The following is a 49,355-nucleotide window of genomic DNA, read 5'->3' on the forward strand; positions in this document are numbered from 1 at the left end:
GCACTTGAGTTTATTACCGGTAAATAATTGACTAACCCTAGCTATTTTATCTATGCCATACCTGGGGCGCATTTAATTAAAGAGAACTAAAAGCGCGATCAAAATTAGCGAATAAATAGAGTATTTGACTAATAAAAGCGACTTTTATTTTATTTTTTTGTTCGCATTGTATGTCCTCGTTTTGGCTAATTTTTTCCAGACTATTTTGCATCAATTGTAGAGCATGATTAATTGATTGCTGAAAATCGGCTAATTCCTGATTTTTATCAAATTGTGTTAGAAGAGTGTCAAATTTATGATTGGCATAATGAAAAATAGTTTGAGATTCATCATTAGAAAAGCGGTTTTCGCCATAAACATGATTAATAAATGTATTGATCTCTTGATAACTATTCATAACAATTAAACTCCATTTAATTAAAAGGTTTCCTTATTAAAGAATTAATAAACTATATAAATATTCGCGAATAAAACAATCTGACAGTGCAGTTGATTAATGGTTATGTTTAATTAGTCGCTTATTAGCCATGATTGCAATATTTTTCGGAAAGTTCAGATTTATTGCCAATATTTTGCTATGTTTGATTGAGGAACATTGCAACATTTTCAGATTTTCTGTAAAAGATAACAGTGAAGAATCATTGAGGTTTTATCTCACATTAAATGATCAAATTGTCACGAAATAGCAGTAAATAGCATATACTGATGAGCGACTCTATTGATTAATGGGTAAAGAAAGTGCTATGGTGAAGAAGTATTCCGCAGAAACCGTATTTATTGGTCAGAAAGATCGTCAAATAGAGGGGCTAAAAATGCCACCTCACTCCTTAGAAGCTGAGCAATCGGTACTGGGTGGTTTGATGTTGGATAACGAACGTTGGGATCATGTCTCAGAACGAGTGACCAACGCAGATTTTTTTAGCCGACTACATCGCACCATTTTTGCTGAAATGCAACGTCTGCTTGAACAGAGTAGACCAATTGATTTAATTACTTTATCTGAATCGTTAGAACAGCAAGGCGAATTGGATAGCGTCGGTGGTTTTGCCTATTTAGCCGAATTAGCTAAAAATACCCCAAGTGCTGCCAACATTAACGCTTATGCAGATATTGTGCGCGAACGCGCTGTTGTTCGTGACATGATTGCGGTGGCAAATGAGATCGCCGATGCGGGTTATGATCCTCAAGGTCGCAGCAGCGAAGAGTTACTGGATTTAGCTGAATCACGTGTTTTCCAAATTGCAGAAACTCGTGCTAATAAAGATGACGGTCCGAAAGGAATTGAAGAGATCCTGTCTGAGACGGTGGAAAAAATTGAACAGTTATATCAGAAGCCTCATGATGGCGTAACCGGTGTCTCTACCGGTTACCAGGATCTGGATCGAAAAACGGCAGGATTACAAAACTCTGATCTGATTATCGTAGCAGCTCGTCCTTCCATGGGTAAAACCACTTTTGCGATGAATTTATGTGAATATGCGGCCATGATAGAAGAAAAACCGGTTTTGATTTTTAGTTTGGAAATGCCGGCTAATCAAATCATGATGCGTATGTTAGCTTCTTTATCACGTGTTGATCAAACTCGTATTCGAACTGGCCAACTTGATGATGAAGATTGGGCGCGTATTTCCAGTACCATGGGGTTGTTGATGGAAAAACGCAATATGTATATTGATGATTCTGCTGGATTAACGCCGACAGAAGTTCGTTCACGCGCTCGCCGGGTTTACCGTGAACATGGTGGTTTAAGTCTAATTATGATCGATTATCTTCAGCTTATGCGAGTTCCTTCCCTGTCTGATAATCGTACACTTGAGATTGCCGAAATTTCCCGTTCGCTTAAATCACTGGCAAAAGAGTTACAAGTGCCTGTGATCGCATTATCACAACTTAACCGTAGCCTGGAACAACGAGCGGATAAAAAACCGGTCAATTCAGATTTACGGGAATCCGGCTCCATTGAACAGGATGCGGATTTAATTATGTTTATTTATCGAGATGAGGTTTATAACGATAATTCAGATCTTAAAGGGGTAGCAGAAATTATTATCGGTAAGCAGCGTAATGGCCCGATTGGAACAGTACGACTGACTTTCAATGGACAATGGTCACGCTTTGATAACTATGCTGGGCCAATCTACCACTACGAATAATCTATCTATTTAGTTTTAATATGTTAATACGGAGAGTATAATGAAAGCGGCAGCCGCTGTCATTCACCGCCGTGCTCTGCGTCACAATTTACAACGAGTTCGGGAAATTGCGCCTCATAGCCGCATAATTGCTGTCGTTAAAGCTAATGCTTATGGGCATGGTTTACTAGAAACAGCGCACACAGTTAAAGATTTGGCTGATAGCTTTGGTGTTGCTCGTATTAGTGAAGCAATCGCATTACGTGAAAATTGCATCAATAATCCCATCTTATTATTAGAAGGTTTTTTTGAGCTGGCTGAATTACCTATTATCACCAGGCATGAGATTGACGTTGTTGTACAGAGTATTGAACAACTTGAAACTTTAGAACAGATTAAATTAGAAAAGCCGATAAAAGTTTGGATGAAACTTGATACCGGTATGCACCGTTTGGGGTTCAGACCTGAAGAGGCGGAAATATCTTATACGCGTTTGATGGCATGTCAAAATATTCAAAAGCCTATCAATATTATGAGTCATTTTAGTCGCGCTGATGAGCCTGGTTTACCCGCAGCGACAGAGCAACAATTGGCTTGTTTTAATGCTTTTATAAAAGATAAACCAAGTGAAAAATCGATCGCGGCATCTGCCGGTATTCTACTATGGCAAACATCACATTTTGATTGGGTGCGTCCTGGCATCATGATGTATGGCGCTTCACCACAAGGAGGTAAACAAGGCAAAGATTTTGGTCTCCTGCCAGCGATGACCCTCAAATCTAATTTAATTGCTATTCGGCAACATAAAGCCGGAGAGCCGGTCGGTTATGGTGGCGTTTGGGTTAGTGAGCAGAATACCAATCTTGGTGTAGTGGCAATTGGTTATGGCGATGGTTATCCCCGTAATGCCCCGTCAGTCACACCAGTATTAATAAATGGGCGCAAAGTGCCGATTGTAGGTAGAGTCTCTATGGATATGATTTCAGTCGATTTAGGAATTGAAACCAACGATAAGGTCGGCGATGAAGCAATTATATGGGGAGATCTATTACCTGTTGAAGAAGTGGCGGCATATACTGGTCTCAGTGATTATGAATTACTGACCAAGCTAACCTCGCGGGTTGCAATGGAATATCTGGACAAATAAATTTGTTGTCGGTTATTTATAAAAAAATAGATATAATGATAGTGGGGAGAATTTTAAGTGTTTCAGAATGTTGATACTTTTGCCGGTGATCCTATCCTTGATGGATGAATTTAATAAAGATCCACGTGAAAATAAAATTAACCTTAGCATTGGCCTTTATTATGACGGCAAGGATAATACTCCCCAACTTGGAACTGTTGGTAAAGCGAAAACCAAGTTTAATCAATTTCCGACTGTAGCCTCCCTCTATTTACCGACGGAAGGACTACATAACTACCGGTTAGCGATTCAAAAACTGCTTTTTGGTGTTGATAACCGACTAATTAAAGAACAACGAATTGCAATAGTATAGACTATTTGCGGCTCAGGGGCGTTAAATCTGGGAGCCGATTTTTACATCGTTATTTCCCTGAGTCAGAGGTTTGGTGTAGTGATCCTACCTGGGAAAATCATGCTGCTATCTTCATGGGTTCAGGAATTAACGTCCATTATTACCCCTATTTTGATGCCGAGATCAAAGGGATAAAATTTGCTGAAATGCTGGCAACATTCAAACAGCTGCTAGAAAAAAGCATTATCTTAATGCATCCATGTTGTCATAATCTAATTGGTTCGGATTTAACACCGCAACAGTGGGATAAAATAACCAAAGTGGCTAAAGAACGGCGCCTTATTCCCTTTCTTGATATGGCTTATCAAGGATTTGCTAAAAAAATATGGATGAGGATGTTTATGCTATTCCCACTATGGCTCAGGCCGGATTACCGGTATTTGTCAGTAATTCATTTTCCAAGATTTTTGGTCTGTATGGTGATCGGGTTGGCGGCCTATCGATTATCTGTCAAAATCAACCGGAGTGTGAGCGGGTATTTGGCCAACTAAAGGCGGGTGTACGTCGTCTCTATTCGAGCCCACCATCAAATGGTGCAAAAATTGTTGAACATGTTTTGACAAATGACGCATTACGCACTGAATGGTTAAGTGAGGTAGAATTGATGCGTCGGCGTGTCTTTGCCATGCGGACAATGATCGTTAGCAATTTGAAAAAAGCGTTACCTGAAAAAAACTTTGATCACCTATTAAAGCAGCATCGTATGTTTAGTTATACCGGTTTTAGCACAGAACAGGTTGAGCGTTTACATGAGGAATTTGCCATATATCTGGGGTTGGTACTGGGCGTATTGGTATGGCGGGTGTTAATGAACACAATGTTCAACGTATTGCTCAGGCTTTTGCAGCAGTAAGTCGTTAACTGAGTTTAATTACTATCGATAATTCTATTAAAGCCAGTGATTGTTTAATCGCTGGCTTTAATTTATTAAATATAAAATTGTTGAAATAAGATTTAATTTTAGGAATAAAAATAAAATAGGATTAATTAAAATTAACATATTGAATTATAATTAAAAATAATGATTATCATTGGATTAACTAATTAAATTATTGATTATTATATATTGCCTATTAAATTTTTCTTTTCTATTTTGAAGCGGTAACTTTCATCGTCATATTAATACAAAAATAGAATATAGGTAATGCTATGAAAAATAAAAAGATTTATTATAGTAGAAATATAATTTATTTCATCGCCAGTTATCCTCTGTTACCGGTTTTCAGTTCCACTGTTCAACCAGCGGATGAAAAAACTTAACTAATGGTTAAAAATCAAATTGCTGTCATCAATATAGCGGCACCTAATCAGGTGGGTATTTCTCATAATCACTATTAGCAATTCAATGTACCGCGACAAGGTGGGGTGCTGAATAATGCTATCCAACTCCAGCGAAAAGTGAACTAGCCAGCCAGCTGGCTAAAAATGGACAGCTTAGTGAACAGACGGTCACTTTGATTATTAATGAAGTAACCGGTTCATCTTCTTCCCAACTAAATGGCAAATTGGAAATTGCAGGCAAGAAAGCGGATGTGATCATCGCTTAATCCTAATGGCATCAGTTGTGATGGTTGTCGTTTCAGTAATATTGGTGGCTTAACCTTAACTACCGGCCAGCCGACACTGAATCAACGAGGCGAATTTGCTTATTTAAGGGTGAAAAAAGGTGATATTACCATCCGAAATAAAGGGCTCTATAGCGGTAATCAACAGTATACTAAAATGATCAGCCGTACTGTTACTATCAATGCCAGTATTCTCAGCAAAAGTATTAGCATGCTGCTAAGCATGAATGCGATTGACTACCAGACTGGAACGGTTTCTCAAATAACTAACCCGGACCTAAAACCCCAATTTGCGGTTAACATTACAGAGCCTGTTGGGATTTATGCTAATCGCATTAAAATCATCGCTACCGAACCAGACAGTGAAGTTAAACTGGATAATATTAAAACCGGTAAAGATGATTTATTTGTTTCTGCTAAAGGGAAACTGACGCTAGGTCATATTACCACTAAAAGGCATTTAATCGCCAAAGCGCCAGCCACTATAATTCCGGCAACCAGCGAAATTTTATCTCAGCAAAAGCTTTTACTTAAAAGCAATAACCTAATTAATCAAGGTAAAGTAACTACTAAACAATATATTCATCTATTTAGTAATGTTATCAGCAATCAAGGTGAAAGCGCTAAAATTGCAGCTTATAATAATCTCTGACTACAAAAAAATGCTCAGGGTGAGAACTTTAAGTAAAAGTTTTGAAAATAACGCGGCGACTATCTCAACGCAAACCGGTGACCTGTTCCTGAAAGCTAAGAAAGTGATTAACTAAAGCAATAATTATGGAACAACGAATAACGCGGGATTGTAACAAGGTTAAATCGTATGTTGTCAGGGCAAGTGGCTGTGGCCTGAGTAAAAGTGCCAACAAAAATCTAAAACCTAATTATCAGATTAATGGAAAACAGCGCTGGTTTGGTGAAATCGATGCTGTGTTTACGCAATTTGTTCAATTGGAGAAAACGGCCTATACATTAGTTTCCCCTCTGATGGTTGGTCATATTTCAGCCAGTAACCATCACTATATTAAAAGTAATCTATTAGTCAAGGATAGTTATTTGCACAGGAAGCATATTACCGCGATTAGTCAAAAATTGGGTGCAAAATCCGTCTGGGTTGGTTTATAAAATGCGCTAGATGAACCGGTTAGTATACTTTACTGCAAGGATCTTTACCTCAGCTATAGGAGTGGATACCTACACATCATGCTTATCAAGATAATGATTATGATGGAGTTCGCATCCGTTATTTTATCTATCAAGACCAATATCTTTCTTTTATACCGGCAGACAAAGCACCTGTTCCATCATTTACTCTTGACATTAAGACACCCTGATATCCATTAATCAGCCGGGTTATGCGTGGCCTAACTGGGGCCTTTATCCGGGAACCGCGGAAGATGCGCTTAGTGGTGCAGATGCAGAGTTGATCGCAGTGTAGAATAATTACTCCTACGATTAAAGAATTTCGGCAATTAGAGAAAGATTTAGCGGCTGGTAAAGCAACCGCAGGGGATTGTCGTTCAATTATTAAGAGTTCATTAATTTAGTATAAGAATAGCTAAAAACTAGTAGAAGATCGTACCGGTGGCGGTGTATTTTGCCTGATAGGGAAAAGCTTATTACAGGGTATATTAATGAAGCCAGTGATACCCATCCATTACACATAAAGCTAGATGAAAAGCTAAAAGATCCAAATGCGGCAGCAATAGTTAATTACCTTAATGAAATAGATTTAAAATTTTTGCAAAAAAGTATCACTGAAGGTGATAGAACCCTGCTAGTGATAATACCTGACCTTTTGGCTGGTAACCGTGATGGCAAAAAAGTGATAGTCACAAATAGTGTAACAAAAGGAAAAGAGTAATTAATTGCAGTAGGTGTATCTAGCGACTAATGCAGTGCAGGCAGCTTAATTTTCCCTTAAGGTGACAGACTGCTAGATCTGTACAGACATTATTTTGGTATTTAAACAGATCCGTCCTCGTCTGTCTAAGAGCCTCGGTTTACATCCAAATTTTGTAGTTCAATTATTGTCGATGATTGACTATTTTCGTTAGTGTTGTTTAATTGTTTTTCTATTAATATAGAAATGTGTTCTTCTATTGCGGCAAAAGGCACTTTGATCTCCTTTAATTCTGAAATACTGACATTGATCACTTTTATCGATTGAGAAATTGAATGATTGATATTGGCTGCTTTCGCTAGTTTGTATCGAGATTGATAGCCGTCATGAATAGCCTTTTGTAATTTATCTCGTTTAATTTATCTCGTTTAATTTTTCCAACGACAGAGCCGATAGCAAGTACAACCCCGATAGTAGCTCCGCCAGATGATGCTATAGAAGCAATTTCGAAGGAAGCAGGTAATCCAACTAACTCAACCAGTGCTGCTGCGCCTATTTCTCCTGTAGAAACTAAATAACTTGTTGCACCAACAGTTATCGACTCTGAAACAATATTTGCAGTAATGATAGGGGCGAGCATGGCTGGCATCTCAAAATTTAATGCGTCAAAGGAGAATTTCTCAAATTTAATTTTTTCATCGTTTATTTCTTTTTGGTACAATTCGTTAAGATGATTATTTAATTCAACAACATTGTTTTGGATCTCTTTAATCAATAGTGCATTTTTACTGGCATAGGTTTGGCAATCTACTGCTATTTCATGCGCTCTGGCTTCTCTAACCGGGTTATCTGGGAAATAGGTATTCCAGTAAATAAGCCAGGAAGATATGTTGTGTAGACACTGGTAAAGCCATCAGCAAAATCACTCCAAAAACTCATTTTCACCTCATTCAATTGGTCGTTTTTAATTTAAAAGCGTTAATTTTTGCCATTATGTTAGCAATAGCAGCTTAAGTTTTATCAAAATTACATCTCGAGCACCTTTAGTTTTCTTTAACGCAATAAGCGGCACAAGCAACTGAACAGCAGTTTTAGTCAATAAAATGGTGCGATTAGGTCTGTTATTCAATTACATCTATTTAATACAGATTAGGCCAATTAGCCGTCATCGGTCCAAGAGCCTCTGGATTTATCGAGATTAGCCAGGGTAGTTTTGGTCAAACAATCGATTTTATCGAGTTCAACTTGGTTTCTTTTTATGGAGTTACTAATGATTTTGTCGATCTGCTCTTTAGATACATCGGATCCTAAGGAGTCTAAGACAACTGAAACTGATGTAGTAACAACATTCAATTTATAGATAACAATGTCATTCGTCAGTTCAGCTTTTTTTAATTAGAATCTGGGATCAATCGACTCTTTTAATTTTGTCTTGCAAATTTTTCTGTTGCACCGCCCCAGTGACTGAATCCAGGATCCCTTGAACCAGGACAACCGCCGCTGCGATCCTCCTAATACAGTGCCTACCTTAAACCATTTTGGTAGACCAGCCAGCTTAATAAAGGCGGCTTCCCCTATACGATCTTGTTGTAGAAGATATGATTTTGCTGCGAGCGATAATGCTTTGTTAGCGAAGCCATATGTAAGCATCGGCGTAATAACATCAGCGACACTGATTAAAATTTTGTGCATTTTTGACTCGGCAACAAAATCTATATCATGAAATTTTATTGGTGTTCCAACAATCTTATAAGCCTTGCGTATCGCTTCATTGGCGTTATTTATTGCTATTTCGTATTTAGCATGTTGCTGTGAAATGTTACCGACTGCAGTGGAGTTATCAGCGACAAGTTCTGTCAGTCTCACCGCTCTTTTTTCATTATCGGGGTAAAAAAGGTTATCAAACATAATTGATAACTCTCATAAATTTTATTTTGGTTAGAGTATTTATTGGGTTAATTGACCCAGTCCCTTAATTTTTTTGTATGATTTTTAGAAATTAAATTATAACCAATACCATTATTTTATTTTCTTAACAGGTTCTGAGCCGCTGAAAAAACAGTTGTAATTTAAATTACTAGTGAAAGTATTGTATACTTACCCTCTACAGATAGAGCGAGCAGAGTATGTTAAGCATGGAAGTTACTCCTTAATGATTATTTGCAACCACATTCACCATTTTCGCATCCAGTGTACTAAGGAAAGCGGTATAAAAAGTAAAAGCTGACTTTTTCCTTAAAAATTAGTGAACTGATAGTATAGAACTGATTGATAAAAAATAACAAAAATTTAACAATTCTATCGCGCTGGCGCTATCAGCAAAAAAGGCAGCACGTTATTTATATATTACTGTTTTAATTTGGGTCATTAATTGATTAGTAATTTTTGTTTATTAAATTCGTCATCGCCATTCGTTAATAAGATATTTATCATATTGATGAACTTTAAATATCAATATTATATTTTGTCATATCAGTCGGTAAATGGCGTTTCGAAGAGTTTAGTAGCGCTATTTTGTTAGTTCATTAGTGGCATCGGAAATTACTCTGTCATTATTTAAGCCAGAATCATCTACAGTAGTAATCGTGGCAAATTCATCCATATTTCGATAGGATAGGTTGCGCCCGCTGCACGATAAGCTTCCATTTCATTTATATGGTTATTTTAAAAACATACTGTTTTTTGTGGATCATCGATTACCCAGCGTGGAAAGAATGAGGTACAGTGCAACAATAGGATCCGAAGATTTAAAATGACACTAATACTCGTGCCAGTCGGTTCTGTCCAGGATGCTTTATAAATATTTTGTCCGATCTGTACGATATAGGCAGATTGATATTTTACGCATCGGTTACTGGCCGAGCCGCTACAGACACGATAATCAAGGCTGCTGTCATTTTTTATGTAAATTTCATGCTGCCAACCGTTTTCATAAGTATATATGAGATGTTTGCCAACCAAATCAGTTAAATCATGCTTTGCAAAATTGTTCATTTTTCACTCTCTTTTGGTAGGTTTTAACTTTTTAACTAAAGTATTTATTAATTTTTTGACCAGAAAACGCAATTACTTCACAAGGTAATTTTTGTTTTAACAGAATCTAATAGCGACTTAATTAGTGATAGCGCAACACGGTAATAATAGCGCTTGCTAAAATTGTGCAGTAAGCCGCTGTTTATACTTAATACTTGAAACTGAGGATAAAAAAGTAAGGTGAAGGTGAAGAAGAAAGAATCAGCCTAAGATTATTCTTGATGAAAATTCGTTCTTATCGTTAACTTTTTGTTAATAATAGAATAGATGGAGAATTTTTGCATTTATGCCATCAAAAATAGCAGCCAAACCGATTATGAATATGGAACTAGCATAAAAAAGCATTTCTTATTATCAAATATCGTACTTTGATTATTGCTCAATAGTATTGTTGAGCAATATTGTTTCCGGCAGCTGCGCCGGGCTATTTTTCAATTTGGATAGCGGAAATTACTGCTGATTAGTAACCGCGTTTTAGGATCGGTTTTAAAAACTGAGCGGTATGAGATTGCTTACATTTGACTATCTGCTCAGGTGTACCGGCAAATAAAATCTCACCACCACCACTACCGCCTTCAGGCCCAAGATCAACGATCCAGTCGGCGGTCTTAATCACATCTAAATTGTGTTCAATAATCACAATAGTATTGCCCTGATCACGGAGTTGATGTAATACATGCAACAGTTGTTGAATATCAGCAAAATGTAAACCGGTAGTTGGTTCATCCAAAATATAGAGTGTTTGGCCGGTACCGCGTTTGGAAAGTTCGCGAGATAACTTAACCCGTTGTGCTTCACCACCCGATAAGGTTGTTGCGGATTGACCTAAACGAATATAGGAAAGTCCAACGTCGATCAATGTTTGCAATTTACGCGCTAGCGCGGGAACAGCAGCAAAATATTCACGTGCTTCCTCAATGGCCATTTCTAATACTTCGTGAATATTTTTACCTTTATATTTGATCTCTAACGTTTCACGATTATAGCGTTTGCCCTTACAGTGATCACAGGGAACATAGACATCGGGCAGAAAATGCATCTCAACTTTGATCACTCCATCACCCTGGCAGGCTTCGCAGCGACCACTTTTGACATTAAAACTAAACCTTCCTGGCGTATAACCCCGCGCACGAGACTCGGGTACGCCGGCAAATAATTCGCGTACTGGCGTAAATACGCCAGTGTAGGTGGCTGGATTGGAGCGTGGTGTTCTGCCAATAGGGCTTTGGTCAATATCAATCACTTTATCGAAATACTGTAAGCCTTCGATATCGGTGTAAGGTGCTGGAGTGGCATTAGTAGCTTTATTTAATTGCTGCTGAGCAATAGGAAATAACGTATCATTAATTAGAGTTGATTTACCTGAGCCGGAAACGCCGGTAATACAGGTAAACAAGCCAACAGGCAACTCTAGCGTGACATTTTTTAGATTATTACCTTGCGCACCAATTAATTTCAGGGTTTTTTCTGCGCCGATAGCTACTCGTTTGGGTGGGATGGCGATTTTACGTTCACCACTAAGGTATTTACCGGTTAATGAATCTGGATTGCTAATAATATCGTCCAGGTTGCCTTGAGCAACAATGCGTCCTCCATGTATGCCGGCGCCTGGGCCGATATCGATAATGTGATCGGCAGCACGGATCGCATCTTCATCATGTTCGACTACTATAACCGTATTGCCTAAATTACGTAAATGTAGCAGGGTCTGTAACAGCCGGTCATTATCTCGTTGATGCAAACCAATTGATGGCTCATCCAATACATACATGACACCAACTAAACCGGCACCGATTTGGCTTGCCAGCCGAATGCGCTGTGCTTCGCCACCGGATAATGTTTCAGCTGAGCGGGATAGGGTTAGGTAATTTAATCCCACATTGACCAGAAATTTTAATCGATCGTTAATTTCTTTCAGAATTTTTTCCGCAATTTGTGCCCGTTGCCCACTGAGCTGCAATGTTTGGAAAAATGTCATCGCATGGCCAATACTAAAATTGGAAATTTCAGGCAGGGTGGTATTTTCAATAAATACATAACGTGCTTCTTGCCGTAAGCGGGTGCCATGGCAAGCAATACATGGCCGATTATTGATATATTTTGCCAGCTCTTCGCGCACCGCCATCGACTCGGTTTCTTTATAGCGACGCTCCATATTATGGATCACCCCTTCAAAGGGATGGCATCTGACAGTAACATCGCCGCGATCGTTTTGATATTTAAATTCAATCGCTTCTTTGCCAGAGCCATATAAGATCATTTGCTTGATCGATGATTCTAACGAACTAAATGTGGCTTCAACATCAAATTTATAGTGTTTAGCTAACGACTGTAGCATCTGGAAGTAATAAAAATTACGGCGATCCCAAGCCCGGATTGCCCCGCCAGCTAAAGAAATTTCCTCATTTTGGATCACGCGTTCTGGGTCGAAAAATTGTTGTACTCCGAGCCCATCACAGGAACTACAGGCACCCGCTGGATTGTTAAAAGAAAACAGGCGCGGTTCTAACTCGCTCATGCTATAACCGCAGACAGGGCAGGCAAAATTAGCGGAGAAAACTAATTCGGTTGCTTGGTTGTCATCCATATCAGCGATAACTGCAGTACCACCTGATAACTCAAGCGTGGTTTCAAACGATTCAGCTAGCCGTTGTGCCAGGTCAGCACGAACTTTAAAACGATCAACCACCACTTGAATGGTATGTTTTTTATGTAGTTCTAATTTAGGTGGATCGGATAGATCGCACACTTCACCATCGATGCGGGCGCGAATATAACCTTGAGCTACCAGATTATCCAGCAGCTTGATATGTTCACCTTTGCGTTCTTTAACTACCGGTGCTAGCAACATTAGTCGCTTACCTTCCGGCAGCGCCAGGACATTATCAACCATCTGACTAACGGTCTGGGCGGCTAACGGAATATCGTGATCTGGGCAGCGGGGTTCGCCGACACGGGCAAACAACAAACGTAAATAATCATGGATTTCGGTAATGGTACCTACCGTTGAACGAGGGTTATGTGAAGTGGATTTTTGTTCAATCGAAATGGCTGGTGACAGCCCTTCAATATGATCAACATCCGGTTTTTCCATTAAGGATAAAAACTGCCGAGCATAGGCAGACAGTGATTCAACATAACGGCGCTGACCTTCTGCATACAGGGTATCAAATGCCAGAGAAGATTTCCCTGAACCTGATAACCCAGTAATAACAATTAATTTATCGCGAGGAATAATTAAATTGATATTTTTTAAATTATGGGTGCGCGCACCTCTAACTTCAATGTTATCCATATACCACATCCCGGATGAGAACATATTCAAACAATAAATAAAACGTTTTATTATTACACAATTTTAGCTGAATGAATATACAGTAAAGGGGGTCATATTCTGCAATTTTAATAGCCAAACTTGAAAAAATTTAGCAATATTGCAGTATAATTTTCTAAGGCGTTTCGCAAAGCGTAATGGCAACGGTTTGGTTTGCATATTCAATAACGTGTTAGCATGTTAAACTAGCAATATTAAAAATTAATTCATCAGGAGTAGAGAATGGCCAGCAGAGGCATTAACAAAGTCATACTTATCGGCAACTTGGGACAAGATCCTGAAATTCGTTATATGCCAAATGGTGGTGCGGTTGCGAATCTTACTCTGGCAACCTCTGAAAGTTGGCGTGATAAGCAAAGTGGTGAAATGCGGGAAAAAACAGAATGGCACCGCGTTGTGATCTTTGGCAAGCTGGCGGAAGTGGCAGGTGAATATTTGCGTAAAGGTTCACAAGTTTATATAGAAGGCTCACTACAAACTCGTAAATGGCAAGATAAAAATGGCCAGGATCGCTACTCTACCGAAGTGGTGGTGAATATTGGTGGTACCATGCAAATGTTAGGTGCACGTGGTGGCTCACAAGAAGGCATGCCACAAAATAATCCAGCGGGTGGTTGGGGGCAACCACAACAGCCACAACCAACCCAACAGTTTAGTGGTAACAACGCGCCAGCGCCTACTGCCCGTTCCGGTAAAACTGCTCAAGCTACACCAACTGAGCCACCCATCGATTTCGATGATGATATTCCGTTTTAAAACATACATAGAGTTATTTGTTAAATTTCAATCTGTAAGCCCCGTGATTCGGGGTTTTCCTTTATTTAGAAATGTAATACCGACTTGAGAACTTTTTGGTTATCAGCCACGTTTGTGAAACGTAAAGAATGGTGGCTAATATGGTAAGATTAATGGTTACACATATTGTTAGTAGGACAGAATAACGGCTAAAACTTCTATCTAAGGTTCTTCAAGTGTCCGTTATTTTACTCATCCTGGTGACGATGATAACTTATGGAAGAAGAGTACCAGTACACTAAATTGCATAGATTGTAACCAATTAAAAAATAAAGGTTTTTACTGATTGTGACGTTTGTTATTGAATCTATTAAATATTCATTTCACTTTTTAACAAAAAGTGGTTGTACAATATTGGTTGACTAATGTTTTAGTCGAATTATAATGAAATCAAAGGTGAGTCACTACCGTCAAGTGTGAAGTTAAAAAAATTATTAGCCTCGCTTTTGCGAGGCTTTTTGCTATCAAGGAGTTGATTAGTGAAATTTTACGTTATTGATGATGTTTAGATAAAATATTTAAAAAATTGTGATGGAAAAGTTCGAGAGAATAAAGGAGGACCGTATATTGGTGTTGTGCTTGAGGTCAATGGAGTAGAATTTTTAGCCCCGCTGACTTCATACAAATCAAAACAGGACAGCATCCCAGATGCCTCCCCTCTAATTTTTAAAATGCACGAACTAGGTAATGAAGAGAACAAACTTGTAATGGTACAGCTAAACAATATGGTTCCTGTATTAAGTTCTGAGAAAACCTTATTGGATCTATCAGCACAAGCGCCAAAGTATCAAAATCTTCTTAATTTACAACAGCAGTATTTGCGTAAGAATAAGGAAAAGCTCCAGAAGAGAGCGAATAAGCTATATAAAATTGTCTCAAAAGGTTATGCAATAGGCTTAATTAGCAAGTGTTGTAACTTTGGCACTCTTGAGGCAGCGATGAAAAATTATTCATCACAGGTAAATCAATCTGTTTCGCAAGATAAGCTAGTTACTTTGACGAAAATGTTTGCTAAAAATTAAGAGCGTAAGCGTTTCTCATATCCATCAATCCAGATAGAATCTTAGGCATTTATTTTAAACGAAGTGAGTTTTCTACTTGGCTAATGTATTGAATTCTTAATAAAAGTAATAGCACCTATTTTTCATATCTCAAATTTGTAATCAAGCCCAAATAGGATCCTATCAAGGTTTATAATAGAACTCGTTAATGTATCGAAAGCCTGTGAGGTAATAGATGCATTTTTGAGAAATACCATAGACTGTAGTGTAAAGTATTTTCTTGAAAGCCCCAGTGGTCTGGGCATGTGAATAACTCTTATAAGGATATTCATTACAAATACATAATGCTGTATCATAGTTTTACTTCATTACTCGGGTATTCGGATAAATGAAGTACTTAATTTGAGAGTTGATGATATAGATTTTGTCATCAATCAAATTAGAATTGTCAGGAATGCTGATAGCTCTGTTAATTACCAGAGGTAATCCGATCAACTTCTGGCTATAAAGGATATGACATCAAGAAGAGCGGAGTTAGGCGCTAATGGGATTTGCGATGATAATAGCGAAGCACACCATGTCAGAAGTAGCCCTTGAATTAATTTCAGTTTGAAGCTGCGTTATGTGGAAATTTTCCGACAACACTCTGTAATATCATTTGTCAATGATGTAACTGTGAAATTGCTTCATTCAGACTTCTATCATCATGAGCTGGTGCGCCATTAGAAATGGCTTAAAATTGTTGAAATGCATGTCGTTGAAGCTGTCAAACCATCATTAGAAGGATTTTTGGTATTGCTTAGATGGTGGAAGGTAGCTGTGTTTACGGCATCGCTATAATTTTTTTTGAGCCTGTTAAGTAGTGGGCTAACTACATCAAGAATTGCTTGTCCATAGTCAATAGCCTGATCTTTACTAGGTATTTTTCCCTTATGAATAACTTCATTACGAAGTTTGATTTTATTGTTGCTGAGTAAGATAGGTTTACTACCAGTTTCCTGAAGATGAAGAAATATGAAAGCACCTAGCTGTCTTTCAGATTGATTAGAAACCTCCTTCCACGCTTCAAGAGTTTTCATCCAATCAATATTCTTTGAATACATACTACTTTTATGAAAAACTCGTAGAATCGTTCTAAAGCAGAAGTAAATGACGAAACTGCCTCTCGATAATATCCATCAATGATTGCGCAAGCACCAATGTCAAAAAGTATTTCAAACTTTTGTTGTTGCAAAAAAGTAATCGAAGAATGTCCATTTTGGCACGTTATCTCATATCGGCCATCATTCTTGAATTCAACTGTCCTGAATTCAATTGTTGTAATGTCTTCTTGCATGCATTTTGCACATATAAGTGATAATTTCATGGTTCAATCCCTATAGGTATAACAGTTTTATTACTATGTCAGTGTAATTTTCTGATAACCAATAATCTAGCAATATAGTTGTAATATAATAAAATTTGCATACATTATCGACAGGCTTAAAATTATACACAAGTACAAAAGCCCCTCTCCCATATCATCCCTTCGACGTTAGTAGATTTAAAAGATATGCTAACTACCTGCGTAAATAGGCCAACTTCATCTCAATGGGATAGAGGAGAGGTTTAAAGATTTATTTAACGATACATCTTGGTCACTACTCATATTTATAGCCCCCTATCCAAATTTTTATTTTATTAAACAAATTCTTTTAATGTGACAGAACCGCTGTTTTTCCTCGTTTTTCACTTAATGATTTGATCTTAAAGGGCATTCCTTGTGTTTGTATCTTTGTATGATGCGCTGGCAATTTCGTTGTTTAAGGAGTACATAGAATGAAAATGAGCTTTTTGGCGCTGACTATCGGCGTTTCTTTCTCTTATGCAGCGAAGCACTATCCAATATTACTGTCCTGACAACCGGCGGGACTAGGACTATTGCAGGTAGCGGAGATTCTCCGGTCAAAGCTAGTTACACTCCAGGAACAATCAAAGTCGATAAGCTCTTGGAATTGGTGCCACAAATAAAGCAGATTGTCAATGTTAAAGGCGAACAGGTGGTTAATGTCCGTTCGCAAGATATGGATACCTCAGTATGGCTCAAACTGGCGAATAAAATAAACGCGCAGTATCAGGACACTGATGGTTTTGTTATTACTCACGGTACTGATGCCATTGAAAAAACTGCCTATTTTTAAACCTAACGATGAAGTGTGAGAAACCTGTTGTGCTGACGGGGGCAATGCGTCCGGTTACTCAGCTCAGCTCAGCTCAGCTCTGACGCACCGGCAAATTTGTATGGTGCAATTCTGACGGTAGCATCACCAGCAAGGGCCGGGCGAGGTGTATTGCTCGTGATGAATAATAAGATCCTTGATGCTCGGGATGTGATGAAGATGAACTCGGAGAATTTGGAAGCGTTTCAGTCGATCCATTATGGCGCTTTAGGGGCTATCGCCGACAGCAAAGTCATTTATACCCGCACATTTGTACAAAAGCACACTATCCAAACACCGTTCGACGTTAGTAAGCTAACTCAATTGCCAGAGGCGGGTATTTGTCTACAATTACGCTAATGCATCTGACATTCCTGCCAAGGCCTTTATTGCCAATGGCTATCAGGGCATTGGCAGCGCGGGCGTTGGTAATGGCAATATCTCCCATGAACTATTAAATACGCTATTTGATGCAAGTAAAAAAGGCGTAGTCGTGGTGCGTTCCTCACTTTTTCCTTCCGGCGCAACCGCACGTAATGGCGAAATTAATGATGACAAATACGGCTTCATTGCTTCCGGAACGTTAAGCCCCTATAAATCAGGAGTGCTACTTTATGCTATCGCTGACACAAAAAAAAAGATCCAAACAAAATCCAACAATATTTCATGCAGTATTAAAACAATATTTCATGCAGTATTAATGATAAAAGGGAGGTTACGGCCCCCGTTTTTACCCCATGCTGATGTGTCTGGGAAAATTGGTTCTGTCGCATTAATAATGTCTGTTTGATAAAATGAAAAATTTGCAAGTGTGCTATAGATATGAGTGGTCATTATTGTTAACCACTGGAACAAAAGTTACCAAAATCTAACAAATTAAAGTAATTGGATGCAATGGAGTTGAGTTATTAGCATTCGCCATTTGTTGTTCGGTAGACATTTTGAGCTGCCCTTTATTACAGAACTCTGTTAAATTGAGCAACAACATATCCATCTAAACTCCATATATCACCGAAGCATCTCCTCGCTTGCGAATGCCTTATTAGGTTTTATCAACACAACAATTATGGTATTAATCGCTACTTAATTAGCGTCAATATTTTTTTGATTATATAAATAAATGATCTTAAACGATCAGCTAAATCGAACTCTGGCTCCATAAGATCACGACCGATTGCACCGTCAGCGATGGTCATCAGCCAGGAAGCGGTATTTTCAATCGATAATTCTGGATCAATTTGGCCATTACTGACGCCATGCCTTAGGATATCAACCAGTCGTTGTCTAACAATTTTTTCATTGTCAATAAAAGTGTTGTTAATTGCTGGGTTTCTACTGGCTTCAGTAATAATTTCCAGGCTTAGTCGGGCATAAGTTGGTTCATTATAAAGTTGTATCAGTCTGGTCATAATCGTGATAACAGTTTCGATGGTCGAATCGGTGACATGGTCGATTTGTAGTAGTGTGGCAAAATCGGCCTAATCTTGTAAGGCAATAGCTTCAATAATGGCAATTTTAGTTGGATAGTAATGAAATAAATTTCCGGGATTCATATTTATTCCAGCGGCTTTACATATTTCCGCTGTTGAAGTGACATGAAAGCCTTTTTCAACAAAACAGCGGATAGCTGCGGGCAATGATCTGTTTTTTCTTAGCGCGCTGTTTTTCCGTTTGTTCAGTCATATTGATCTCCAAATGAGTAGACAATAATTTTTTAGACCGATTATTCTATCTATTTTAAAGCCGGAAATAAAGCGCTTTTCACCGGTTAACGTTAAATAGCGGTTTATTTTAGCTAGTTACTTGTTTGTTAAACTATTTTTATAGGGTAGCGTGGAGAATGTATTATTTCCCGCACGAATCGCATGCACATATTTGCACTTAGATGTCATTTAGCATGTCTACAACTATTTAGCCAAAAAAATTAATTGCCAGCTTACAGCAGAATTTAGCCGATATTGCATTAGCAATTGTAGAATTTGAACCGGTTAATTTATTGGTTACGCCTGAAAATTATCACGTTACCTGGAATTTACTTGGCAGCTCGGTGAACTATATTAAAGCACCACTTAATGATATCTGGATCAGGGATAGTGGGGCTAATTTTGTGTTGGACAAAAGCTCCGGGCAGCTGACGGCTATCGATTTTAATTTTAATTGTTGGGGCAATAAACAGCGGCATCATTTTGATCGTCATGTTGCCACAATTATGGCGAACTACACAGACAGCCAATTAATTAAAGCAAATATTAATCTTGCTTGAAGGTGGCAGTATTGAAGTTAATGGCTCAGGAGTAGGAATATTTACCGAAAGTGCGATCTTAAACAGTAATCGTAATCCTAATTGTACGCGACAGCAACTAGAATATCAGTTAAAAAACTATTTAGGATTGACGGATATTATCTGGTTAAAAGGTATTAAAGGTTATGATATTACCGATGGCCATATCGATTTTTATGCTCGTTTTATTAATGATAATAGTATTATTATTAGTCTGGAAAACGATACTTATTCTTTTGATTATCGCGTTACTAGAGAGCATCAAAATAGCTTAATAGCGATGAATAAAATTAAAAATATAACCACATTAAATATGCCGCAAACCGTCAGAGCTATCCTGAATTTGCTGCCAGTTATGTGAATTATTATCTTTGTCATCAGGCAGTGATAATTCCGCAATTTGGCGCTCAAAACACTGATAGCGCCGCGGTAGAAATATTAATTGACGGTTTTCTCAATCATAAAATTATCTTTGTAATATTGATACCATCGCTATTGGCGGTGGTGGTATTCATTGTGTGACGCAACAATAACCTCAAATCGCTATTTGATAATAGCGGTTCTCCATCATAATCATAACACTGGCTAATCAACGATCGATCTTCTTATACAGCACCAAATTCTATTGTGTTTCATCAGGGCGATGGCCGATCCAGAATATTTCCATACCAGGGTGAGGTTCTCTGACCTCTTTTGAAAGATCGAGCAACCACCAGCAATTAGGCGGTGTTTCATAGTGATATTGTGATTGATGTAAAATCCAGGTGTAGTAAGTAAAGCATTGGCGCTTCTGATTCCCCGACTTCATGGGAGACCATACAGTCGGTAGGGAGAAATTCGCTGGCAATACGTTGTTTTAGATCGGCAAACACATTTTGATAACCTTTAGTATAATCTATCCAGCCGATAAAAAGTGTAAAGACTAATCCCCAGATAACGGTGAGTCCCAGACATCATATTTGAGCCGCTTTTAAAGCCAGCTGGTTGGCCAGGAAACATTTTTTAAACAATCAGATCAACGTAATGATTAACGCAAATAAAAAAGCTAACCAAGAAAAGTGAGGCTGATAGCCGCTTGGCAACCATTGGCTAAAAATTGTCAGCAATTGGTGGTGTGTAGTCGAAAAGGATAAGCCGTAACCAATCCATAACAGAGGGATGAGTAGGGGAAATAAAATTTGACTGAAGTAATAACCAATTTTATATAACAGCGATGGTAATAGACAAAAACAGTGGGTTGCCAATAATGCCCATTGGTGCGATAAAAGGTAATAAATGTAACGCGCGGCCAGAGGCTGAGATTTGTAACAAAATAACGCTTAGCAATACAAAACAGGTTGGTAAAAAAAGCCTATTGTCTGTTAGATTTTTTATCGGTTGTTTCAAAATAAAAATAACAGCTAAGATACTTGATGGTAAGGCGAAAAGAAGTATTGCTTCAGGGATACGGAAGGCTTTTGCTTTTGCACCTAATTGTTCAACTGAAAAACCCAAAAAACGGCCAACATTATTATCCCAAAACCAAACTTTAAACAATTCAGGGCTATCCTGAAAAAGTAAAATTGTCCAGGGTAAAATTAAAGACAGCAAGCCAGCAATAATAGTGTTTATTGCGACAAGCTTTTAAACAAATCGGCGCTAAAATTAAACAGATCCAAATTAAGCCAGGGATAAAAACTCCTTTTGATAGCATGGTAATAACGGTACCGGCACTTAACCAAAAGGTGGAAAAGAGATTTTTTTCCTGCTTAATCAAACCTAATCAGCCATATAAACCAATAATAGTGCCTGCTATCAAAGCAGTATCGGTAAACATATCGTAGCTATGACGTAATATACCCGGCGCTGAAGCAAATAGAGCCAATGCTATCCAGATACGATAATCAGAGAAGCTGTCAGCGGAGAAGAAACGGCGAGCTAACAAAACAAAAAATATAAATTCAAAGCAGAAAAAAATAGCGTGGCCGTGTTCTGGCTGCATCATGCATGGGTAACTAAGAGGAAAACAGTTAGACAGCAGTGGTTGCAACCCAATAATAGAGCGGGGGTTTTTCCATAAAATGTTGGCCGGTATTAATTGGTATCAACCAATTACCTATTTCATACATAGTTTGTATAATACCAAAACTATAATTTTCATTTTGTTTCCAAGGATTATGTCCAAAGATACCTGGCAGCAGGTAAACTAACATAAACAGTAAGAAACCGAATAGCGTTTTTATATCTGTTTTGGATAAAGGTTTGTTATTTATTATTGCCATGAAATTAGATTAATTAATTAATTAAATACCGTTGTCATTAAGACCAGCAATGAATTATGTTTATAATATACTCAAATGGTTTGCATAATATAATAATCATCGATAAATATATTAGCATAAATGTTAATAACATTGTTGCCTTAAAATTGGCGGAATTTACTCGTATCGGAAATAAAAATAAATATTTTACATTTAATCAATATTTTAAAAAATCATAACATAATATGAAACAGTTAGTTTATTGGTAAATAAATATACGGCATTTTGGTCGCCTAAGTTATATTTTGAATATTCTAGCCCTGCTAAGACGAGGAGAATGTTAATAACAGGTTGATAATATTTTAAATCAAATTTTAGCTATCATGGCCAAAATACATTTGGTTCAGGGAGGCGGCGTTTCAATTTTCTGCATGATAAATTCAATACAATTTTTTGCATAAGTTTGCAGTGCATCAGAAAGATCTTCTTGACTTAGTTTGGATAGATTACAAGGATCATTACCAAAATCAATGGGGTTGAATTCTCCTGTTTCGCTATCCCACAAAATGTTATTTTTTTGTAAGTCTGAGTGAAAAATATTTTTTCTGTCAACTTAGTTAATATATGATTAAATTTTTCAATTGCTTCTGCTGGAAATGAATCAACCTGACTTAATGGTTTCCCGGCAATCTTTTTCATCCTGACAAATAAATTCTGCTCATCATCGTGATAAATTTTGACGGTGTTTTCACCATAGTAATGACAAAAAAATGCGATCTATTTTTCAATTGATTTAATATCACTAATACTAATACTAATACTAATACTAATACTAATACTAATACTAATACTAATACTAATACTAATACTAATACTAATACTAATACTAATACTAATACTAATACTAATACTAATACTAATACTAATACTAATACTAATACTAATACTAATACTAATACTAATACTAATACTAATACTAATACTAATACTAATACTAATACTAATACTAATACTAATACTAATACTAATACTAATACTAATACTAATACTAATACTAATACTAATACTAATACTAATACTAATACTAATACTAATACTAATACTAATACTAATACTAATACTAATACTAACGATATTACTGTCAGGTTGACAGTAATATTTTTTTATCGCATAATTTTCATCATGGTCTTGATAAACTTCACCGTCACAGCCTGCGTTGATAGTGTGATTAGCAAAATAACATAAGGTATGATAATTTCCGGCTTTATCTAAAACCTGAGTTTCAATGGAGGGTATTTCATATTGCTCCGTCCATGGTGGTGTTTGCTCCCATTCAATGTAATGCCTAGCAAACTCTAATGGGCCATGGAGACCGTTTGGCGGAAAGGCATATCTAGCGAGTAATTCTTGTGCTCACCTTCTGTTTTCCGCATTATTAATCCCACCTAAACTTTCAATAAGCAGATCTTCTGCTGTCAAATTTCTACTGGTAGATGTAGTGGGTAAATTTGTATAGTAATTAGTGTTTGTCGTGGTGTAACTGGTAGGTGGAGTAAGCATATATAATTAATTCTATTTGGAGTCTTTCAGTTGGATTTATAAAAATGCATATAATTGATAATGAAATTACTATAATTATTTTTTGTAAAATTAAAAATAATAAAAATGTAAATAAAAAAATATGATTTGTAAATTTCTCCCCAAATGTTCAGTTTTACTTTATTTAAGGAATGGTCAACAGTACCAAGCTCATTACAGTGCTCAGTAAGTGACGCTGATGATGGATTGATGTACAGCACATTTTGATAGTCCGTCTGTCGACTACACTATAACTTCATAATATAGAAGGCATAGACTGGCGTTTATCTTTAAACAGTAGAAAAAAGTTATGCTGGGATAGAAGCCTGATATAGCACATTTTATATTGATAAATAATATTTTTTAATTACTCACTGTTGATTTCATTCAACAAAATCTATTTGCCCGGCAAAATAATATCATTATCTACAATAGGATGCTACTTTTTGTTGTCGTATCATAAAAAATAAACAGAAAAATTGCCTAGTTTTTCATAACAATAAAATGGCGCTAATCATCTTTGTCGTGAAAAATGCTTGATTATTTCCTTAGGATCACCAGATAATTGCGTCTCTAAAATCTTTTTTTTTTTTCTTTTTATCAAGCCAAACGATTGCGTATAATTGCAATGGCTTATTTTTTTGACGCAATAGTTTTCTTTCATAGTTGAAAGTTATCTTGAATTTCTAAACAGAGGATCAACATGTCTGCTAGGCAAATTCCTTCGAATTGCAAACTAAATCATTTTTTTAAAATACAGCAACGAGGCTCAACAATTCGTCGCGAGATTATTGCAGGTCTCACCACATTTTTGGCCATGGTTTACTTTGTTATTGTAGTACCTGGTATGTTAGGTCAAGCTGGTTTCCCACCCACAGTAGTTTTTATTGCAACCTGCCTGGTAGCAGGATTTGGCTCATTATTGATGGGATTATGGGCTAATTTACCGATGGCTATCGGTTGTGCTATTTCATTAACCGCATTTAGTCAGCAGGTCAGCATTCCTGTTGCTTTAGGTGCGGTTTTTTTAATGGGAGGTTTATTTACTTTTATTTTCATTACTGGTGTACGTAGTTTTATTCTACGCAGTATGCCAAAAGGGATTACTCGGGGGACAGGAATTGGTATCGGGCTGTTTTTGCTTTTGATAGCCGCTAATGGTATTGGTTTGGCGGTAAAAAATGAGCAGGCCGGTTTGCCGGTTGCGCTTGGGCAATTTACTTCTTTTACTGTGATCATGTCACTGATTGGTTTGGCGGTTATTTTTGGTTTGGAAAGAAGAAAAACGCCAGGTGGAGTATTAATGGTGATCATTGTGCTTTCTATTATTGGCTTAATTTTCGATCCGCAAGTGAAATACCAAGGTTTCTTTAAATTACCAACCCTATGTGAAGACGGTTTATCGTTATTGTTTAGTATGGATATTGTTGGCGCATTACAGCCAGTTATTTTACCCAGTTTATTTGCCTTGGTTATGACAGCTATTTTTGATGCCACAGGAACAATCCGTGCAGTAGCCGGTCAAGCTCAACTATTGGACAAAAATGGTCAAATTATTGATGGTGGTAAATCATTAACCGCAGATTCAGTTAGCAGTATTTTTGCCGGTGTCATTGGCGCTTCGCCAGCAGCAGTTTACATTGAATCGGCAGCGGTTACCGCTGCAGGCGGCAAAACAGGATTAACTGCGGTAGTTGTTGGCTTGCTATTTTTGTTAATTTTATTTTTGTCCCCTTTATCTTATTTAGTACCGTCTTATGTAACGGCCCCAGCATTGATGTATGTTGGTTTGTTAATGCTGAGTAATGTTGCACAACTGGATTTTAATGACTTCATTGATGCCGTTTCCGGTTTACTGTGTGCGGTATTCATTGTCTTAACCTGCAATATTGTCACCGGTATCATGGTTGGTTTACTGGCTTAGTGATTCGCATTTGTGCCGGGAGAGTGGCGTAAATTAAATATTGGTATCGTTCTGATCGCAATAATATTAGTCGCTTAGCTATTGAAGTTTATAGAGTTGATGTTAATTCCAACGTAAAATGGAATATAAAGTTAACTGATACGATTAATCTTAAAGTGAAAAATATTGTCACTGATAGTTTGCTGTTAAGGATAGAATATGGCGAACTATAGTAGTTTTATGACGGTTAGTTCTTTTTTTCTATAGCACAGTCTTATTTTATATCAATATCTGTTAAGCATAATACTTTGCTCGGCTTATAACTCAGACTTATCAGTAAGGATAATATGGAAATATTTTTTACCATTCTCATTTTGATTTTGGTGGTTTCAGTATCTGGCGTTATTACAAAAGTTATTCCGTTTCGTATACCGTTGCCTATTATGCAAATTGCGATAGGAGCATTGTTAGCGTGGCCGCATTTTGGTTTACATGTTGATTTTGATCCAGAGCTTTTTCTGGTTCTGCTGATTCCGCCGCTATTATTTGTTGATGGTTGGAAAACTCCAACACGTGAATTTTTTCAAAATGGACGTGAAATTTTTATCCTAGTTTTAGGCTTAGTTTTGGTAACGGTAGTTGGAATAGGTTATGTGATCTATTTGCTGTTAAAAGGTATCCCGCTTATTGCGGCTTTTGCATTGGCGGCAGTTCTTTCTCCTACTGATGCGGTGGCACTCTCCTCAATTGTCGGTCGAGGTCGAATACCGAAGCGGATGATGAGTGTGTTAGAGGGTGAAGCGCTGATGAATGATGCCTCCGGCTTGGTGGCACTAAAATTTGCTGTCGCCATTGCTATGGGAACTATGATCTTTACTGTATCTGGTGTCACCCTTGAATTTTTTAAAGTTGCTGTCGGTGGTTTATTGATAGGCATTGCAGTGACTTGGATTTATAGCAAATCACTGCGCATTATGAGTCGCTGGAGTGGTGATGATCCGGCAACCCAGATGATCTTAATGTTATTATTACCTTTTGCTGCATATCTTATTGCTGAACATATTGGTTTTTCCGGTATTTTATCGGCTGTTGCGTCGGGCATGACCATCAGTAAAGCTGGTGTTATTCGCAATGCACCACTAGCCATGCGATTAAGATCGGATAATGTTTGGTCGATGCTGGAGTTTGTGTTTAATGGCTTAGTTTTTATCATGCTTGGCTTACAGTTACCAGGTATATGGAAAACCTCTGTTATTCAAGCCGAGCTTGATCCCAGTGTTGAAACTTGGATGCTATTTGTCGCCGTTTTCATTATTTATACCGCTTTATTATTGTTAAGATTTACTTGGTTATGGTTGATGAAGAGATTTAGTCGGCTGTTATTAAAAAAACGGCCGTTACAATTTGCTTCTTATACTTATCGTGAATTGTGGTTAGCGTCATTTGCCGGAGTACGTGGAGCGATCACCTTGGCGGGTGTCCTTTCCATACCGCTATTTCTTACCGATGGTACTCCTTTCCCCGCTCGCTATCAGTTAGTTTTTATTGCCGCAGGGGTTATTATGCTATCGATTTTTATTGGCGTGCTTGCTTTGCCGCTTTTATTGCATAACTTTAAAGTGGGTGACAAACTGGCAGATATTAATGAGATGCGAATGGCAAAAGCGGCGATGGCGGAAGTGGCTATTGTGAGCTTAAATAAAATGGAAGAGCGCCTTTCGGCCGATGCTCAAGAAGCGCTAGATCCTGACGTTATTAATGAAGTTGCGTCCCGTGTTACTAGTTATCTGCGTCGTAGAACCGCCGGTCAGGATGAAATAGAGCATAATTTGTTAATAGAAGATTTAGAACGTCGTTTTCGTTTAACGGCGTTACGAGCCGAACGGGCAGAGTTATATCACTTACGTGCAACGAAAGAGATCAGTAATGAAACCATGCGAACACTATTATTAGATCTTGATTTGATGGAAGCTTTGTTGATTGATAAAGAGCATTAATCTACTAAGAGACAGACCATGGGATTGTTAGTTATTACGACGCTGCTGTGGGCAGCGTCTTTTAGTTTAATCGGTGAATATTTAGCAGGCCAAGTTGATAGTTGGTTTGCCGTTTTAGTCCGGGTTACTCTGGCGGCAATGGTTTTTTTACCTTTTCTACGTTGGCGTGGATTGTCGTTGAAAATTATTTTACTTTATATGCTAGTCGGTGCTTTTCAGTTAGGCATCATGTATCTATTTGTTTTTCAGGTATATAACTATCTTAGCGTAGTTGAATTTTTACTCTTTACAGTGTTAACCTCGCTTTATATAACGTTATTTTATGATCTATTGGAAAGGTAGCATCTACTCTGGGGATATTTGTTGAGTGCAATGCTGGCTGTGATTGGAGCTGCTATCATTCGTTATGATCATTTGAGCGGATCTTTTTGGCTAGGTTTACTTTATGTGCAATTGGCCAAGTGGGTTACAAAAGAATGATGGAAGTTTATCCAATTCCACAGCGGCAAGCCTTTTCTTTGTTCTATATCGGAGCCTGTACTGTAGCATTATTCGGTTGGATGATATTTGGTGATGTTAGTAAATTACTCATCACAAAAATACAGTGGGGTGTTTTAATTTGGTTGGGAGTCGGCGCTTCCGGTATTGGCTACTTTATGTGGAATTATGGTGGGACGCAGGTAGATGCTGGTACCTTGGCTATTATGAATAAGATGTTGGTGCCAGCCGGATTATTGGTCAACTTTGTTGTCTGGCAACAGCATCCAGATTGGCTTAGCTTTATTTTAGGTAGCAGTCTACTGTTGTTATCTCTTTGGGTACATCGGCATTGGCTCTATCGATCAACTTTAAGCAAGATAGATTGAATGCTAACCATTGGATCCAGAGTGACGAAAATGGTTGCTGCTAATTAAACGAAATTTGCCCATCGTAACAGGGATGGGCAATAATGATTAACTACCAAAAAATTTATCTTTTAGTAGTTTAAGGCCAATTAACGTTAAATCTAATTTTTTTGGTATTTTACCATCTGGGGTTGTTGTATTAACTAATTTAGGCAAATACTCTGCGATTAAGGAAGACGTTTGTTCTGAATTTAAACCGACTTTACTGGTTAAGGCAGAAATATTACTTGTACCAAATATTGAGCTAATTTGCTCCATACTTATGGGTAAGTTCTCCTCTGAGCCTATCCAGGATTGAATAATCCCACCAAATCCTTGTTGCTCAAATTTATTAATTAAGCCCCTAATGCCACCTTGTGTTTCAATCCAACTTAAAATATTTTTATATTGATTAAATTTTTCACCACCAACCATATCGGTAAGTTGATCTAAAAATCCCATGATAGCCCCCTTGCAACATAAAAATTGGTTAAACGATTGATACCTTCCAACCTTTAAATTCAACAAGGTTAGAAATTATTAAAATTTTTGCTAGTCATACCTTAATAATAGTGAGTGATAAGCTAAAAATACAATAAAAGCCTAAAAAGATTTATCGGATCTTTTTAATTAATCAAGTGATTTTTATTTATTAAAAATTCGATATGATCAAGCTAGCATAAATAATTTGATCATATTTTTATGTAAAAGTAGCTTTTCATTATTGTTTTAAATGATCCCTATCATTAAAAAGTGATCATTTTATTATTAAATTAATGGATTAAATAAATTAAAAATACAGTATGGTGTAATTATGTCTGATGTTTTTCACTTGGGATTAATTAAAAATGACTTACAAGGCGCAACGCTTGCTATTGTGCCTGGCGATCCAAATCGGGTCGAAAGAATTGCCAAATTAATGGATAACCCGGTATATCTGGCTTCGTTACGTGAATTTACCACATGGCGTGCTGAACTTAATGGTAAGTCGATTATTATTTGTTCAACTGGTATTGGTGGCCCCTCAATTTCTATTGCCGTTGAAGAATTAGCACAATTAAGCATACGTACTTTTTTTCGTATCCGGTACTACCGGTGCAATTCAAAAACATCTCAATGTCGGTGATGTACTTATTACCACAGGCGCAGTACGTCTAGATGGTGCTAGCTTACATTTTGCGCCTTTAGAATATCCTGTGGTAGCTGATTTTAATTGTACCAATGCGCTTTATGATGCAGCTAAAGCAGCAGGGTTCACAACCCATGTTGGTATCATTGCCTCTTCGGATACTTTTTATCTTGGTCAGGAACGTTATGATACCTATAGTGGGTGCGTTGTCCGTCATTTTCGTGGATCGATGGAAGAGTAGCAAAAGATGGGCGTGATTAATTATGAAATGGAGTCGGCTACCTTACTTACTATGTGTGCAAGCCAGGGATTATCAGCAGGTATGATAGCCGGCGTGATTGTTAACCGAACACAACAAGAAACGCCAAATGAAACATTATTACACCAAACAGAAGGAAATGTTTTAGGGATCGTTGTTGATACCGCTCGCTGGTTATTGAATTAAATAAGTGCTGTAGGTTTGGCTAATTTTTTCGATAAAACGAGGATAATTAATGGTTATTTTTATGAAAATAGAGATAAATTTATTTTTTATATCTTTTATATTTAATCGCTGTTTTTATTTGTCTTAAGTAATTCTCGTTTTATTTTTTATCGAATGTATTCAGTAATTTTTATTTTGATAAATTGACGGATAATTTTTGTTATTTGGTATTTTTTAGTAAACTAATGAATGTTAATAGCCGGATAATAGCATAGAATAAAATAACGTAAATTTAACATTCTATAAGTTAAATTTGCCCAATTATTATATTTTAATCTGACAATAATTTACATTATTGACCGAATAATAACGAATGTTTAACTGAAATAGGAATAATAAGTTGATATTGTCAGAGATTATTAATGTTATTATCGAATTTGCTCGTGACCATCAAATATTAGCTATCTTTATTGTTTTTATATTAGCGTTTGGCGAATCGTTAGCCTTCATTTCATTATTACTCCCTGCGACATTGATTTTGCTTGGTTTAGGCGCATTAATTGGTGATAATGGGCTTCCTTTTTTACCAATATGGTTAGCTGCTGCCTGTGGTGCTTTTTAGGGAGATTGGTTATCTTATTGGTTTGGTTTTCATTATAAGAATAGTGTACGTCATATGTGGCTAATTTCCCGTCGTCCTGAAGCGCTCGATCGAGGTCATCTTTTTTTGAACATTGGGGAGTTTGGAGTGTTTTATCGGCCGTTTTTTTGGTCCCTTAAGGGCAGTTATTCCCTTAGTATCAGGCATTTGTGCTATGCCTAAATATTATTTTCAGCTCGCTAATTTACTTTCTGCTATGGTCTGGGCACTTGCTATTTTAGCGCCGGGGGCATTTGGTTTATCTTGGCTTGCTCAGTGGATGGGGTAAAATAGTTTTCAACCTGGTGCTATTTACTGAGCAAAATAAGCAAAATTTATTTTGGACATTTATACAGTATACCACTAAGTTACTTTATAAAATAAAGACTATTTTAAGGAAACCAAAGTGGATATTCAGTTATTATATGCAATTATTGGCTTTCTTACCGGTACACTCTTCGGTGGCAGTTTAATCTGGCTAATTATCGCGCAAAAAATGAATAAAAAAGAGTCTAAATTGCGAGATTTTTACAGTATCCAAGCTAGCTATGAGGAAAAAATCACCCATCTTGAATATTGGAAAATTGAGTGTGATCTCCGTGATCAAGAATTAAGGTCACAAAGGGAAATTAATCGTAATCAAGAAGTTGAACTACGTGAAGTAATGACACGGCTTGAAGAGACACGGCTGGCTTTTGAAGAGAAGCAGCGGCTGTTACTCAATAGTGAGCAGCGGTTAAATATTCAATTTGAGAATTTAGCCAATCGTATTTTTGAACAAAATGAACGTCGAGCTTTTGAGCAGAACCGTCAAAGTTTAATGGCACTATTAACTCCTTTCCGCGAACAATTAGACGGTTTTCGCCGTCAGGTACATGAGAGTTTTAGTCAAGAAGCGCGTGAGCGCCATACTCTAGCTCATGAAATTCGTCAGCTTCAGCAATTAAATGCAGAAATGGCAAAAGAAACGATTAATCTGACTAAAGCCCTAAAAGGGGATAATAAAATTCAGGGAAATTGGGGTGAGACAATTCTTTCTCGCATATTGGAAGCTTCTGGGCTAAGGCAGGGGCATGAATTTGAAACTCAAGTCAGTATTAATACCTCCAATAGTCGTTATCAACCTGATGTGATTATTCGTCTGCCACAGGGTAAAGATGTTGTTATTGACGCCAAAATGTCATTGACAGCTTATGAGCACTATTTTAATAGCGAAGATGAGCAACAGCGGGCAACGGCATTACGAGGGCATGTTAATTCAGTACGCAATCATATAAAAGGGCTTGGCCGAAAAGATTATCACCAATTAAATGGGTTAAGATCGCTGGATTATGTATTAATGTTTATTCCACTCGAACCGGCTTATTTGATTGCTTTACGCGAAGCACCTGAACTTATTGACGAAGGTTTGAGGAATAATGTTTTACTCGTTTGTCCTTCAACTTTATTGGTGGCAGTTCGTACAATTAATAATTTGTGGCGTTATGAACGACAAAGCCAAAATGCGCAAGTAATTGCCGAACGTGCTTCTAGAATGTATGACAAAATGCGGTTATTTGTCGATGATATACAGGTGTTAGGTCAGAGCTTGAACAAAGCACAGGTGAATTATCAATCGGCGATCAAAAAATTAGCGGAAGGAAAAGGTAATTTAATTAGTCAGGCGGAAAGTTTAAAAGAATTAGGAATAGAAGTTAAACGCCCGATTGATATTGAATTTAGCAAACAAACTGTTAAATCATAATTAAGAAGAATCGTTAGATCGTAAATAAGATCTTACAACAAACATGATTACAATTTCGATTATTTTAATGATTAAATGAGTGCAAATTATGGTAGATCCAATTAAAGAAAGCACTGATTTTGGCTTTCGCAAAGTAGCCAAGGATGAAAAAGCGGATTTGGTTGCTGCTGTTTTTCATTCGGTGGCTGCGAAATATGATCTTATGAACGATCTGATGTCATTAGGGATCCATCGAATCTGGAAACGTTTTACGATAGAAGCCAGTGGCGCACGCCGTGGACAACATATTTTAGATCTCGCTGGTGGCACCGGAGGCTTGACGGCTAAATTTGCCAAAATAGTTGGCGAAAAAGGTGAGGTTATTCTGGCTGATATTAATGATTCTATGCTGAAAATGGGGCGCGAAAAGCTCCGCGATCGCGGTATTGTTGGTAATGTTAATTATGTTCAGGCTAATGCTGAAGAACTGCCTTTTCCTGATAACTACTTCGATTGTATAAGTATTTCTTTTGGCCTGCGCAATGTTACTGATAAAGATAAAGCGCTTAAATCAATGTTTAGAGTGTTAAAACCTGGTGGTCGTTTATTAGTATTAGAATTTTCAAAACCCATTTTTTCAGCATTAACTAAAGCTTATGATGCATACTCTTTTCATATTTTACCACGAGTTGGTCAAATGATAGTCAAAGATGCCGATAGCTATCGCTATCTGGCTGAATCTATTCGCATGCATCCGGATCAGGATACTTTAAAAGCAATGATGGAGTTAGTCGGTTTTGAACAAGTTTCTTATACCAATATGAGCGGTGGAATTGTTGCCCTACATAGAGGGTTCAAATTTTAAGATGGATACCCCGTTAACCAAAAGCTATTTAAAAATCTCGCTATTGCATGCCGGAATTGCTTCCCTTTTACAGCTTATGTTGAATAGATTTTTTTATCAGGAAGTGGCGTTGAAATCAGCCAGAGTAAGGTTGGTTGGCAAAGTGTTGGCGATTGATTTAAAAGAATTATTTCAACCGTTGATATTTATATTCTCTGAGCAACGAGTTGATGTAGTAAACCAGTGGCCAACACCGGCAGATTGCGTGATAAAAACCGCGTTAGTGACCTTAGGACATCTTAAAGATAAACAGCAACTTTCAACTCTGATCAACGACGGTAGGGTTGTTATCGAGGGTGATATGCAAGTTGTGCAGCATTGGTCTGCATTACTTGATGCGACTGAATGGGATCCTGCTCATTATCTTGCTCCTTATGTCGGTGATGTTGTTGCCGAAGGGGTGAGTTGTTGGGTTAAAAAAGGTATAGTTGGAATAAATAGGTTGTTAAAGCAACAAAAAAAACAGTTTAAACATGTATTGGTGGAAGAATGGCGAATGTTGCCTAATACATTGGAAGTGCTAAGTTTTGCTGATAAGGTTGAGAAGGTGGTGGCAGATATTTCAACACTGGAACAGCGTTTAGCTAAATTGGAGGAAAAATATGAGACCGGGAGAAATTAAACGTCTCTATTTTATCGTTCGAGTATTTCTAAATTATGGTTTAGATGAACTCGTTCCCAAAATTAAATTTACTTTACCCTTAAGGATTGGACGCCGTTGTTTTTTTTGGTTATCAAATAAGCATAAAAACAAAACTCTTGGAGAACGCTTACGTTTATCTCTACAAGATTTAGGCCCGGTTTGGATTAAGTTTGGTCAGATGTTATCTACCCGTCGCGATCTTTTTCCAACCATAATTTCTGATCAGTTAGCATTATTACAAGATAAAGTGGCTAGTTTTGATGGCCGATTGGCTCGCCAACATATAGAACAGTCATTAGGTGGTTTACTTGAAACCTGGTTTGATGATTTTGATGAGGTGCCCTTAGCCTCGGCATCGATTGCTCAAGTACATACTGCGAAATTAAAACAAAATAATAAACAAATTGTAATTAAGGTTATTCGCCCAGATATATTGCCGGTTATTAAAGCTGATATAGGCTTGATGTATCGGCTGGCTAATTGGCTCCCTCTTTTCGCGGATGGACGCCGTTTACGTCCACGAGAAATTGTTCGAGAGTATGAAAAAACATTAATTGATGAATTAAATTTGTTGCGTGAGGCGGCGAATACTCTCCAATTAAGGCGTAATTTTGAAAATAGCTCCATGCTTTATATTCCTGAAGTCTATTCAGACTACTGTCGGGAAAATGTGATGGTTGTGGAGCGTATTTATGGTATTCCCGTTTCTGATATTAACGCGTTAAAGAAACATGGAATTAATATGAAGTTATTAGCTGAACGCGGAGTAAAAGTCTTTTTTACCCAAGTTTTTCGCGATAGCTTTTTCCATGCTGATATGCATCCTGGTAATATTTTTATTAGTCGAGAACATCCCGAAGATCCGCAATATATTGGTATTGATTGCGGTATCGTCGGTTCGCTAAATAAAGAAGATAAACGTTATTTGGCAGAAAATTTTATTGCCTTTTTTAATCGTGATTACCGTAAGGTAGCTGAATTACATGTTGATTCGGGATGGGTACCACCAGATACTAATGTAGAAGATTTTGAATTTGCCATTCGAACCGTGTGTGAGCCAATTTTTGAGAAACCGCTAGCTGAAATTTCTTTTGGTCATGTTTTATTCAATTTATTCAATACCGCCCGTCGTTTTAATATCGAGTTTCAGCCCCAATTAGTATTACTTCAAAAGACCTTGCTCTATATTGAAGGATTGGGAAGGCAGCTTTATCCTCAACTAGATTTATGGAAAACAGCTAAACCTTTTCTTGAAGATTGGCTACATCGACAAATGGGTTTAGCTGCGATTATTAGAGCGTTTAAGGAAAAAGCACCTTATTGGGCAGAAAAAATGCCAGAAATTCCCGATCTTATTTACGAAGCGCTTAAACAGCATAAATATTTACAAGATAGTATTGATAAATTCACAGTCCAGCTACAAGGGCGACAAGTAAAGCAAAGACAAGGTCAATATTTATTAGGAATTGGAGCAACTTGCTTGTTATGTAGTACTTTATTGCAGATTTTTGATTCAAAAATTGCTGCTATTGGGTTTATATCTTTCGGTATAATTTCATGGGCTATAGGATGGTATCAAACAGGTAAAATTGGCTAAAATTTATATTTAAACACATTTATCTTAGGCTCTACATGTTTCTTAGATAAAGTTAGTTGTATATAATATGGTTATACATGGTTGAACCTAATTTTGTAGAGGTATATATCAATGGGAACAACAATTGCTATGGCTACATTTGGTAGTCCCGGTCAGCTTCTTATTATTGCTTTACTGGTTGTTTTAATTTTTGGTACTAAGAAGTTACGCTCACTCGGTTCAGATTTAGGGGAGTCATTAAAAAACTTTAAAAAAGCAATGAGCGATGATCACAGTAAAACTGATGATAGTAACAAAGCAGAAAAACAGCATACTGATGCTAATTTTGAATCTAAAAATATTACTGAGAAAACAACAATAAGTCAGACAAAAGAAACGGCTGAAAGTAAAAAATAAAGAGTAGTATAAACCGTGCTTGATATTGGTTTTAGTGAACTATTATTGGTTATGATTATTGGCCTGGTGGTTCTTGGCCCAAAGCGTTTGCCGATAGCCGTCAAAACGGTTGCCGGTTGGATATGTGTGTTGCGCTCATTGGCTGCTAACGTTCAACATGAACTCTCACAAGAATTAAAATTGCAGGAATTGCAGGAAACCTTGAGGAAGGCAGAAGAAAAAGCACAATTACAAATGCTTTCACCGGAACTTAAACAATCGATGGAAGAATTGAGAGAATCTACTAAGCTATTAAAGAAAAATTATCAATCAGCGAACAGTCGTATCGAAGAAGAATTGGCTAAAGTAAAAGCATTTACTAGCGATCTTGATGAAAATAGCACAGCTAAAATAGATGAAGAAATGCTGATAACAACCAATAAACAATCTCAGTCAGCACAGACTGATAAGTTGGTAACCTCGTCACATAGTCCTACTAAAAGTAAAAATACGCTCAAATCTCCTCCAGAGAAAGTAAAAAAGTGCTCTGATCAAACTAACGGTGAAAATTAGTCTATGTCTATTGATGATCCTCAACCATTTATTAGTCATTTAATTGAATTACGTAGACGCATTCTTTATAGCTTATTTACAGTTGCAGTGGTTTTTCTAGCTCTGGTCTGTTTTTCCAATGATATCTACCATTTGGTTGCTGCACCGTTGATTGAACAGCTCCCCGTCGGTTCTCGCATGAGTGCGACTGATGTGGCATCAACTTTTTTTACCCCGATTAAACTGACGTTTATGGTGGCGGTATTTATTTCTATTCCAGTGATCTTATATCAGTTATGGGCTTTTATCGCTCCTGCCCTTTATAAGCATGAGCGGCGCTTAATGTTGCCTTTACTGGTCTCCAGTAGTGTACTTTTTTATCTAGGGATGCTTTTTGCCTATTTTGTTGTTTTTCCTTTAGCATTTGGTTTTTTTGTAAAAACCACACCAGAAAGTGTGACTTTCATTCCTGATATTAGTAAATATCTCAGCTTTGTCATGACACTTTTTATGGCTTTTGGCGCGGCGTTTGAAGTTCCAGTTGCCATTATTCTACTTTGTTGGACAGGCGTTACGACGCCAGATTCTTTAAAACGTAAGCGTCCTTATATTATTGTGGGTGCTTTTATTGTAGGTATATTTTTGACACCACCAGATGTATTTTCTCAGACCCTATTGGCGGTACCAATGTATTTATTATTTGAATTGGGCTTGTTGTTGTCACGATTTTATGTTGGTAAGGGCTGCAAAGCAGCAGATGATAAAAATTCGAATGAAATAATAGAATAAAACGCTATTTTTTGATTACAATCAATCACTTTTCTTAAATTGTTTTATTATCTATTTAGGCTTAGCTACATTTTGATTAAGGATATTAAGAAGAATAACTGAACGATTTTCACTATCAGGCTCTGAATAAATTGCTTTTAGGCCTTCAAAAATACCTTCAGTAATGATGATAGTATCACCTGATACTAGCGTCTTTGGTGCCACAATTTCTTGTTTAGATGCGGATTTTAGTTCATTAATAATATTATCTGGTACGATCACAGGGTAGAGGCCAAATCAAATAAAATGGCTAACCCCTCTAGTTGAACGTATCGTTGTGGTGGTATGGATTTCTTCAGGATTAAATTTAATGAAAAGGTAGTTTGGAAATAATGCTTCAGTAATTGTGACGCGTTTTCCTCGCGCCATTTTTTGTATTTGAGCTTCTGGCGTTAAGCAGATAACATGCTATCTTTTTAGATTTTCTATTGCTCGCTCTATTTGCTCGCGTTTACAGTAAAGAAGATACTAATTTTCCATGTTATGGCTCAAAAATAAAATTACACTTTATCATTATATCAAATTATAAATTATTAAGATATGTCGCCAGAACCAGCATGATTAATTCTTTATAATTCGATTAATATAGTTTTATATGATGATCTAATAAAAGGTAGGGATAGATGGATATTTTTCTTCTTAGCAATGGTCGATTAATCACTAATTCTCAATGGCGAAATTATGCAACATCACGTTTAAATGAGATGTTTCAACGTCGTCAGATCCGCAAAACAGTATTAACCCCTTATGCTGTCTTACGCGGCGATCATAATCAACGTGCAGCTGAGCTTAGTCAATCATTAGGTATTGAAGTGGTTTCAATTGAACACTTTAAGTCGACTGTAGAGGCGATTGAGTCAGCAGAGTGTATTTTAGTTAGTGGAGGAAATACTTGGCGGCTAAATAAATGCCTGCATGAAAATGGATTGATCGTAGCTATTCAACGTGCTGTTTTTGAACGTAATATTCCCTATATTGGCTGGAGTGCAGGATACAATGTTGCCACTCCTAGTATAAGAACCACCAATGATATGCCTGTAACTAATGTAGTTGTAATGCCTTCCTTAGGGCTATTTCCAATACAAATTAATCCGCACTATATTGATAGTTATATTAATGGACATATAGGAGAAACTCGAGATGATCGTATTGTTGAGTTTTGTGTGATCAATCTCCATGAAATTGTTATTGCTTTACGTGAAGGGAGTGGCTTACAAATTAAAGATAATGAACTACATTATTTTAGTGGCAAAAATGAAGAATTTAAGATTTTTCAGTATAACCAACATTTTCCAGAGCAATTTGATACAAAAATATTAAAAAAATGGGTCCCTTATCAATGTATTTAATTGCATTGTAATTAATTTAAAATATTCACTAATCTGAACAGATTGAAACTTTATTGGTAACTTGCATGGAACAATTTATAATGAAGCTCCAGCAAATTAAAAAGTAAAAAATATATAATGAAATACCGTGATCTGAGAGATTTCATATCATTATTAGAACAAAAAAAAGAACTGAAGCGTATCAGCTATGAAGTCGATCCTTATTTAGAAATGACAGAAATAGCAGATAGAACTCTGCGGGCCGGTGGGCCTGCACTGTTATTTGAAAACCCTAAAGGTTTTTCTATGCCAGTTCTGTGTAATTTATTTGGGACCGTTGAACGCGTTGTGATGGGGATGGGGCAAGAAAATATCCAAGCATTGCATGAAGTTGGCAAATTATTGGCGTTTCTTAAAGAGCCGGATCCACCTAAGGGATTCGCTGATTTAATCGACAAGTTACCAAAATTTAAGCAAGTTCTTAATATGCCATCCAAAAGGTTAAAGTCGGCAGTTTGTCAAGAACAGATTTGGCAAGGTGATGATGTTGATCTATTTCGTATTCCCATAATGCATTGTTGGCCAGAAGATGTCGCACCACTTATAACATGGGGGTTGACGGTTACTCGAGGGCCTCATAAGACACGGCAAAATTTAGGTATCTATCGGCAACAACTATTAACTAAAAATAAGTTGATTATGCGTTGGTTATCTCACCGGGGTGGGGCATTAGATTTTCAAGAATGGTGTAAAAAATATCCAGCTAAACCTTTTCCTGTCGCAGTAGCTTTGGGGGCTGATCCTGCTACTATTCTAGCCGCGGTGACACATATTCCAGATACGCTTTCTGAATATGCATTTGCGGGATTATTACGCGGACACCGTTCAACGGTTGTAAAATGTATATCTAATGAGCTTGAGGTACCCGCGGGTGCAGAAATTATTCTGGAAGGCTATATTGATCCTGAAGAATTTGCACCGGAAGGGCCTTATGGTGATCACACTGGTTATTATAATGAAGTTGATAAATTTCCGGTATTTACCGTTAAGCATATTACTCAACGTAGTGATGCTATTTATCATTCAACTTACACCGGCCGGCCACCTGATGAGCCAGCCGTTTTGGGTGCTGCACTAAATGAGGTTTTAGTCCCTATATTACAAAAACAGTTTCCAGAAATTGTTGATTTTTATTTACCTCCTGAGGGCTGCTCTTATCGGCTTGCCGTGGTAACAATAAAGAAACAATATGCTGGGCATGCTAAGCGCGTTATGATGGGGGTTTGGTCTTATTTACGGCAATTTATGTATACAAAATTTGTCATTGTCTGTGATGAAGATATTAATGCACGTGACTGGAATGATGTTATCTGGGCAATAACAACCAGAATGGATCCAGCACGAGATACCGTTATGATGGAAAATACCCCGATCGATTATCTTGATTTTGCGTCACCTATCTCAGGTTTAGGTTCAAAAATGGGACTTGATGCAACCAATAAATGGCCGGGTGAAACACAACGAGAGTGGGGTCGTCCAATTGTTATGACAGAAAAAATAAAAAAACGGATAGATGACATTTGGCATGAATTGGATATTTTTAAATTATGAGAGGATGTGAATGTCGACATTAAGTTGTAAGGTAGTTTCTATAGAATCTATCACTGATACGGTCTATCGCGTTTGCTTATTACCTGATGGTCAATTTTTCTTTCGTGCCGGTCAATATTTAATGGTCATTATGGATGAGCGTGATAAGCGTCCATTTTCTTTGGCTTCAATTCCTTCAGAAAAAAAACTAATTGAGCTTCATATTGGTGCGTCAGAGTTTAATCTTTATGCCATGGCGGTGATGGAGCGTATTTTTGCGCAAAATAGTATCAATATTGATATTCCTCATGGTAAAGCTTGGTTTCGCCAGGGAAGTAAAAAATCAATAATTCTTATCGCCGGGGGAACAGGATTTTCTTATACTCGCTCTATTTTATATGCTGCATTGGAAGAAAACCCTGACAGATATATTACCTTCTATTGGGGAGGACGAAGATTAGAACACCTATATGATTTGTGTGAATTGCAGTCTCTTTCAGAGCAATATTGCAACATAAAAATTATTCCTGTTGTTGAACAACCTGAATCAGATTGGCGAGGGCGGACAGGTACGGTTTTGAGTGCTGTACTGGATGACTTTGGTTCTCTTGTAAAGTATGAAATTTACATTGCCGGGCGTTTTGAAATGGCAAAAATCGCGAGGGAACGTTTTTGTAGTGAAAGAGGAATCAGCCCTGAATATTTTTATGGCGATGCGTTCGAGTTTATCTAAATATAATAACAAAAAAAAACCGCCCTTCTGGGCGGGAAAATAGCAACAACATACCATAAAACGTAGACTAGTTATTTAATCCGCTCAACAAGTGTAGCGATGCCTTGCCAAAAACCAATACACATAGCAGCTAAACCAAACTGAGCATCTTTCCGTTCCATAATATTTAGTAAAGAAGTGATGATCCGTGCACCAGAACACCCTAAAGGGTGACCTAAGGCAATCGCACCACCGTGCAGGTTAACTTTTTCTTCCATCTTATCGATAAGCTATAAATCTTTTAAACAAGTTAGAGCTTGTGCAGCAAAAGCTTCGTTAATTTCAAAAACATCTATATTTTAGAGTTAAATTAGCACGTTGTATTGCAATTTTAGTTGCAGGAATAGATCCATACCCTATAATGGTGGGATAGCAACCAATAACGAACATTGATCGAATTTTAGCTCTTACTCTCAATTCCTGTGTTTTAGTATATTTTTCACTAGTAACAAGTATAGCAGATACTCCATTTGATAGCGCCGATGAATTTCCTGCGGTAACTGAGCCTGAGATAGGATCAAAGACCGGAGGTAAAGCCGTCAGGCTGGCTAAATTTGCATCAAATCGAATCACTTCATCTTGCTTGATGGCAACCAGATTACCGTCAATATCATGGCCGGCAGTTGCTACAATTTCATTATTAAACCATCCATGATGAGTTGCCTCAGCTGCCTTTTGGTGAGAACGTAAAGCAAATTCATCTTGTTCAGAGCGACTGATTTGATTTTGTCTGGCGAGAATCTCGGCGGTTAATCCCATTGCAGCTGAAGCGGTAGAAATATGAATAGCAAGTTTACGATTGATATCGATACCGTCGGTCATAGGAACATGTCCCATATGTTCGACACCACCGACAAACACAACATTGGCATCACCTGACATAATAAATCGGGCGGCATCATGTAATGCTTGCATAGAAGAACCGCACAGCCGATTAACCGTTACGGCGGGTACAGTATGGGGAATATCTGTTAACATCGCAGCATTACGAGCAATATTAAATCCTTGCTCTAAGGTTTTTTTTTACACACCCCCAGATAATATCGTCAATATCATTTTTATTGTTATTGAGGGCAGGATTACGGCTTAGTAATTGCGTCATTAAATGGGCGGATAACTCTTCTGCTCTGACCTGGCGAAATCCCCATCTTTCGAGCGCCCCATTGGGGTGCGTATGCTATCTATAATTACAACATTTTCCATGATCACGACCTTAAGCTTATTATTTGCTGTTGAAGGTGATTTTTCTGGCGTTGGATAAATAACCTGCTTGTTTTTTAAAACTGTCAGGAATGGCATATAAAGGGCCTAAAGAGGCATATTTTTCCGCCATTTCGATAAAATTTTGGATACCGAAATTATCAAGATAGCAGACCTCACCACCTCGAAATGGCGGAAAACCTAAGCCGTATACCAGTGCAATATCGGCTTCTGCAGGACTAGCAATAATGTGTTCATCTAAACAACGAACCACTTCATTAATCATCGGTATCATCATGCGCATGATAATATCTTGCTTAGTAAATTGTTTGCCGGTAGCGCCAATTTTGCCTAGTAAGTCTTTAATTTTAGGATCGCGTTGTTTCTGTATTTTTCCTTTTTTATCGGTAACGTATTGATAAAAACCAACGCCATTTTTTTGGCGGAAACGCTGATGATTAAATAGAACAGTAATCGCATCTTGATCAATTTTTGCCATACGCTCTGGAAAACTGTCAGCCATAACTTGTTGGGCGTGTTGCACGGTATCAATACCAAATAACATCAATCAAATAAACCGTCCCCATCGGCCAGCCAAATTGTTTTTCCATGATCTTATCGATTTGATAAAAATCAGCACCATCTTGTAATAGTAAATTAAAGCCAGATAAATAAGGGAATAATACACGGTTAACAAAAAAACCTGGGCAATCATTGACGACGATAGCCGTTTTACCCATTTTATTCGCATAGACAGTTATCATATCGATAGTTTTGGTGCTAGTTTTTTCGCCCTTAATGATTTCCACTAATAGCATTCGATGAACAGGATTAAAAAAATGCATGCCACAGAAATTTTCCGGCCGCTGTAAAACACTAGCTAATTTTGTGATGGGAATAGTTGAAGTATTGGCGGCTAATAGAGCATTTTGATTTAATAATTTTTCTGTTTCGGCCAAAACGACAGTTTTGACCTTTGGGTCTTCAACCACCGCTTCAACAATAATTTGTGCATTTTCAATTCCAGCGTAATTTAGTGTTTGAGTAATTGAAGATAATATCTTCGCCATCTCCAGCGCTGAAATTTGCTTACGTTCAAATTGATTATTTAGCAATTTAGCGGCTTCATTCATACCTATTGATAAGTAATACCACCACCAATGATATCAGCACCACCAACGGCAGCTTTTATGGGGGCTTCAGTGGATTGGCTTCCCTGTTTAGCTAAATTTTTAACATATTGATCATTGAGAAAAACTCTAATTAAAGCATACGCTGCAGGAGCGCCAGTCAGTGGAATGAAAGCTTCTGTTTCCAATGATAACGCTTATTTACGTCCACAATTGGCCGCTTTTTCGATAGTTTCTAACGCTTTCGATGGTGCAGGGTAATGTGAGCCTGCCGCTTTCATGACTAAACCTTTTGCGACATTAAAACTCATCGTTTGTTCTATTTTATTCAGTTTTAAAGGTTGGGTTTTAGATTGCCGTACCTGCTGCCAATCTAATCTGTTGGCAATCGCATTTTCCAATAGTACTAGGGCCGAATTTAGTAACTGTTCTTTGGCCACAATCGTGTCAATCAGGCCATTTTTTAAAGCGGTTTCGGCATCGATATCTTTTCCTATGGTGATCATCTGTAATGCATTATCTAAACCAATTAAGCGCGGTAGGCGTACTGAACCACCAAACCCAGGCATAATACCCAGTTTAACTTCTGATAAACCAATTTTAAGATCGGGTTTAGCGATACGGTAATCTGTTGCTAATGCACACTCACAGCCTCCTCCCAAAGCGTAACTATTAATGGCGGTTACGGTCGGAATAGGTAGGTCTTCGATACGATTAAAGATGCTGTTAGTAAAATTAAGCTACTGCTGAAGTTGTGACTTTGGTACATTAAATAGGGAGAGAAATTGTTTAATATATGCACCAACAATGAAAGTAGGTTTTTGTGAAATCAGAATAAGCCCTTTTAATTGACTTAGGGTCTTTTTGTTTTCGAGTGAATCAATAGCTTTGTTTAGTGAATCAACGGTTTCTAAATCAAATTTATTAATGGTATTTGGCGAGTTAAATATCAATTTTGCTATACCGGGTTTTATCCAATCAACCTGAATAGTATTACTTTGATAGAGCATACTGTTCTCCTATGATTACTATCTGGTAAGACCAAGAATTAGCGGTATGATTTTTTTGTTAAAAAATACAAATTAAGTATAAAAAATATGCTAGTCTGATCACAACAAATTCTATGGGTTATTGAAAACCTCGATAATACTTAATTATTTGTTTTTATTAAAAAAAATGAGACACTTTAGTTGGGGAAAAGTATTTATTAAATTAATGATAATATTTAATCTGATATTTTGCTGAATATTAGAGATAAAAATAACAGGTGAACTAAAAATGGAAAATTTTGCTAGTCAATATCAAGAACATATTAAAACATTACAGCAACGTACACAGAATGTTTTGAAAAATAATAAATTGAATGCCTTACTTACTCCATTCTGGAGAGCCGAAAGGCGTTTTTCTTGATGACTACCATTATTTATTCAAAGTTAATCCACATTTCAAAGCCTGGCTACTTATTACTCAAGTTGCACATTGTTGGTTATTAGTTGATGGAGTTAGCAAACCTAAATTGTGGTTTTATTCTCCAATTGATTATTGGCATAGTATTGATCCTCTACCAGACAGCTTTTGGCTAAAAGAGTTTGAGTTGTTCCATTTAAAAGAGGCTAATGATATTAAAAAATGGTTATTTCAGTTAGATAAAAAACATACTGGTTATATTGGTGAATCTATTGATCTAGCTAAAGAATTAGGTATTTCAGCGGTTAATATTAATCGCAAATCGGTGTTAGATTATTTTCATTTTCATCGGGCTTATAAGACCAACTATGAATTGAGTTGTTTACAACAAGCGCAGAAAATGGCAATAGCTGGTCATCATGCCGCTAGTGAGGCCTTTTGTCAGGGAGCGAGTGAATTTGATATTAATGTTAGTTACTTGCAGGCAACAGGTCAGCGAGATATTGACGTGCCATATAGTAATATTATTGCACTCAATGAAAATTGTTCAGTACTTCACTACACTAAATTGAAATATCAGCCACCAAAGAATATATATAGTTTTTTAATTGATGCGAGCGCTGAATAACACGGTTATGCAGCAGATATTACGCGTACTTATACGGCTAAGAATAATGATGAATTTGCTAATTTGATTAACGGCTTGGATAATAAACAACAGCTATTGATCGATACAATTAAAACCGGTATTCGCTATACTGAATATCATCAACAGATGTATCAACATATTACATCTTTATTGCTAGATCATGGCATTATTTGCAATATCAGTGTAGAGACAATGATAGAAAAAGGGATTACAACACCATTTTTCCCGCATGGCTTAGGCCATCTTTTCGGATTACAAGTTCATTATGTTGGTGGATTGATGCAGGGTGAGACGGGAGCGTCTTTGGCTGTACCAGAATGTTACCCTTTCTTACGTTGTATTCGGATCTTACAATCTGGTATGGTATTAACTATTGAACCTGGTCTCTATTTCATCGAGACACTATTAGCTCCTTGGCGCGCAGGATCTGTAGTAAATATTTTAACTGGCCTAAAATTGCGTCCCTTACGCCCTATAGTGCTATTCGTATCGAAGATAATATCATCATATATGAGAATAAAGTTGAAAATATGACACGTAATTTACATTTAAAATAATGAATGCTTATTTGATACCCGCAGAGTCGGTTGTTGTTACCGAAGAGATTAAAAAAGCCGTTTTATTAATTATTTGGAACATACTGATGGAATTGCTGAAGAAAAAAATTTTATCCAAACTATCAAACATAAATACCTAGATGCTCGTCATCATTGCTGGCCCTATGTTGCTGGTAGGCCTGATGATTGCCAAAAATTAGGTTTTTCTGATGATGGTGAGCCGACCGGAACGGCAAGTAAGCCGATGATCACTCAGTTGTTAGCTAGCCATATTGGTGAAATTACCGTCGTGGTAGTGCGTTATTTTGGCGGTATTAAATTGGGGACTGGCGGCTTGGTTAGAGCTTATGGTAATAGTGTTCAACATGCACTTAACCTCTTGAACAACCAGTAAAAACTGCTACAAAAATATTATTTAATACATTGTGAATATGCGCATATAAAAATGATTGAGCAATTAATACAACAATCAGCAGGGCAGATCCTAGCGCGAGAATATAGTGAAAATGTGATATTAAAAATTTCACTTCCTGTCAATGTTGAACAAGAGTTTGCGGATAAATTACGTAATTTAAGTAGAAGCGCATTAAATTTAACCCCTAAATCTTAATGTTATGATTAGATTCTCAAGGAACCACTCATGCATTTTCGAGCAATAACCCGAATTGTTGGGCTACTTGTTATCTTATTTTCTGTCACTATGATTATTCCAGGTATAGTGGCATTGATTTATCGAGATGGAGCAGGACGTGCCTTTAGCCAAACCTTTGTTGCGGCATTAATTATCGGATTGTTACTATGGATACCAAACAGAAATAATCGACATGCTCTAAAACCTAAAGAAGGTTTTCTGATAGTCGCCCTTTTTTGGACCGTGTTAGGTAGTGTTGGGGCACTACCTTTTATTTTTTCTGATCGGCCTCATCTTTCTGTTACCGATGCTTTTTTTGAATCTTTTTCCGGTTTAACAACAACTGGAGCAACCACATTGGTTGGGTTGGACACTTTACCCAAAGCAATACTCTTTTATCGACAGATGCTACAGTGGTTAGGTGGCATGGGAATTATTGTTTTAGCGGTAGCCATATTACCTTTATTAGGCGTAGGTGGAATGCAGCTTTATCGGGCAGAAATGCCTGGCCCACTTAAAGACAATAAAATGCGTCCAAGGATTGCAGAAACGGCAAAGACACTTTGGTTAATCTATGTTTTGTTTACTATAGTCTGCGCGATAGCGTTATGGGGCGCTGGCATGGATGTTTTTGATGCTATCTCCCATAGTTTTTCTACTGTCGCTATTGGTGGATTTTCTACTCATGACCAGAGTATTGGCTACTTTAATAGCCTTGCTATTAATACCATTATTGCTATTTTTTTACTGATTTCTGGCTGTAATTTTGGTCTTCACTTTGCCGTTTTATCTGGTCGTAGTCTGACAATTTACTGGCGTGATCCTGAATTTAGAGTATTTATCGGTTTTCAAATAGTTTTGATAATCATTTGTACGTTAGTGCTTCTATATCATTCAGTTTATGACTCACTATTACAAACATTTGATCAAGCCTTTTTTCAGGTTGTCTCTGTGGCAACGACAGCCGGTTTTAGTACCGATGGATTCGCAAATTGGCCGCTTTTTCTACCTATATTGTTACTTTTTGCTGCTTTTGTCGGTGGGTGTGCAGGATCAACTGGAGGTGGATTAAAAGTTATTCGAATTTTACTATTATTCTTGCAGGGTTCACGAGAGTTAAAACGCTTGGTACATCCAAATGCTGTTTACACGATAAAATTAGGCTCCAGGGCATTATCTGAACGTATTATTGAAGCTGTTTGGGGTTTTTTTTCTGCTTATGCATTGGTTTTTATTATCAGTTTACTATTGTTAATTGCTACTGGCGTAGATGAGTTTTCTGCTTTTGCCTCAATTGCTTCAACACTGAATAATTTAGGTCCAGGATTAGGCTCGGTAGCTGAAAACTTTACTACCATGAATCCAACGGGAAAATGGATCCTAATAGTCACTATGTTATTTGGCCGATTGGAAGTGTTTACTTTACTTGTTCTTTTCACACCAACCTTTTGGCGGGAATAATCATTTATACAATTTTATAGGTAACACATGAGCTATTTGCTGCTTTATTCTGGCGAAAATGGTCAGACTAAAAAGATAATACTTAAAATTACTGAATATTTACGTAAAGAAGGTAAGCAATGTGATGTTAGAGATTTAAATATGGATAAAAATTTTAATCTTTCTGTTTACCAAAAAGTGTTAGTCGGTGCTTCAATCCGTTATGGTCATTTTAATCCTGCAGTGTTGAGTTTCGCGCAAAATCACCAAAAAGAGTTGAATACCATGCCAAGTGCATTTTTTGGTGTTAATTTAACGGCTAGAAAAAAGGGCAAAGATACACCTGAAACAAATGTTTATGTACGTAAATTTTTAGCTAAAACTCCGTGGCAACCAACTATTACTAATGTGTTTGCCGGAGCGCTACGTTATCCCCAATATAAATGGTTAGATCGTATTATGATCCAATTTATTATGAAAATAACAGGTGGAGAAACGAATACAAATAAAGAGGTTGAATATACTGATTGGCAAAAAGTTGAATACTTTGCGCGCGAATTTAAATGCACTTAAATAAAAATTTGATTAAAAATTGCTATTTTTTCTGCTTTTTGTCGAAAAAAGAGCAAACGACTAAAGGTTACAAATTATTGCTTGCCAGCTGCGTAAAACTGCTTATAATGCGCCCCCACTGAGTCAGTATAGAACGAATCAATTGAATTGAATTTTCTTGACGAAGGGTAAAGAAAAGTAGAAATAATTATTTGACTTTACAAGTGAAAAGCGTAATATATACCACCTCTTTTATCAGGTCGCATGCTCTTTAACAATTAATCAGACAATCTGTGTGGGCACTCGCAAGACATCATCAAAAAATATTTGATTTTAAAGTCTTGAAGAGTAACAAAATAGTTAATTCATATATGAACTAATATGCAGTAACGTTATTTTGATCGGCAGCGGCGAAGGTGGTCAAACATCAGTAAAGCGAGTTAAACAAAAGGGCGTTACGGTCAGTAAAACATTCTTTGAGCATCAAGCTTTTCATTGAAGAATTTGATCATGGTTCAAATTGAACGCTGGCGGCAGACCTAACACATGCAAGTCGAGCGGCAGCGTGAGGAAGCTTGCTGGCAAGCGGCAGACGGGTGAGTAAGGTATGGGGATCTGGCCGAAAGCGGGGGATAACCACTGGAAACGGTAGCTAATACCGATACCGCATAATCTCTAAGAAGCAAAGTGGAGAACCGTAACGGCCTCACACCTTCGGATGAACCCATAGAGACTAGCTAGTAGGTGCGGTAAGGGCTAACCTAGGCGACGATCTCTAGCTGGTCTGAGAGGATGATCAGCCACACTGTGACTGAGACACAGCCCAAACTCCTACGGGAGGCAGCAGTGGGGAAATATTGCACAATGAGCGCAAGCCTGATGCAGCGATGCCGAGTGTATGAAGAAGGCCTTCGGGTTGTAAAGTACTTTCAGTCGTGAGGAAGGTGTTAGGGTTAATAACCTTA

43 protein-coding genes, 1 rRNA gene and 12 pseudogenes (1 of these 56 running past the window's edge) are annotated in these 49,355 nt (G+C 37.4%); 36 read left to right on the forward strand and 20 right to left on the reverse strand.

Going from position 1 to position 49,355, the window contains the following annotated elements; all coding sequences use genetic code 11:
* Positions 1 to 27 carry the final stretch of a tRNA dihydrouridine(20/20a) synthase DusA gene (gene dusA, locus ARADI_RS09765; RefSeq protein WP_119711918.1) on the forward strand. 1,008 nt of this gene lie to the left of the window's left edge, so only the last 27 of its 1,035 coding nucleotides appear in the window; its start codon lies beyond the left edge, outside the window; the stop codon is at positions 25 to 27.
* 49 nt (positions 28 to 76) lie between these two features.
* Here dusA and ARADI_RS09770 read toward each other — a convergent pair whose 3' ends face one another.
* The gene (locus ARADI_RS09770) at positions 77 to 397 is read right to left on the reverse strand and encodes a hypothetical protein (RefSeq protein WP_119711919.1); all 321 of its coding nucleotides are present in this window, start codon (positions 395 to 397) and stop codon (positions 77 to 79) included.
* A gap of 346 nt (positions 398 to 743) precedes the next feature.
* Here ARADI_RS09770 and dnaB point away from each other — a divergent pair, with 346 nt between their 5' ends.
* From dnaB to ARADI_RS09805, 7 genes and pseudogenes are all read left to right on the forward strand, one after another.
* Entirely contained in the window at positions 744 to 2,153 is a 1,410-nt protein-coding gene (gene dnaB / locus ARADI_RS09775) for a replicative DNA helicase (protein WP_119711965.1), read from the forward strand.
* A 40-nt stretch (positions 2,154 to 2,193) separates the two neighbouring features.
* A complete protein-coding gene (alr, locus tag ARADI_RS09780) occupies positions 2,194 to 3,279 on the forward strand; it encodes an alanine racemase (protein WP_119711920.1) in 1,086 nt (361 codons plus the stop codon).
* Positions 3,280 to 3,336: 57 nt separating this feature from the next.
* Positions 3,337 to 4,531: pseudogene (locus ARADI_RS09785) on the forward strand (amino acid aminotransferase).
* A 593-nt stretch (positions 4,532 to 5,124) separates the two neighbouring features.
* Positions 5,125 to 5,217, forward strand: a complete 93-nt coding sequence (locus ARADI_RS21020; protein WP_369406999.1) for a two-partner secretion domain-containing protein — start codon at positions 5,125 to 5,127, stop codon at positions 5,215 to 5,217.
* A 7-nt stretch (positions 5,218 to 5,224) separates the two neighbouring features.
* Positions 5,225 to 5,887 (forward strand): annotated as a pseudogene (locus ARADI_RS09795) (two-partner secretion domain-containing protein); the annotation flags it as partial.
* 125 nt (positions 5,888 to 6,012) lie between these two features.
* A complete protein-coding gene (locus ARADI_RS09800) occupies positions 6,013 to 6,357 on the forward strand; it encodes a hypothetical protein (protein WP_119711922.1) in 345 nt (114 codons plus the stop codon).
* A gap of 472 nt (positions 6,358 to 6,829) precedes the next feature.
* On the forward strand, positions 6,830 to 7,096 hold the full coding sequence (locus ARADI_RS09805; protein WP_119711923.1) for a hypothetical protein: 267 nt from the start codon (positions 6,830 to 6,832) through the stop codon (positions 7,094 to 7,096).
* Between the two features lie 125 nt (positions 7,097 to 7,221).
* Here the strand turns inward: ARADI_RS09805 and ARADI_RS18225 are convergent, their stop codons facing one another.
* The 6 genes and pseudogenes from ARADI_RS18225 to uvrA form a co-directional block, all read right to left on the reverse strand.
* The gene (locus ARADI_RS18225) at positions 7,222 to 7,389 is read right to left on the reverse strand and encodes a hypothetical protein (RefSeq protein ID WP_238149348.1); all 168 of its coding nucleotides are present in this window, start codon (positions 7,387 to 7,389) and stop codon (positions 7,222 to 7,224) included.
* A gap of 44 nt (positions 7,390 to 7,433) precedes the next feature.
* Positions 7,434 to 7,850 carry a hypothetical protein gene (locus ARADI_RS09810; protein WP_119711924.1) on the reverse strand — a complete coding sequence of 139 codons (417 nt, stop codon included), beginning with the start codon at positions 7,848 to 7,850 and terminating at the stop codon, positions 7,434 to 7,436.
* A 38-nt stretch (positions 7,851 to 7,888) separates the two neighbouring features.
* The gene (locus tag ARADI_RS19810; RefSeq protein ID WP_255420675.1) at positions 7,889 to 8,014 is read right to left on the reverse strand and encodes a hypothetical protein; all 126 of its coding nucleotides are present in this window, start codon (positions 8,012 to 8,014) and stop codon (positions 7,889 to 7,891) included.
* 456 nt (positions 8,015 to 8,470) lie between these two features.
* Positions 8,471 to 8,983 (reverse strand): hypothetical protein, encoded by a 513-nt coding sequence (locus ARADI_RS09815; RefSeq protein WP_119711925.1) that lies wholly within the window; start codon positions 8,981 to 8,983, stop codon positions 8,471 to 8,473.
* A 601-nt stretch (positions 8,984 to 9,584) separates the two neighbouring features.
* A pseudogene (locus tag ARADI_RS09820) lies at positions 9,585 to 10,069 on the reverse strand (phenolic acid decarboxylase).
* A 499-nt stretch (positions 10,070 to 10,568) separates the two neighbouring features.
* Entirely contained in the window at positions 10,569 to 13,403 is a 2,835-nt protein-coding gene (uvrA, locus tag ARADI_RS09825) for an excinuclease ABC subunit UvrA (protein ID WP_119711926.1), read from the reverse strand.
* 261 nt (positions 13,404 to 13,664) lie between these two features.
* Between uvrA and ARADI_RS09830 the strand changes: the two genes are divergently transcribed.
* Both ARADI_RS09830 and ARADI_RS09835 read left to right on the forward strand, forming a co-directional pair.
* Complete coding sequence (locus ARADI_RS09830) at positions 13,665 to 14,198, forward strand: single-stranded DNA-binding protein (RefSeq protein ID WP_119711927.1); 534 nt, start codon at positions 13,665 to 13,667, stop codon at positions 14,196 to 14,198.
* Between the two features lie 548 nt (positions 14,199 to 14,746).
* Positions 14,747 to 15,259, forward strand: a complete 513-nt coding sequence (locus tag ARADI_RS09835; RefSeq protein WP_119711928.1) for a type III toxin-antitoxin system ToxN/AbiQ family toxin — start codon at positions 14,747 to 14,749, stop codon at positions 15,257 to 15,259.
* Positions 15,260 to 15,960: 701 nt separating this feature from the next.
* On the opposite strand, the gene ARADI_RS18230 is transcribed toward ARADI_RS09835, so the two are convergent.
* Entirely contained in the window at positions 15,961 to 16,317 is a 357-nt protein-coding gene (locus ARADI_RS18230; RefSeq protein WP_238149349.1) for a hypothetical protein, read from the reverse strand.
* Positions 16,314 to 16,574 carry a hypothetical protein gene (locus ARADI_RS18235; protein ID WP_238149350.1) on the reverse strand — a complete coding sequence of 87 codons (261 nt, stop codon included), beginning with the start codon at positions 16,572 to 16,574 and terminating at the stop codon, positions 16,314 to 16,316. Before ARADI_RS18235 ends, ARADI_RS18230 begins: the two co-directional genes overlap by 4 nt.
* A gap of 583 nt (positions 16,575 to 17,157) precedes the next feature.
* Here ARADI_RS18235 and ARADI_RS21725 point away from each other — a divergent pair.
* The 3 genes from ARADI_RS21725 to ARADI_RS21735 all read left to right on the forward strand — a co-directional run bounded on the left by ARADI_RS21725 (position 17,158) and on the right by ARADI_RS21735 (position 18,226).
* On the forward strand, positions 17,158 to 17,418 hold the full coding sequence (locus ARADI_RS21725) for an asparaginase domain-containing protein (RefSeq protein ID WP_439647101.1): 261 nt from the start codon (positions 17,158 to 17,160) through the stop codon (positions 17,416 to 17,418).
* Positions 17,419 to 17,514: 96 nt separating this feature from the next.
* Positions 17,515 to 17,796 carry an asparaginase domain-containing protein gene (locus tag ARADI_RS21730; protein ID WP_439647098.1) on the forward strand — a complete coding sequence of 94 codons (282 nt, stop codon included), beginning with the start codon at positions 17,515 to 17,517 and terminating at the stop codon, positions 17,794 to 17,796.
* Between the two features lie 28 nt (positions 17,797 to 17,824).
* Positions 17,825 to 18,226 (forward strand): L-asparaginase family protein, encoded by a 402-nt coding sequence (locus ARADI_RS21735; protein ID WP_439647102.1) that lies wholly within the window; start codon positions 17,825 to 17,827, stop codon positions 18,224 to 18,226.
* 289 nt (positions 18,227 to 18,515) lie between these two features.
* Here the strand turns inward: ARADI_RS21735 and ARADI_RS18240 are convergent, their stop codons facing one another.
* On the reverse strand, positions 18,516 to 18,845 hold the full coding sequence (locus ARADI_RS18240) for a TetR family transcriptional regulator C-terminal domain-containing protein (RefSeq protein WP_238149351.1): 330 nt from the start codon (positions 18,843 to 18,845) through the stop codon (positions 18,516 to 18,518).
* A 69-nt stretch (positions 18,846 to 18,914) separates the two neighbouring features.
* Entirely contained in the window at positions 18,915 to 19,073 is a 159-nt protein-coding gene (locus tag ARADI_RS18245; protein WP_238149352.1) for a TetR/AcrR family transcriptional regulator, read from the reverse strand.
* Positions 19,074 to 19,363: 290 nt separating this feature from the next.
* On the opposite strand from ARADI_RS18245, the gene ARADI_RS19815 reads away from it, so the two are divergent.
* The 3 genes from ARADI_RS19815 to ARADI_RS19825 are packed head-to-tail and all read left to right on the forward strand — an operon-like array spanning position 19,364 to position 20,239.
* A complete protein-coding gene (locus ARADI_RS19815) occupies positions 19,364 to 19,699 on the forward strand; it encodes an agmatine deiminase family protein (RefSeq protein ID WP_119711930.1) in 336 nt (111 codons plus the stop codon).
* The gene (locus tag ARADI_RS19820; RefSeq protein WP_182853183.1) at positions 19,692 to 20,078 is read left to right on the forward strand and encodes an agmatine deiminase family protein; all 387 of its coding nucleotides are present in this window, start codon (positions 19,692 to 19,694) and stop codon (positions 20,076 to 20,078) included. Before ARADI_RS19815 ends, ARADI_RS19820 begins: the two co-directional genes overlap by 8 nt.
* The gene (locus ARADI_RS19825; RefSeq protein ID WP_182853184.1) at positions 20,075 to 20,239 is read left to right on the forward strand and encodes an agmatine deiminase family protein; all 165 of its coding nucleotides are present in this window, start codon (positions 20,075 to 20,077) and stop codon (positions 20,237 to 20,239) included. Before ARADI_RS19820 ends, ARADI_RS19825 begins: the two co-directional genes overlap by 4 nt.
* 100 nt (positions 20,240 to 20,339) lie before the next feature.
* Here ARADI_RS19825 and ARADI_RS18255 read toward each other — a convergent pair whose 3' ends face one another.
* From ARADI_RS18255 to ARADI_RS09875, 5 genes are all read right to left on the reverse strand, one after another.
* Positions 20,340 to 20,525: a hypothetical protein gene (locus ARADI_RS18255; RefSeq protein ID WP_238149353.1), complete on the reverse strand. Its 186-nt coding sequence runs from the start codon at positions 20,523 to 20,525 to the stop codon at positions 20,340 to 20,342.
* 392 nt (positions 20,526 to 20,917) lie between these two features.
* Positions 20,918 to 21,307: a hypothetical protein gene (locus ARADI_RS18260; protein WP_238149354.1), complete on the reverse strand. Its 390-nt coding sequence runs from the start codon at positions 21,305 to 21,307 to the stop codon at positions 20,918 to 20,920.
* A gap of 172 nt (positions 21,308 to 21,479) precedes the next feature.
* Positions 21,480 to 21,701, reverse strand: coding sequence for a hypothetical protein (locus ARADI_RS18265; protein WP_238149355.1), 222 nt, complete (start codon positions 21,699 to 21,701; stop codon positions 21,480 to 21,482).
* Positions 21,702 to 21,726: 25 nt separating this feature from the next.
* Complete coding sequence (locus tag ARADI_RS18270; RefSeq protein WP_238149356.1) at positions 21,727 to 21,978, reverse strand: ArnT family glycosyltransferase; 252 nt, start codon at positions 21,976 to 21,978, stop codon at positions 21,727 to 21,729.
* A 382-nt stretch (positions 21,979 to 22,360) separates the two neighbouring features.
* The gene (locus ARADI_RS09875; protein ID WP_182853185.1) at positions 22,361 to 22,522 is read right to left on the reverse strand and encodes a hypothetical protein; all 162 of its coding nucleotides are present in this window, start codon (positions 22,520 to 22,522) and stop codon (positions 22,361 to 22,363) included.
* Positions 22,523 to 24,238: 1,716 nt separating this feature from the next.
* Between ARADI_RS09875 and ARADI_RS09880 the strand changes: the two are divergent.
* The 3 genes and pseudogenes from ARADI_RS09880 to ARADI_RS09890 all read left to right on the forward strand — a co-directional run bounded on the left by ARADI_RS09880 (position 24,239) and on the right by ARADI_RS09890 (position 28,301).
* Positions 24,239 to 25,537 (forward strand): annotated as a pseudogene (locus tag ARADI_RS09880) (NCS2 family permease).
* A gap of 248 nt (positions 25,538 to 25,785) precedes the next feature.
* The gene (locus ARADI_RS09885; protein ID WP_119711934.1) at positions 25,786 to 27,435 is read left to right on the forward strand and encodes a Na+/H+ antiporter; all 1,650 of its coding nucleotides are present in this window, start codon (positions 25,786 to 25,788) and stop codon (positions 27,433 to 27,435) included.
* Positions 27,436 to 27,453: 18 nt separating this feature from the next.
* A pseudogene (locus ARADI_RS09890) lies at positions 27,454 to 28,301 on the forward strand (EamA family transporter).
* A gap of 87 nt (positions 28,302 to 28,388) precedes the next feature.
* Here ARADI_RS09890 and ARADI_RS09895 read toward each other — a convergent pair.
* A complete protein-coding gene (locus tag ARADI_RS09895) occupies positions 28,389 to 28,781 on the reverse strand; it encodes a YidB family protein (protein WP_119711935.1) in 393 nt (130 codons plus the stop codon).
* Positions 28,782 to 29,133: 352 nt separating this feature from the next.
* Between ARADI_RS09895 and udp the strand changes: the two are divergent.
* The 9 genes and pseudogenes from udp to tatC all read left to right on the forward strand — a co-directional run bounded on the left by udp (position 29,134) and on the right by tatC (position 37,095).
* A pseudogene (udp, locus tag ARADI_RS09900) lies at positions 29,134 to 29,893 on the forward strand (uridine phosphorylase).
* A gap of 379 nt (positions 29,894 to 30,272) precedes the next feature.
* Positions 30,273 to 30,801, forward strand: a pseudogene (locus tag ARADI_RS09905) (DedA family protein).
* Between the two features lie 117 nt (positions 30,802 to 30,918).
* Entirely contained in the window at positions 30,919 to 32,256 is a 1,338-nt protein-coding gene (rmuC, locus tag ARADI_RS09910; protein WP_238149357.1) for a DNA recombination protein RmuC, read from the forward strand.
* An 88-nt stretch (positions 32,257 to 32,344) separates the two neighbouring features.
* Positions 32,345 to 33,100, forward strand: coding sequence for a bifunctional demethylmenaquinone methyltransferase/2-methoxy-6-polyprenyl-1,4-benzoquinol methylase UbiE (gene ubiE, locus ARADI_RS09915; protein ID WP_119711936.1), 756 nt, complete (start codon positions 32,345 to 32,347; stop codon positions 33,098 to 33,100).
* Positions 33,072 to 33,761 (forward strand): ubiquinone biosynthesis accessory factor UbiJ, encoded by a 690-nt coding sequence (locus ARADI_RS09920; RefSeq protein ID WP_369407000.1) that lies wholly within the window; start codon positions 33,072 to 33,074, stop codon positions 33,759 to 33,761. Before ubiE ends, ARADI_RS09920 begins: the two co-directional genes overlap by 29 nt.
* Positions 33,742 to 35,379 carry a ubiquinone biosynthesis regulatory protein kinase UbiB gene (ubiB, locus tag ARADI_RS09925; protein WP_119711938.1) on the forward strand — a complete coding sequence of 546 codons (1,638 nt, stop codon included), beginning with the start codon at positions 33,742 to 33,744 and terminating at the stop codon, positions 35,377 to 35,379. Before ARADI_RS09920 ends, ubiB begins: the two co-directional genes overlap by 20 nt.
* Before the next feature lie 111 nt (positions 35,380 to 35,490).
* Positions 35,491 to 35,775, forward strand: coding sequence for a twin-arginine translocase TatA/TatE family subunit (gene tatA, locus ARADI_RS09930; RefSeq protein ID WP_119711939.1), 285 nt, complete (start codon positions 35,491 to 35,493; stop codon positions 35,773 to 35,775).
* 15 nt (positions 35,776 to 35,790) lie between these two features.
* Positions 35,791 to 36,327 (forward strand): Sec-independent protein translocase protein TatB, encoded by a 537-nt coding sequence (gene tatB / locus ARADI_RS09935; protein WP_119711940.1) that lies wholly within the window; start codon positions 35,791 to 35,793, stop codon positions 36,325 to 36,327.
* Between the two features lie 3 nt (positions 36,328 to 36,330).
* Positions 36,331 to 37,095, forward strand: a complete 765-nt coding sequence (gene tatC, locus ARADI_RS09940) for a Sec-independent protein translocase subunit TatC (protein ID WP_119711941.1) — start codon at positions 36,331 to 36,333, stop codon at positions 37,093 to 37,095.
* Positions 37,096 to 37,146: 51 nt separating this feature from the next.
* On the opposite strand, the pseudogene rfaH reads toward tatC, so the two are convergent.
* Positions 37,147 to 37,536, reverse strand: a pseudogene (gene rfaH / locus ARADI_RS09945) (transcription/translation regulatory transformer protein RfaH).
* A 221-nt stretch (positions 37,537 to 37,757) separates the two neighbouring features.
* Between rfaH and pepE the strand changes: the two are divergent.
* From pepE to fre, 3 genes are all read left to right on the forward strand, one after another.
* Entirely contained in the window at positions 37,758 to 38,483 is a 726-nt protein-coding gene (pepE, locus tag ARADI_RS09950) for a dipeptidase PepE (protein ID WP_119711942.1), read from the forward strand.
* Positions 38,484 to 38,600: 117 nt separating this feature from the next.
* Positions 38,601 to 40,073 (forward strand): 4-hydroxy-3-polyprenylbenzoate decarboxylase, encoded by a 1,473-nt coding sequence (gene ubiD, locus ARADI_RS09955; protein ID WP_119711943.1) that lies wholly within the window; start codon positions 38,601 to 38,603, stop codon positions 40,071 to 40,073.
* 10 nt (positions 40,074 to 40,083) lie between these two features.
* The gene (fre, locus tag ARADI_RS09960; RefSeq protein ID WP_119711944.1) at positions 40,084 to 40,785 is read left to right on the forward strand and encodes an NAD(P)H-flavin reductase; all 702 of its coding nucleotides are present in this window, start codon (positions 40,084 to 40,086) and stop codon (positions 40,783 to 40,785) included.
* A gap of 71 nt (positions 40,786 to 40,856) precedes the next feature.
* Here fre and fadA read toward each other — a convergent pair.
* Together fadA and fadB are read right to left on the reverse strand one after the other, a co-directional pair.
* Positions 40,857 to 42,027: pseudogene (gene fadA, locus ARADI_RS09965) on the reverse strand (acetyl-CoA C-acyltransferase FadA).
* 19 nt (positions 42,028 to 42,046) lie between these two features.
* A pseudogene (fadB, locus tag ARADI_RS09970) lies at positions 42,047 to 44,164 on the reverse strand (fatty acid oxidation complex subunit alpha FadB).
* Positions 44,165 to 44,432: 268 nt separating this feature from the next.
* Between fadB and pepQ the strand changes: the two are divergent.
* The 5 genes and pseudogenes from pepQ to ARADI_RS09995 form a co-directional block, all read left to right on the forward strand.
* A pseudogene (pepQ, locus tag ARADI_RS09975) lies at positions 44,433 to 45,767 on the forward strand (Xaa-Pro dipeptidase).
* Positions 45,767 to 46,377, forward strand: a pseudogene (locus tag ARADI_RS09980) (IMPACT family protein). The pseudogenes pepQ and ARADI_RS09980 overlap by 1 nt, the downstream one beginning before the upstream one ends.
* A gap of 30 nt (positions 46,378 to 46,407) precedes the next feature.
* Positions 46,408 to 47,859, forward strand: a complete 1,452-nt coding sequence (trkH, locus tag ARADI_RS09985; RefSeq protein ID WP_119711945.1) for a Trk system potassium transporter TrkH — start codon at positions 46,408 to 46,410, stop codon at positions 47,857 to 47,859.
* A 27-nt stretch (positions 47,860 to 47,886) separates the two neighbouring features.
* The gene (gene hemG / locus ARADI_RS09990) at positions 47,887 to 48,411 is read left to right on the forward strand and encodes a menaquinone-dependent protoporphyrinogen IX dehydrogenase (RefSeq protein ID WP_119711946.1); all 525 of its coding nucleotides are present in this window, start codon (positions 47,887 to 47,889) and stop codon (positions 48,409 to 48,411) included.
* 471 nt (positions 48,412 to 48,882) lie between these two features.
* Positions 48,883 to 49,355, forward strand: a 16S ribosomal RNA gene (locus ARADI_RS09995); the annotation flags it as partial.

It is taken from the genome of Arsenophonus endosymbiont of Aleurodicus floccissimus (assembly GCF_900343025.1).
Taxonomy (GTDB): Bacteria; Pseudomonadota; Gammaproteobacteria; order Enterobacterales; family Enterobacteriaceae; genus Arsenophonus.

What these genes read in the sequence shown, in the direction of transcription:
- ARADI_RS09800 (WP_119711922.1), top strand. Translation starts at nt 6,013, where the DNA reads ATGGAACAACGAATAACGCGGGATTGTAACAAGGTTAAATCGTATGTT.
- ARADI_RS18270 (WP_238149356.1), bottom strand. Translation starts at nt 21,978, where the DNA reads ATGGCAATAATAAATAACAAACCTTTATCCAAAACAGATATAAAAACG.
- tatC (WP_119711941.1), top strand. Translation starts at nt 36,331, where the DNA reads ATGTCTATTGATGATCCTCAACCATTTATTAGTCATTTAATTGAATTA.
- fre (WP_119711944.1), top strand. Translation starts at nt 40,084, where the DNA reads ATGTCGACATTAAGTTGTAAGGTAGTTTCTATAGAATCTATCACTGAT.
- ARADI_RS18265 (WP_238149355.1), bottom strand. Translation starts at nt 21,701, where the DNA reads ATGATGCAGCCAGAACACGGCCACGCTATTTTTTTCTGCTTTGAATTT.
- ARADI_RS09770 (WP_119711919.1), bottom strand. Translation starts at nt 397, where the DNA reads ATGAATAGTTATCAAGAGATCAATACATTTATTAATCATGTTTATGGC.
- trkH (WP_119711945.1), top strand. Translation starts at nt 46,408, where the DNA reads ATGCATTTTCGAGCAATAACCCGAATTGTTGGGCTACTTGTTATCTTA.
- ARADI_RS18230 (WP_238149349.1), bottom strand. Translation starts at nt 16,317, where the DNA reads ATGAAAACTCTTGAAGCGTGGAAGGAGGTTTCTAATCAATCTGAAAGA.
- ARADI_RS18240 (WP_238149351.1), bottom strand. Translation starts at nt 18,845, where the DNA reads ATGACCAGACTGATACAACTTTATAATGAACCAACTTATGCCCGACTA.
- dnaB (WP_119711965.1), top strand. Translation starts at nt 744, where the DNA reads ATGGTGAAGAAGTATTCCGCAGAAACCGTATTTATTGGTCAGAAAGAT.
- ARADI_RS18255 (WP_238149353.1), bottom strand. Translation starts at nt 20,525, where the DNA reads ATGAAGTCGGGGAATCAGAAGCGCCAATGCTTTACTTACTACACCTGG.
- ubiD (WP_119711943.1), top strand. Translation starts at nt 38,601, where the DNA reads ATGAAATACCGTGATCTGAGAGATTTCATATCATTATTAGAACAAAAA.
- uvrA (WP_119711926.1), bottom strand. Translation starts at nt 13,403, where the DNA reads ATGGATAACATTGAAGTTAGAGGTGCGCGCACCCATAATTTAAAAAAT.
- ARADI_RS18235 (WP_238149350.1), bottom strand. Translation starts at nt 16,574, where the DNA reads ATGCAAGAAGACATTACAACAATTGAATTCAGGACAGTTGAATTCAAG.
- ARADI_RS09830 (WP_119711927.1), top strand. Translation starts at nt 13,665, where the DNA reads ATGGCCAGCAGAGGCATTAACAAAGTCATACTTATCGGCAACTTGGGA.
- ubiB (WP_119711938.1), top strand. Translation starts at nt 33,742, where the DNA reads ATGAGACCGGGAGAAATTAAACGTCTCTATTTTATCGTTCGAGTATTT.
- ARADI_RS09885 (WP_119711934.1), top strand. Translation starts at nt 25,786, where the DNA reads ATGGAAATATTTTTTACCATTCTCATTTTGATTTTGGTGGTTTCAGTA.
- ARADI_RS09815 (WP_119711925.1), bottom strand. Translation starts at nt 8,983, where the DNA reads ATGTTTGATAACCTTTTTTACCCCGATAATGAAAAAAGAGCGGTGAGA.
- alr (WP_119711920.1), top strand. Translation starts at nt 2,194, where the DNA reads ATGAAAGCGGCAGCCGCTGTCATTCACCGCCGTGCTCTGCGTCACAAT.
- ARADI_RS19810 (WP_255420675.1), bottom strand. Translation starts at nt 8,014, where the DNA reads ATGAGTTTTTGGAGTGATTTTGCTGATGGCTTTACCAGTGTCTACACA.
- ARADI_RS09895 (WP_119711935.1), bottom strand. Translation starts at nt 28,781, where the DNA reads ATGGGATTTTTAGATCAACTTACCGATATGGTTGGTGGTGAAAAATTT.
- tatA (WP_119711939.1), top strand. Translation starts at nt 35,491, where the DNA reads ATGGGAACAACAATTGCTATGGCTACATTTGGTAGTCCCGGTCAGCTT.
- hemG (WP_119711946.1), top strand. Translation starts at nt 47,887, where the DNA reads ATGAGCTATTTGCTGCTTTATTCTGGCGAAAATGGTCAGACTAAAAAG.
- pepE (WP_119711942.1), top strand. Translation starts at nt 37,758, where the DNA reads ATGGATATTTTTCTTCTTAGCAATGGTCGATTAATCACTAATTCTCAA.
- ubiE (WP_119711936.1), top strand. Translation starts at nt 32,345, where the DNA reads ATGGTAGATCCAATTAAAGAAAGCACTGATTTTGGCTTTCGCAAAGTA.